Source organism: Nonomuraea sp. NPDC000554 (assembly GCF_040300065.1).
Classification (GTDB): Bacteria; Actinomycetota; Actinomycetes; order Streptosporangiales; family Streptosporangiaceae; genus Nonomuraea.
Genome location: NZ_JBEPDC010000006.1, coordinates 316,174 through 373,844, shown reverse-complemented (window position 1 = coordinate 373,844; position 57,671 = coordinate 316,174). Strand labels below are relative to the sequence as shown.

The 57,671-nt window shown below is 72.9% G+C and carries 47 protein-coding genes, 1 tRNA gene and 1 pseudogene (2 of these 49 only partly in view); 22 read left to right on the top strand and 27 right to left on the bottom strand.

Annotated elements, in window-relative coordinates; all coding sequences use genetic code 11:
- The 8 genes in view from ABT294_RS15055 to ABT294_RS15020 are tightly spaced (at most 38 nt apart) and all read left to right on the top strand, a layout consistent with a single transcriptional unit that may run on beyond the window.
- On the top strand, positions 1-936 hold the 3' portion of the coding sequence (locus ABT294_RS15055; RefSeq protein WP_350806121.1) for a thiolase family protein. The gene continues 210 nt to the left of window position 1, outside the view; the window shows 936 of its 1,146 coding nt (coding positions 211-1,146); its start codon lies off the left edge, out of view; its stop codon occupies positions 934-936.
- Positions 937-941: 5 nt separating this feature from the next.
- Complete coding sequence (gene pcaH / locus ABT294_RS15050) at positions 942-1,682, top strand: protocatechuate 3,4-dioxygenase subunit beta (protein WP_350806119.1); 741 nt, start codon at positions 942-944, stop codon at positions 1,680-1,682.
- Positions 1,679-2,203, top strand: a complete 525-nt coding sequence (pcaG, locus tag ABT294_RS15045) for a protocatechuate 3,4-dioxygenase subunit alpha (protein ID WP_350806116.1) — start codon at positions 1,679-1,681, stop codon at positions 2,201-2,203. Before pcaH ends, pcaG begins: the two co-directional genes overlap by 4 nt.
- Positions 2,190-3,320, top strand: coding sequence for a 3-carboxy-cis,cis-muconate cycloisomerase (gene pcaB / locus ABT294_RS15040; protein WP_350806114.1), 1,131 nt, complete (start codon positions 2,190-2,192; stop codon positions 3,318-3,320). Before pcaG ends, pcaB begins: the two co-directional genes overlap by 14 nt.
- A gap of 2 nt (positions 3,321-3,322) precedes the next feature.
- Positions 3,323-4,411 (top strand): bifunctional 3-oxoadipate enol-lactonase/4-carboxymuconolactone decarboxylase PcaDC, encoded by a 1,089-nt coding sequence (gene pcaDC / locus ABT294_RS15035; protein ID WP_350806211.1) that lies wholly within the window; start codon positions 3,323-3,325, stop codon positions 4,409-4,411.
- The gene (locus ABT294_RS15030; protein WP_350806113.1) at positions 4,408-5,550 is read left to right on the top strand and encodes a 4-hydroxybenzoate 3-monooxygenase; all 1,143 of its coding nucleotides are present in this window, start codon (positions 4,408-4,410) and stop codon (positions 5,548-5,550) included. The genes pcaDC and ABT294_RS15030 overlap by 4 nt, the downstream gene beginning before the upstream one ends.
- Positions 5,550-6,365 (top strand): IclR family transcriptional regulator, encoded by an 816-nt coding sequence (locus ABT294_RS15025; protein ID WP_350806112.1) that lies wholly within the window; start codon positions 5,550-5,552, stop codon positions 6,363-6,365. The genes ABT294_RS15030 and ABT294_RS15025 overlap by 1 nt, the downstream gene beginning before the upstream one ends.
- A 38-nt stretch (positions 6,366-6,403) precedes the next feature.
- Entirely contained in the window at positions 6,404-7,582 is a 1,179-nt protein-coding gene (locus ABT294_RS15020; protein WP_350806110.1) for an MFS transporter, read from the top strand.
- A 54-nt stretch (positions 7,583-7,636) separates the two neighbouring features.
- Here the strand turns inward: ABT294_RS15020 and ABT294_RS15015 are convergent, their stop codons facing one another.
- The 8 genes from ABT294_RS15015 to ABT294_RS14980 all read right to left on the bottom strand — a co-directional run bounded on the left by ABT294_RS15015 (position 7,637) and on the right by ABT294_RS14980 (position 20,882).
- On the bottom strand, positions 7,637-8,911 hold the full coding sequence (locus tag ABT294_RS15015) for a hypothetical protein (protein WP_350806109.1): 1,275 nt from the start codon (positions 8,909-8,911) through the stop codon (positions 7,637-7,639).
- A 2-nt stretch (positions 8,912-8,913) separates the two neighbouring features.
- Positions 8,914-12,555 (bottom strand): outer membrane protein assembly factor BamB family protein, encoded by a 3,642-nt coding sequence (locus ABT294_RS15010; RefSeq protein ID WP_350806210.1) that lies wholly within the window; start codon positions 12,553-12,555, stop codon positions 8,914-8,916.
- 244 nt (positions 12,556-12,799) lie between these two features.
- Complete coding sequence (locus tag ABT294_RS15005; RefSeq protein WP_350806108.1) at positions 12,800-13,768, bottom strand: DMT family transporter; 969 nt, start codon at positions 13,766-13,768, stop codon at positions 12,800-12,802.
- Between the two features lie 224 nt (positions 13,769-13,992).
- Positions 13,993-14,604 (bottom strand): glycerol-3-phosphate responsive antiterminator, encoded by a 612-nt coding sequence (locus ABT294_RS15000; protein WP_350806106.1) that lies wholly within the window; start codon positions 14,602-14,604, stop codon positions 13,993-13,995.
- Between the two features lie 25 nt (positions 14,605-14,629).
- Entirely contained in the window at positions 14,630-16,174 is a 1,545-nt protein-coding gene (locus ABT294_RS14995) for an FAD-binding oxidoreductase (protein WP_350806105.1), read from the bottom strand.
- Positions 16,171-17,844: a glycerol-3-phosphate dehydrogenase/oxidase gene (locus ABT294_RS14990; protein ID WP_350806104.1), complete on the bottom strand. Its 1,674-nt coding sequence runs from the start codon at positions 17,842-17,844 to the stop codon at positions 16,171-16,173. The genes ABT294_RS14995 and ABT294_RS14990 overlap by 4 nt, the downstream gene beginning before the upstream one ends.
- A complete protein-coding gene (locus tag ABT294_RS14985) occupies positions 17,841-19,406 on the bottom strand; it encodes an FGGY family carbohydrate kinase (protein WP_350806101.1) in 1,566 nt (521 codons plus the stop codon). Before ABT294_RS14985 ends, ABT294_RS14990 begins: the two co-directional genes overlap by 4 nt.
- 39 nt (positions 19,407-19,445) lie before the next feature.
- Entirely contained in the window at positions 19,446-20,882 is a 1,437-nt protein-coding gene (locus tag ABT294_RS14980; RefSeq protein WP_350806100.1) for an MFS transporter, read from the bottom strand.
- A 194-nt stretch (positions 20,883-21,076) separates the two neighbouring features.
- On the opposite strand from ABT294_RS14980, the gene ABT294_RS14975 reads away from it, so the two are divergent.
- Positions 21,077-21,370: a putative quinol monooxygenase gene (locus tag ABT294_RS14975; protein WP_350806099.1), complete on the top strand. Its 294-nt coding sequence runs from the start codon at positions 21,077-21,079 to the stop codon at positions 21,368-21,370.
- Positions 21,371-21,425: 55 nt separating this feature from the next.
- Positions 21,426-22,217: a MerR family DNA-binding transcriptional regulator gene (locus ABT294_RS14970; protein WP_350806098.1), complete on the top strand. Its 792-nt coding sequence runs from the start codon at positions 21,426-21,428 to the stop codon at positions 22,215-22,217.
- Positions 22,218-22,416: 199 nt separating this feature from the next.
- Here the strand turns inward: ABT294_RS14970 and ABT294_RS14965 are convergent, their stop codons facing one another.
- Positions 22,417-23,760, bottom strand: coding sequence for an FAD-binding oxidoreductase (locus tag ABT294_RS14965; RefSeq protein ID WP_350806097.1), 1,344 nt, complete (start codon positions 23,758-23,760; stop codon positions 22,417-22,419).
- Between the two features lie 30 nt (positions 23,761-23,790).
- The gene (locus ABT294_RS14960) at positions 23,791-24,513 is read right to left on the bottom strand and encodes an antibiotic biosynthesis monooxygenase (protein WP_350806096.1); all 723 of its coding nucleotides are present in this window, start codon (positions 24,511-24,513) and stop codon (positions 23,791-23,793) included.
- Positions 24,514-24,870: 357 nt separating this feature from the next.
- Between ABT294_RS14960 and ABT294_RS14955 the strand changes: the two genes are divergently transcribed.
- Positions 24,871-25,437, top strand: a complete 567-nt coding sequence (locus ABT294_RS14955) for a nucleoside deaminase (protein WP_350806094.1) — start codon at positions 24,871-24,873, stop codon at positions 25,435-25,437.
- Between the two features lie 14 nt (positions 25,438-25,451).
- Positions 25,452-25,670: a hypothetical protein gene (locus tag ABT294_RS14950; protein WP_350806092.1), complete on the top strand. Its 219-nt coding sequence runs from the start codon at positions 25,452-25,454 to the stop codon at positions 25,668-25,670.
- On the opposite strand, the gene ABT294_RS14945 is transcribed toward ABT294_RS14950, so the two are convergent.
- The 5 genes from ABT294_RS14945 to ABT294_RS14925 all read right to left on the bottom strand — a co-directional run bounded on the left by ABT294_RS14945 (position 25,634) and on the right by ABT294_RS14925 (position 31,169).
- Positions 25,634-26,458, bottom strand: coding sequence for an SDR family NAD(P)-dependent oxidoreductase (locus ABT294_RS14945; RefSeq protein WP_350806091.1), 825 nt, complete (start codon positions 26,456-26,458; stop codon positions 25,634-25,636). The genes ABT294_RS14950 and ABT294_RS14945 overlap by 37 nt on opposite strands.
- A gap of 72 nt (positions 26,459-26,530) precedes the next feature.
- The gene (locus ABT294_RS14940; RefSeq protein WP_350806090.1) at positions 26,531-28,123 is read right to left on the bottom strand and encodes a long-chain-fatty-acid--CoA ligase; all 1,593 of its coding nucleotides are present in this window, start codon (positions 28,121-28,123) and stop codon (positions 26,531-26,533) included.
- Positions 28,124-28,246: 123 nt separating this feature from the next.
- Positions 28,247-29,326, bottom strand: coding sequence for a beta-keto acid cleavage family enzyme (locus tag ABT294_RS14935; protein WP_350806088.1), 1,080 nt, complete (start codon positions 29,324-29,326; stop codon positions 28,247-28,249).
- Between the two features lie 62 nt (positions 29,327-29,388).
- Complete coding sequence (locus ABT294_RS14930; RefSeq protein WP_350806087.1) at positions 29,389-29,799, bottom strand: carboxymuconolactone decarboxylase family protein; 411 nt, start codon at positions 29,797-29,799, stop codon at positions 29,389-29,391.
- A gap of 35 nt (positions 29,800-29,834) precedes the next feature.
- Entirely contained in the window at positions 29,835-31,169 is a 1,335-nt protein-coding gene (locus ABT294_RS14925; RefSeq protein ID WP_350806086.1) for an MFS transporter, read from the bottom strand.
- Between the two features lie 126 nt (positions 31,170-31,295).
- Here ABT294_RS14925 and ABT294_RS14920 point away from each other — a divergent pair.
- A pseudogene (locus tag ABT294_RS14920) lies at positions 31,296-31,844 on the top strand (AraC family transcriptional regulator); the annotation flags it as partial.
- Positions 31,845-31,906: 62 nt separating this feature from the next.
- Positions 31,907-32,368 carry a helix-turn-helix transcriptional regulator gene (locus tag ABT294_RS14915; RefSeq protein ID WP_350806085.1) on the top strand — a complete coding sequence of 154 codons (462 nt, stop codon included), beginning with the start codon at positions 31,907-31,909 and terminating at the stop codon, positions 32,366-32,368.
- Between the two features lie 39 nt (positions 32,369-32,407).
- On the opposite strand, the gene ABT294_RS14910 is transcribed toward ABT294_RS14915, so the two are convergent.
- A complete protein-coding gene (locus tag ABT294_RS14910) occupies positions 32,408-35,863 on the bottom strand; it encodes an indolepyruvate ferredoxin oxidoreductase family protein (protein ID WP_350806084.1) in 3,456 nt (1,151 codons plus the stop codon).
- Positions 35,864-36,023: 160 nt separating this feature from the next.
- Between ABT294_RS14910 and ABT294_RS14905 the strand changes: the two genes are divergently transcribed.
- The 3 genes from ABT294_RS14905 to ABT294_RS14895 all read left to right on the top strand — a co-directional run bounded on the left by ABT294_RS14905 (position 36,024) and on the right by ABT294_RS14895 (position 41,103).
- The gene (locus tag ABT294_RS14905) at positions 36,024-36,515 is read left to right on the top strand and encodes an Lrp/AsnC family transcriptional regulator (protein WP_350806083.1); all 492 of its coding nucleotides are present in this window, start codon (positions 36,024-36,026) and stop codon (positions 36,513-36,515) included.
- Between the two features lie 89 nt (positions 36,516-36,604).
- A complete protein-coding gene (locus ABT294_RS14900) occupies positions 36,605-38,914 on the top strand; it encodes a M28 family peptidase (RefSeq protein ID WP_350806082.1) in 2,310 nt (769 codons plus the stop codon).
- A 428-nt stretch (positions 38,915-39,342) separates the two neighbouring features.
- Positions 39,343-41,103: a bifunctional metallophosphatase/5'-nucleotidase gene (locus tag ABT294_RS14895; protein WP_350806081.1), complete on the top strand. Its 1,761-nt coding sequence runs from the start codon at positions 39,343-39,345 to the stop codon at positions 41,101-41,103.
- Positions 41,104-41,162: 59 nt separating this feature from the next.
- Here ABT294_RS14895 and ABT294_RS14890 read toward each other — a convergent pair whose 3' ends face one another.
- The 5 genes from ABT294_RS14890 to ABT294_RS14870 form a co-directional block, all read right to left on the bottom strand.
- Entirely contained in the window at positions 41,163-41,765 is a 603-nt protein-coding gene (locus ABT294_RS14890) for a hypothetical protein (RefSeq protein ID WP_350806079.1), read from the bottom strand.
- A 118-nt stretch (positions 41,766-41,883) separates the two neighbouring features.
- Complete coding sequence (locus ABT294_RS14885) at positions 41,884-42,816, bottom strand: MerR family transcriptional regulator (RefSeq protein ID WP_350806078.1); 933 nt, start codon at positions 42,814-42,816, stop codon at positions 41,884-41,886.
- Between the two features lie 193 nt (positions 42,817-43,009).
- Positions 43,010-45,106, bottom strand: a complete 2,097-nt coding sequence (gene selB / locus ABT294_RS14880) for a selenocysteine-specific translation elongation factor (protein ID WP_350806077.1) — start codon at positions 45,104-45,106, stop codon at positions 43,010-43,012.
- 73 nt (positions 45,107-45,179) lie between these two features.
- Positions 45,180-46,472 carry an L-seryl-tRNA(Sec) selenium transferase gene (selA, locus tag ABT294_RS14875; RefSeq protein WP_350806076.1) on the bottom strand — a complete coding sequence of 431 codons (1,293 nt, stop codon included), beginning with the start codon at positions 46,470-46,472 and terminating at the stop codon, positions 45,180-45,182.
- A 12-nt stretch (positions 46,473-46,484) separates the two neighbouring features.
- Positions 46,485-46,577 (bottom strand) — tRNA-Sec (locus tag ABT294_RS14870).
- A 78-nt stretch (positions 46,578-46,655) separates the two neighbouring features.
- Between ABT294_RS14870 and selD the strand changes: the two genes are divergently transcribed.
- Positions 46,656-47,669 (top strand): selenide, water dikinase SelD, encoded by a 1,014-nt coding sequence (selD, locus tag ABT294_RS14865; protein WP_502912045.1) that lies wholly within the window; start codon positions 46,656-46,658, stop codon positions 47,667-47,669.
- Between the two features lie 10 nt (positions 47,670-47,679).
- On the opposite strand, the gene nrfD is transcribed toward selD, so the two are convergent.
- The 3 genes from nrfD to fdh are packed head-to-tail and all read right to left on the bottom strand — an operon-like array spanning position 47,680 to position 52,590.
- Positions 47,680-48,609: an NrfD/PsrC family molybdoenzyme membrane anchor subunit gene (gene nrfD, locus ABT294_RS14860; protein WP_350806074.1), complete on the bottom strand. Its 930-nt coding sequence runs from the start codon at positions 48,607-48,609 to the stop codon at positions 47,680-47,682.
- On the bottom strand, positions 48,606-49,418 hold the full coding sequence (locus tag ABT294_RS14855; protein WP_350806073.1) for a 4Fe-4S dicluster domain-containing protein: 813 nt from the start codon (positions 49,416-49,418) through the stop codon (positions 48,606-48,608). Before ABT294_RS14855 ends, nrfD begins: the two co-directional genes overlap by 4 nt.
- Positions 49,411-52,590 carry a formate dehydrogenase gene (gene fdh / locus ABT294_RS14850; protein ID WP_350806072.1) on the bottom strand — a complete coding sequence of 1,060 codons (3,180 nt, stop codon included), beginning with the start codon at positions 52,588-52,590 and terminating at the stop codon, positions 49,411-49,413. Before fdh ends, ABT294_RS14855 begins: the two co-directional genes overlap by 8 nt.
- A 143-nt stretch (positions 52,591-52,733) precedes the next feature.
- Here fdh and ABT294_RS14845 point away from each other — a divergent pair, with 143 nt between their 5' ends.
- The 4 genes from ABT294_RS14845 to ABT294_RS14830 all read left to right on the top strand — a co-directional run bounded on the left by ABT294_RS14845 (position 52,734) and on the right by ABT294_RS14830 (position 55,971).
- Positions 52,734-53,021, top strand: coding sequence for a hypothetical protein (locus tag ABT294_RS14845; RefSeq protein ID WP_350806071.1), 288 nt, complete (start codon positions 52,734-52,736; stop codon positions 53,019-53,021).
- Between the two features lie 2 nt (positions 53,022-53,023).
- Entirely contained in the window at positions 53,024-54,082 is a 1,059-nt protein-coding gene (locus ABT294_RS14840) for a site-specific integrase (protein ID WP_350806069.1), read from the top strand.
- Between the two features lie 156 nt (positions 54,083-54,238).
- Positions 54,239-55,309: a sensor histidine kinase gene (locus ABT294_RS14835; protein ID WP_350806067.1), complete on the top strand. Its 1,071-nt coding sequence runs from the start codon at positions 54,239-54,241 to the stop codon at positions 55,307-55,309.
- Positions 55,306-55,971, top strand: a complete 666-nt coding sequence (locus ABT294_RS14830) for a response regulator transcription factor (protein WP_350806066.1) — start codon at positions 55,306-55,308, stop codon at positions 55,969-55,971. Before ABT294_RS14835 ends, ABT294_RS14830 begins: the two co-directional genes overlap by 4 nt.
- On the opposite strand, the gene ABT294_RS14825 is transcribed toward ABT294_RS14830, so the two are convergent.
- From ABT294_RS14825 to ABT294_RS14815, 3 genes are all read right to left on the bottom strand, one after another.
- Complete coding sequence (locus ABT294_RS14825) at positions 55,908-56,516, bottom strand: hypothetical protein (RefSeq protein ID WP_350806065.1); 609 nt, start codon at positions 56,514-56,516, stop codon at positions 55,908-55,910. The two genes, ABT294_RS14830 and ABT294_RS14825, sit on opposite strands and share 64 nt — an antisense overlap.
- Before the next feature lie 99 nt (positions 56,517-56,615).
- The gene (locus ABT294_RS14820; protein WP_350806064.1) at positions 56,616-57,386 is read right to left on the bottom strand and encodes a citryl-CoA lyase; all 771 of its coding nucleotides are present in this window, start codon (positions 57,384-57,386) and stop codon (positions 56,616-56,618) included.
- Positions 57,383-57,671 carry the end of a CaiB/BaiF CoA transferase family protein gene (locus ABT294_RS14815; protein WP_350806063.1) on the bottom strand. Its footprint extends 905 nt past the window's final position, so the window shows 289 of its 1,194 coding nt (coding positions 906-1,194); the start codon falls outside the window, past its right edge; the stop codon is at positions 57,383-57,385. Before ABT294_RS14815 ends, ABT294_RS14820 begins: the two co-directional genes overlap by 4 nt.

The window sequence follows — 57,671 nt, the reverse complement described above, 5'->3', positions numbered from 1 at the left end:
CTGGCCGGGCTGCCCCTGACCACGCCGGGGGTGACGGTGAACCGCCTGTGCGGCTCGGGCATGGAGGCCGTCATCCAGGCGTTCCGGGCGATCGCCCTGGGCGACGCGTCGGTCGTGATCGCCGGCGGCGTGGAGTCGATGACCCGCGCCCCGTGGGTGCTGCCCAAGCCGGAGCGCGCCTTCCCCGCCGGCGGCGGCGAGCTGGTCTCCACCACGCTCGGCTGGCGGCTGGTGAACCCGAAGATGCCGGTCGAGCACACGGTCGCGCTCGGCGAGGGCGCCGAGCTGATCGCCGAAAGCCACTCCGTCAGCCGGGCGGCGCAGGACGGCTTCGCGCTGGCCAGCCACCAGAAGGCGGCCAAGGCGGACTTCGAGCGCGAGATCGTCCCGATCGCCGGCGTCACCCGTGACGAGGGCATCCGCGACGACACCTCGCTGGAGGCGCTCGCCCGGCTCAGACCGGCCTTCCGGCCGGGCGGCACGGTCACCGCGGGGAACTCCTCCCCGCTCAGCGACGGGGCGGCGGCCCTCCTCCTGACCGACGAGGACGGGCTGCGCGGCCGGGAGCCGCTCGCCAGGGTCGTCACGTCAGCCGTCAGCGCGCTCGAACCCCGCTATTTCGGCCTCGGCCCGGTCGAGGCGATCACCAGGGCGCTGGCCCGAGCGGGCACGGGCCTCGGCGGGCTGAGCACCGTCGAGCTGAACGAGGCCTTCGCCGCCCAGGCGCTGGGCTGCCTGGCCGAGCTGCCCGGCCTCGACCCTTCGATCGTCAACCGGAACGGCGGAGCCATCGCCCTCGGGCATCCCCTCGGCGCGTCGGGAGCCCGGATCGCCGGCGCCGTCGCCCACCAGCTGGCCATGACCGGTTCCGGCACCGGTCTGGCGTCCCTCTGCATCGGCGTCGGCCAGGGCCTGGCCGTCGTCCTCGAAAGGTGAGCCGCATGGCGTCCCCCCTCACGCAGCACGACATCGACCGCGAGATCGCCGGCCGTCACGGCGGGCAGGGCGACCATCCGGCACGCGACTACGCCCCCTACCGCAGCAGCGTGCTGCGCCACCCCAAGCAGCCGCTGGTATCGGTGCGCGACCCCGAGGCGGCCGAGCTGACCGGGCCGGTGTTCGGCGTCACCGACGTCACCGTGCTGGACTGCGACCTCACCGTCCAGCATCCCGGGCAGCCGCTCGGCGAGCGGATCACCGTGCGGGGGCGGGTGCTCGACAGGGCCGGCCGCCCGATCCGCGGCCAGCTCGTGGAGATCTGGCAGGCCAACGCCTCGGGCCGCTACCGGCACCGGCGCGACGACCACCCCGCGCCGCTCGACCCCAACTTCACCGGCGCCGGACGCTGCCTCACCGACGACGACGGCCGCTACGCCTTCACCACGATCAAGCCCGGCGCCTACCCGTGGCGCAACCACGTCAACGCCTGGCGGCCGGCGCACATCCACTTCTCCCTGTTCGGCACCGCGTTCGCCCAGCGGCTGGTCACCCAGATGTACTTCCCCGGCGACCCGCTCTTCCCCTACGACCCGATCCTGCAGTCGGTCACCGATCCCGTCGCCAGGGACCGGCTGGTGGCCTCCTACGACCACGGCCTGTCCGTGCCGGAGTGGTCGCTCGGCTACAGCTGGGACATCGTGCTGGACGGCCCGGCCGCGACCTGGACGGAGGAAACCAGGTGAAGCCCACCCCGTCGCAGACCGTCGGCCCGTTCTACGGGTACGCACTGCCCTTCCCCGGCGGCTCCGACATCGCCCTGGACGGCATCACGATCCACGGCCGGGTCCACGACGGCGCCGGCGCCCCGGTGCCGGACTCGCTGCTGGAGTTCTGGCAGGCGGACCCGGCGGGACGGCTCACGGGCGCGCCCGGTTCGATGCGCCGCGACCCGGTGACCGGCGAGACCGTCGGCAGGCACGGCGTGGATTTCACCGGCTTCGGCCGGGTCACGACCGACGCCGACGGGCACTGGACGCTGCGCACGCGGGTGCCGGGCAACGGCTACATCAGCGTCTGCGTGTTCGCCCGTGGGCTGCTCCACCACCTGTTCACCCGCATCTACCTCCGGCCGGACGCCTTCCTCGACTCCCTGCCCGCGCACCGGCGGCAGACGCTGCTGCCCACGCGCGAGGGCGACACCACCTATCGTTTCGACGTCCACCTGCAGGGGGAGAAGGAGACGGTCTTCCTTGACTTCGGCTGACACAGGGGCTTCGGCCGACTTCGGGTTGCTGTCCCCCATGCGTACGGCAGCGCAGGCCACCGGCGACCGGGCGGTCCTCCAGGCCATGCTCGACGCCGAGGCCGCGCTCGCACGCTCCCAGGCCGCCCTCGGCCTGGTGCCGCGGGAGGCCGCCCGCGCCGTGACGGCCGCCGCCCAGGCCGGGGACTTCGACCTGCCCGGCCTGGTAGTCAGGGCACGCTCGGGCGGCAACCCGGTGATCCCGCTGGTGGAGGACCTCCGGGCGGCCGTGGGCCCGCACGGCCCGTCCGTGCATCGGGGCGCCACCAGCCAGGACATCATGGACACCGCGCTCATGCTGGTCGCCCGTCGCGCCCTCGGCCCGGTCCTGGCGGACCTCGACCGGATCGGCGCCGCGCTGGCCGGGCTCGCCGCCGACCACCGCGACACCCCGATGGCCGCCAGGACGCTCACCCAGCAGGCCGTGCCCACCACGTTCGGCCTCAAGGCGGCGGGCTGGCACGCGCTCGCCCGTGACGCGCGCACCCGCCTGCACGCGGCGCGGCAGGCGCTGCCGGCCCAGCTCGGCGGCCCGGCCGGGACGCTGGAGCAGCCCGGCGGCCCGGCCGTCCTGACCCGCTTCGCGGCCGAGACGGGGCTGGCCGAGCCCCTGCTGCCCTGGCACGTGCTGCGCGCCCCCATCGCCGACCTGGCCGGAGCCCTGGCCTTCACCGCCGGGGCGCTGGGCAAGCTCGCCGCCGACGTCCTGGTGCTGTCCCGCACCGAGGTCGGCGAGGTCTCCGAGGGCGTCGGCGGCGGGTCGTCGTCCATGCCGCACAAACGCAACCCGGTCAAGGCCGTGATGATCGCGGCCGCGGCCCGCCAGGTGCCCGCGCTGGCCGCGATCCTGTACGGGTCTCTCGCCGCCGAGGACGAACGCCCCGCCGGGGCCTGGCACGCCGAGTGGCAGCCGCTGCGGGAGGCGTTGCGCCTGGTGGCCGGCGCGGCGGCCGACGCCGCCGAGCTGGTCGCCGGCCTGCGGGTCCATCCCGAGCGCATGCGCGCCAACCTGCGCGTCGCCGGGACGCCCGGTGCCGCGGCCGCGCTCGTCGCACGGGCCCTGGGAGAGGCGGAGTGACCATGCTGCACTACCGGTTGGACGGGCCGGAGGGCGGCCCGCCGCTCGTCCTCGGACCGTCGCTCGGCACCTCCCTGCGGGTCTGGGAGCCCCAGCTCGCCGCGCTCTCGCGCACCTTCCGCGTGCTCCGGTTCGACCTGCCGGGCCACGGCGGCTCCGGCCCGATCGGCGTGCGGACCGTCGACGACCTCGCCGAACGCGTCCTGGAGGTGGCCGGCGCGGCGGGCTTCGGCGACTTCCACTACGCGGGCATCTCCCTGGGCGGGGCGATCGGCGCGACGCTGGCCGTGCGCCATCCCGCCCGGGTGCGCTCACTGGCCATGATCTGCTCCTCGGCCCGCTTCGGCGAACCGGCGGCCTGGCGCGAACGGGCCGGGCTCGTCCGGGCCCGCGGCACCGCCGCGCTGCTGGACGCGACCGCCGCCCGCTGGTTCGCAGGCCCCGCCGACCAGGCGCTGCTGGACGACCTGGCAGGCACGGACGACGCCGGCTACGCGGCCTGCTGCGACGCGCTGGCCGGATACGACCTGCGCGGCGCGCTGCCCGGGATCACGGCCCCCACCCTGGTCCTGGCCGGCCGGGACGACCCGGCCACGCCACCCGCGCACGCCAGGGAACTGGCCGACGGCATCCCGCGGGCCACGCTGGTCGAGGTCGCGGGGGCCGCCCACCTGGCGGGCGTCGACCAGCCCGCCGCCGTCACCTCCGCGCTGCTCGCGCACCTGCCCGACACGCCGGGGATGAGCGTGCGGAGGGAGGTGCTGGGCGACGCGCACGTGGACCGGGCGATCGCTCGCACCACCGCCTTCACCCGCGACTTCCAGGACCTCATCACCCGCTACGCCTGGGGCGAGATCTGGACCCGTCCGGGACTGGACCGTCGCACCCGCAGCTGCGTCACCCTCACCGCGCTCGTCGCCCGTGGCCACCTCGACGAGCTGGCCATGCACGTGCGCGCCGCGCTGCGCAACGGGCTCGCCCCCGACGAGATCGGCGAGGTCCTGCTGCAGTGCGCGATCTACTGCGGCGTGCCCGCGGCCAACGCCGCCTTCGCCGTCGCCCAGCGAGTCCTCGAAGGAGAGTCACCATGACGCACACCAGGGTGGGAATCATCGGCGCCGGCCCCGCCGGGCTGCTCCTCGGCCACCTGCTGTCGGCCCGGGGCGTCGACAACGTCATCCTGGAGAGCCGCACCCGTGAGCACGTCGAGCACCGCCAGCGGGCCGGGATCCTGGAGCAGAACACCGTCGACGTGCTGCGCGCCTGCGGCGCGGGCGCGCGGATGGACAGGCAGGGCCTGGTCCACGAGGGTATCGAGCTCCGTTTCGACCGCGAGTCACATCGCGTCGACTTCCCCTCGTTGACCGGCGGCCGGACGGTGATGGTCTACGCGCAGACCGAGGTCGTCAAGGACCTGATCGCGCTGCGCGAGGGCCCGCTGCTCTTCGAGGCGGAGGCGCTGTCGGCCGACCCCGAGACGGGCGTGGTGCGGTACCGGCACGACGGCGGGCAGCACGAGCTGCGCTGCGACTTCGTGGTGGCCTGCGACGGCTTCCACGGCATCGGCAGGGCCGCCATGCCGTCGATCACCACGTTCCAGCGCGACTACCCGTTCGCCTGGCTGGGCATCCTGGCCGATGTGCCGCCCTCCTGCGAGGAGCTGATCTACGCCCACCACGAGCGCGGCTTCGCGCTGCACAGCATGCGCTCCCCCCACGTCAGCCGCCTCTACCTGCAGGTCGACCCGCGGGACAAGCTCGCCGACTGGTCCGACGAGCGGATCTGGGACGAGCTGGAGACCCGCTTCGCGGTGGAGGGCGACTGGAAGCTGGAACGTGGCCCGATCACCGACAGGAGCATCACGCCGATGCGCAGCTTCGTCGCCGAACCCATGCGGCACCGCCGGTTGTTCCTCGCCGGGGACGCCGCGCACATCGTCCCGCCGACCGGGGCCAAGGGCCTGAACCTCGCGGTCGCGGACGTGACTCTGCTGGCGCGGGCGCTCGCCGGCGGCGAGGAGGGCCTGCTCGACGGGTACTCCGAGACCGCGTTGCGGCGGGTGTGGCGGGCCGAGCACTTCTCCTACCAGATGACCTCGATGCTGCACAGGGACCCGCACCAGACCCCGTTCGACTACCGGCTCCAGCTCTCCCAGCTGCGCTACACAGCCGCCTCGCCCGCGGCGCGGGCCTGTCTCGCCGAAAACTACGTCGGCCTCCCCCTGAGCTGATGGCGGGCGGCGCACGCGAGCCGGGACGGACCGTCGTGTCCAGGGTGCTCGCCATCCTCGGCGCGTTCGACGTCGGCCACCAGCTGCTGAGTCTCAGCGACCTGGCGGCGCGGACGGGCATGCCGTTGAGCACCGTGCACCGGCTGGTCGGCGAGCTGGTGGATCAGCAGGCGCTCGGCCGCACCCCGGAAGGGCGCCTGAGGGTGGGGCCGCGGCTGTGGGAGCTGGGCAGGCTCGCGCCCAGCAGGTTGGAGGACCTCGCGCGTCCCTGGCTGCACGAGCTGTTCGCGGTCACCGGCGAGAACGTGCATCTCGCGGTCCGCGACGGCACGCGGGTGCTGTACGTGGACATGTTGCACGGGCCGAAGGCGGTACCGCTGGTGTCGCGGGTGGGCAGCCGCCTGCCCATGCACCCCACCGGCGTCGGCAAGGCGCTGCTCGCCCACGAACCCGCCTGGTTCGTCCGCGCCTACCTGGGACGCGAGCTGGAGCGGCCCACGCCGTTCACGATCACGCAGCCGGGGCGGCTGGCCCGCGAGCTGGCCGCCGTCCGCCTCCAGGGGTACGCGGTGACCGTCGAGGAGATGTCGCCGGGCACGTGCTCGATCGCCGCGCCCATCCTCGTCGACGACCGGGCGGTCGCCGCGGTCGGCGCCGTCCTGTCCGCGCACCGGTCGCGGGAGCTCGGCCGCCTGGCCGAGCCGCTGCTGTCGGTCACCGGTGAGATCGCCCGGGCCTGCGGGCGGGCGGGCGTGTGCGAATCGCCTTTCACTCAGCGGAATTCGCCGGCGTACGCCGCGCGGGCCACGTCCTAGCATGAGCGGCCACACCCCCTTCGCGCAGGAGTGACGCCATGTCAGCGCACCGCCGTGTTCTGCTCCTCTGCTGGAGCGCGATCCTTCTGGACGGCTTCGACCTCGTCGTGCTGGGCACCGTGCTGCCCGCGCTGCTCCGCGACCACGTCTGGGGCCTGACCCCCGCCGTCGCGTCCGTCATCGGCACGGTCGGCCTGGTCGGCATGATCCTCGGATCGCTGGTCACGGGGACCGTCAACGACATCATCGGCCGGCGCAGGGCGCTCGTCGCGGCCGTGGCCGTGTTCTCCGTCTTCACCGCGCTCTGCGCCGCCGCCCCGTCGGCGGCCCTGTTCGGGACGTTCCGCTTCCTGGCCGGGCTCGGCTTGGGCGGCGCCCTGCCGACCGCCATCACCCTGGTCGCCGACCACACCAGCGGCGAGCGCCGCGGCCGGGCCAGCACGGTCCTGATGACCGGCTACCACGTGGGCGCCATGCTGACGGCGCTCCTGGGCATCGTGGTGATCCCGTCCGCCGGTTGGCGGGTCATGTTCGTCATCGGCGCGCTGCCGTCGCTGGTGCTGGTGCCGTTGATGCTCAAGCTCCTGCCCGAGAGCGCCGCGGCCTCCGCCGGGAAGCCCGCGAACCCGGTGGGCCCGCTCTTCCGCGGCGGGCTGCTGCGGGCGACCCTGGCGTTCTGGCTGACCTCCTTCATGGGGTTGCTGCTGGTCTACGGCCTCAACACCTGGCTGCCGGAGATCATGCGCCAGGCCGGGTACCCGCTGGGCGCGGCTCTGGGTCTGCTGCTGGTGCTCAACCTCGGCGCGATCGCGGGGCTCCTCGCGGCGGGGAACGTGGCCGACAGGGCCGGGCTGCGCCGCACGCTCCTCGGCTGGTTCGCCGCGGCCGCGGTCTTCCTCGCCCTGCTGAGCGTGCCGCTGCCCGTGGTCGCCCTCTACACCGCGGTCTTCCTGGCCGGGGTCTTCGTGTTCAGCGCGCAGGTGCTGGTGTACGCCTACGTCAACGCCAGGTACCCGGACGCCATCCGCGGGACCGCGCTCGGGTGGGTGGCGGGCGTCGGCCGCCTCGGCGCGGTGTGCGGCCCGGTGCTCGGCGGCGCGATGCTGACCGCCGGGATCGCCTACCCGTGGGGCTTCTACGCCTTCGCCCTGGTCGCGGCCCTGGGCGCCGCCGCGATCACGATCGTCCGCCCCGAACGGGCACAGCTGATGGCCTGACCCCTTCCTACGGGTCCCGCCACCGGAGCGCCCGTCGTCCACCGCCCGCGGCCGTCAGGAGCCCACCACCGCGACGGCCGCGAGGACGGAGGACACGAGGCCGCCCGCGACGACCAGCGACGCCCCGGCGAGCGGCAGGCGACGGCTCCATCGGCGCAGCCTCGGCGATCGTGCCACGCTCTCCACCGCGTTCCTGCCTCGCAGGACGGCGATGCCGACCCCCGCGAGCGTGGCCGCCATCCCCACGCCGAACGCCGCCACCATGGCGAGGGCGAACGCCGCCCTGCCGGTGAGCAGGCCCGTGAGCAGCAGCAGGAAGGCCGAGGGAGAGGGCAGCAGGCCACCGGACGCACCCATCGTCACGATGCCCCGCCAGGTCAGCAACGAGCCCGCCTCCCCGTGCCCGTGACCGTGACCGTGACCGTGGCCGTGACCATGACCGTGCTGTCCGCGTTGGCCGCGCAGGTGCCGCAGGAGGAGTCCCACGCCGACAGCGAGGACGACGAGCGAGGACGCGAGCTGCAGCCACCGTGTCACGCCCCCCAAGGAGGACGACCCGTCCACGGTCAGCCACCAGCCGACGGCCAGCACGGCCACCGACACGGTGTGCATGACCGCCACCACCACGCCCAGCAGGACCGCGTCACGGGTCCGGCCGTTGCCGCCGACCAGGTACCCGGCCGTCAGGGTCTTGCCGTGTCCCGGAGCGCAGGCGTGCGCCGCCCCCGCCACCAGCGCGACCAGCAGCGCGAGTGGCAGCACGACCTGGTTGTCCACGAGCGAGGACAGCTCGGCCGTCCAGAGTGCCGCGAACTCGATCGGCGTGCCCGCCGCAGCGCCTGTCACGTCGCCCGCCGCGCCGTCGAAGCGCAACACGTGCGCGGGCGCCGTGGCGGTGTGCAGCGCGCCCGCGCCGTCCGGAGTCGTGGACACCGTCCGGTACGCGGCGTCGACGTCGGTGAGGGCGGTGATCCTGAGGGTGACGGCCCGGACCTCGGCCCGGCACCGGAAGGACAGCACCGCGCCGGAGGCGGCGAGCGCCTCGGTCCGCGTCGCCGTCAGCGGGCACGCCGTCCCGTCCTGCCAGACCCCGATGTGCTCACCGAGGTAGGCGCCGACCTGCTCGCCCCGGCCGGCGAGCGCCCGGTCGAGCCTGGCCAGGTCGTCGGCCGCCGCCGACCAGGTCACCTGCACCGTGTCACCGCGGGCGGTCACCTTCGCCGCGAGCGGCGGGCCGAAGGGGTGTGCCCACCCCGGACCCGCCGCTCCCAGCAGGATCAGCACCGCCAGGCCCGCAGCAGCGAGCAGGCGGGTCAGAACCCGAACCATGATCACTCGCCGCGGACCTTCGTGGCCGCGAGCGCGTGGATCGAGCCGTCGTCGGTGAGCGCGAACAGCAGGTCGCCACTCACCGACAGCGACGACGCCACGCCGCCGCCCAGGTTGTACTCGGCCAGCTTGCGACCGGTCGCCCGGTCCAGCGCCACCACGCGGCCGTCCCAGGTGGTCGCGTAGACCACGGTCTCGGTCGCCAGCGGATGCATCGCCGGCGAGCCGGGGCCGGCCGCCGCGCACCCGGCGGCGACCCGCCACGGGTCGTCCATCGGGCTCTCACCGGGCAGGTAACCGAGCGGCGTCTCCCAGACCGGCTTGGCGGGATCGGCCGAGGCCGTGTCGTAGGCCCTGACCACGCCGTCCACGCTCGCGACATAGGCCATCGCACCCCGGGTCGCCGGGCTGGTCACCGGCGGCGGACCCGGCTCGCAGGTGTTCGCGGTGCCGAGCTTGGCCTGCCAGAGCACCTTCGCGCCCGCCTTGAGGTCGTGGCCGCGGACGCCGGACGACGTCGCGGTCACCAGCCCCGCGTCGGTGAAGGCGGGCGAGGACTCCGTGAACAGGTCACCGCCGGTGTCCACCGAGGACTGCTGGGTGCAGCTGGTCAGATCCATCGCGATCAGCGACTGGCTGGACCCCGAGTGCAGGTAGGCGGTGGTCGCGCCGGGCCGCCGTACGGCGATGCTGTGGAACTGGCCCCAGGCCGCGGGCGCGCCGAACCCGCCGGGCAGGCGGTCGCCGGTCCGCGCGTCGCGGCAGCGCACGGTGTCCCATGCCTGGTAGACCGCCACCGTGCGGCCCGGCAGGTCGAAGACGCTCACGGGTCCGCCCGCCCGGCCGTAGCGCCGCACGGTCGAGCCCTTGACCTGTTCGTCGTCGATCGTCTCCCAGGCCACCTTGCCGGTCTCCGCGTCCAGGGCGTAGACGCGTCCGACCCCGGTGGTGAGGTACACCTTGCCGTCGTGCACGGTCGGGAAGGACTCGGCGTCGCCGTCCAGGTAGGTTCGCCACGCCTCCGCGCCGGTCAGCGCGTCGTAGGCGAGCATCATGCTGTACGGCGAGTCGAACGCCCGCGAGGCGACGATGACCTTGCCGCCTGACACGGCGGCGCCGTTGAGGTGGAACTGCTCACCGGTGCTGGCCGCCCAGCGCAGGTTCAGCCGCGCGCCCGGGTCGTCCTTGGCCGACGAGCGGCCCTCCTCGTCCCCGCCCTGCCCGGTCCAGTCCTGGCCGAGCTCCGGACGGTTGAGACGGGCGTCGGCGACCACCTCGAAGGTCGTCTTGACCGCCGGCCACGGCTTGCCGGCCGTGTCGACCGCGACCAGTTCCGCGGTGTACGTGCCGGGATGCAGGCCGGTGATCCGGGAACTCACCCTGGTCCACGAGACGTGCGCCGTCGGGCACGGCTCGGCCTTGCCGCCAGGAGGCGTGTAGCAGTTGACCCGGCCGGTGGTCTTGGTCTCGCGGCCGAACTCGAGGCGGCTCTCACGCCAGACCTCCTTGCCGTTCCCGGCCCGGACGGTCAGCGCCGCCGTGCTCGGGGTCCGGTCGTCGTCCTCCGCGTACAGCTCGACCGGGACGCCGCCCTTCGCGCCGTGCACGCTGCCCTGTGCGGGGCTGACCAGCGCGACATCGTCGTCCACCTCGAACTGGCGGTGCGTGCCCGCGATGTAACCGACATCCTCGTTACGCTGGGTGCCGGGGTCGTCGGTGATGCCGCCGAAGTCGAGGATCTTGTAGTCCGGCCTGGCGGAGTCGATGCCGTACACACCCATGTTGTTGACCTCGACCGACCTGGCGAACGCGCCCCGCCGGTACTCGGCCTGCTGGTTGTGCCCGGCCGCGAACATCCGCACGTCGTACTTGCTCAGCTCGTCGACGGTCGGTTGCATGCCGGCGCCGGGGCCCCAGCGGGTGAACAGCGAGCGGTGCGCGAACACGAGCACCTGCTTGCCGGTCGCGTGCCTGCGCAGGTCCTCGCGCAGCCACTGCAGTTGCGGCGCCAGGCCGCTGGAGTCGTAGTTGTCCTCCAGCACCACGATGTGGCGTCCGTTGCGGTCGAAGCTGTACCACTCGGGGCCCATGTTCCTGCGCCAGTACTCCAGGCTGCCGCCGTATCCGGAGGAGGTCGCGGTGCCGCCGACGTCGTGGTTGCCGATGACCGGGTAGTACGGGTGGCCGAGCTTGCCCTTGCGCAGCCCCTCGCGCAGGATGTCGTAGCCGCCCTGGCGGCGAGGCTCTTCCGCGTAGTCCGTCACGGTCAGGTCGCCCGTGGTCATGGTCAGCGTGGCGCCGTGCACCTCGGACATCGCCTCGACCTGGCCCTGCCAGCGCGGCAGCGTGTTCTTCGCCTGGGCGTCGTTGGTGTTGCTCACCTCGACGTCCGAGACCATCAGCCACTTCTCCTTGGGATTGGCGGCGTTGGTGTCCGGGACGAGCGCGAAGTCGAGCCCCTTCTGCGGCCCCTGTCCGCCCTTCACCTCGTGGAAGAAGGCCGGCACGAAGTCGTCGCGCAGGGCCGGCGTGTAGCCGTTGGGCGAGACGACGCTGACGAGATCGGTCTCCCTGCGGTTGCGGTCGACGGTCAGCGTGTAGCCGCCGTCCGCTCCCGTGGTCGCCCAGCGGGCGCCGTCGGTGACGGACACGCCCGGGAGACCCTTCTCTCCGTCGTCCTTGACGCCGTCGCCGTCCTTGTCGGCGTAGACGGTGCCCTCGACGGTCACGTCGTCCGAGCCGGCCCCTGTCAGGGTGAACGTCACCGGGGCGCTCAGCGGATCGTAGCCGTCGTCGGCCAGGAAGTGCGCGCTCCAGGACCCCTCGCCGAGGGAGCGGGTGTCCAGCGTGACGGTTCCCGAGGCGAGCGGCGCCCTGACCCAGGTCTTCGACGCGACGGAGCCGGGCTTGTCGTCGGGACCGTACAGGCCGACCCAGTTGAGCGCGTTCGGCTTGTCGGTGGTGTAGCTGAAGGTGACCGGCGAACCGGCCTTCGGGTTGGCGGTGGTGAGGGCGAGGGTGCCGGTGAGGGCGCCGGCCTTCGGCTGCGCACTCGCCGCGGGAGTGGGACTGCCCGTCTCGGGCGTGCTCGCCGCGGGAGTGGGACTGCCCGTCTCGGGCGTGCTCGCCGCGGGAGTGGGACTGCCCGTCTCGGGGGCGCTCGCGGCGGGTGTGGGACTGTCCGTCTCGGGGGCGTTCGCGGCGGCCATCGCGGCGGTGCCCGGCACGAGCACCGCAGTCGCCGCCGTGACCGCCACGAGGACGGCCCAGCGCCTACGGCGGCGCAGCCACGTCACTGCGGTGACAGCCAGCAGCAGGCCGAGCAGCGACGCCGCGACGGGCAGCACCGGCCAGTCCTGGCCGCCCGCGTGCGAACCGGTCGCGTCGACGACAGGCAGCGCGGCCGTCACGTTGGACGTGACGCCGTCGAACTCGGCGATGATCTCGGAGAGCCCTCCCGCGCGCAGCAGGGCGCTCAGGTCCAGGCCGTCAACGGCGCACGACCAGGCGAGTTCGACGACCACGCCGCCGGGGATGCCGCCGGTGTCGCCGGCCACGCCGTGGGCGCTGACGGGGCATCCGCCTTCCAGGAGCCCGGCCGCCCAGGCTCCGGCACGTTCGGGGGTTATGACGTCTCGGTGCACAACCAAGCGACCGCTTGTGAGCCCGGCGGAGGTGCTCACTACGAGTTCGGCATGGCTGCGCGTCAGATGCGCGGAGGCGGGACCAGCAAGGATGCCCAGCGTCGCGGCCAGGGCCACGACGAGGACGCCGGTCGCGCGGAGGACACGGACTAAGGATGCACGTTCAGGTGACACGGCACAAAGCTAGACAAGTTGCTCGGTCAGGTTCGAGTCGCGCCGGAAAAGTTCATCCGGTCCGCCCCAGCTATTCACCCTGGCGGGACGGTTCAGAACCGCGGACCGTTGCGGCCTGCCGGTTGGCCAGCAGCACACCGGCCCCGCCGAGCACGAGCCCGGCGATGACGAGCGGCCCCAGCGACTGGCCGACGAGCAGCCAGGCCAGCACCGCCGTCACCGAGGGGGTCAGGAAGAACAGCGTGCTCACCCGGCTGGCGGACGAGCGCAGCAGCATCATGTTGAGCAGGGTGAACGCCGCGATGGAGTTGACCAGCACCATCCAGGCCACGGACCCGCCGAACGACGTCCAGTCCGACACCCGAGGGGTCTCGACGGCCACGCAGACCAGCCCGACAGCCGGGGCGCTGACGAGAAGCTGCACGGCGGTGCCGGTGCGGACGTCCATGGCCGGGACGAAGCGCTTCTGGTAGAGGGTGCCGAGGCTCAGCCCGAGCAGTCCGGCCACGCACAGCACCACGCCCCCGGCCGGCAGGCTCACCCGGTCGGCGACCGCGAGGATCACGCCGGTCGCGCCGAGGGCGAAGCCGGCCCACTGCCGCCGGGTGACCGTCTCACCGAGGAAGCGCGCGGCCAGCGCGATGACGACGGGGTTGAGTCCCTGGACGAGAGAGATGACGGCCGCCGGGAAGCCCATCCCGAGCGCGGCGTAGAAACAGCCGAACTGGACGGCCTGGATCAGCAGGCCAGCCACGGCGATGTGCGCCGCGACCCGGCCACGCGGCCAGGGGGTGCGCGTGACCAGGGCGTACCCGGCCAGCAGCACTCCGGCCAGGGCGAAGCGCGCGAACATCAGCAGCAGGGGCGGAGCCGCCTCGACCCCTGGAACGCCCGCGATGAACGCGCTGCTCCAGAGCACGACGAAGACGGGAGGCGCGACCGCCGCCAGACGCGACCCGCCCATCCGCGTCCTCCGGATCAGGCGCGAGCCACCCGCCCGCGCCCCCGGGCCGGTCGCCGCCAGATCCGAGCCACCCATCCGCGGCCCCTGGCCGGTGTCCGACCGGCGCGCCTCACTGGGCACATGACCCGTTGAAGGCGGCGGCCCGGGTTGCGGGCCGGACAGCCGCGGCTCTACGGGCGCCATCAAGTCGTCCTTCCGTGCGGGAAACGCTCATCGCGGCCTGCCGCCGATGAGTCAGCGATGGGTTGACGCACCTGACCGGCCCGCGCGCACACGCGCGCAGGCGGGCCGGAGGTGGTTCAGGATGCGCGCAGGGCCGACCGGCGCAGCTCCCACAGCTCCTGGTCCGAGGTGCAGACCCCGGCCGCGCCGTGCTGGAGCGCCTCGACGACGTCCGCCTCGTCCTGGACGAACCCGGCGGCGAGGTACGGCACCCCGAGGTCCCTGGCCTGCTGCTCCATGTACCGCAGCACGACCGCCGGCATGAACTGGACCAGGTCCGGCTGGGAGCGGGAGATCGACTGGACGCTGCGGTGCAGGTTGGAGCGGTCCGTCACGAACACCTTCTGCATGGCCAGCAGGCCCAGGCCGCTCGCGCGTTCGATGATCGCCGCACGGGTGGAGCAGATCGCGACCGCCCCGATCCCCTTGAGGTAGGTCAGGGCGCCGGGGTCGTGGCCCAGACCGGGGGTCGAGTCCATGTTGACGAACACGATCTTGCCCGCGGCGGCGGTCCGCTGGACCGTCGCCGCGAGATCGCCGAGCGGAACCGACGCGAGGATGCCGAGCGGGGTCGAGGTCGTGGTGAACCGGTCCGCCATCGCCACGCCGACCAGCGACGCCATGACGGGGTACTCCGCCAGCGCGGCCAGAAGGCGTCGATCCACGGGACGTTTCGGACGAGAGCTCACCGGTCCACCTTATGCAGGACCCGCATCAGGATCCGAAACGGCTGGGCAGCCCCAGCTTGCCCGGGTTCATGATCCCGGCCGGGTCCAGGGCCTGCTTGACCGCCACCAGGGTGCCGAAGCCGCTGCCCAGCGAGGGCTCGACGTACGGCGAGCGCAGCAGCCCGACGCCGTGGTGGTGGCTGATCGCGGCTCCGTGCCGGATGAGCACCTCGTTGGCGGCGTCCCAGGCGGCCCGGTACCACTCGCGGCGGCGGGCCCGTTCCACCTCGCCGCGGAGCGAGAAGTACAGGCAGGCGCCGTCGGTGTAGGCGTGCGACTGGTGCGCCGAGGCGCGCAGCGTCCCCGGGACCGCCTCGATGGCCGCGACCACCTCGTCGTAGATCACCGGCAGCGACGACCACGGCGCGGCGATCTCGCAGGTGTCGGCGACGAAGCCGGGGCCCTTGGCGAATCCGTCACCGGACTTGCCGACGATCATCCGCTCGTCCAGCCAGCGGGCGAGGATCGCGTCGCCGTCGAGTTTCACCGGCGCCCGCTCCGCGCAGACCTCCTCGACCACGGCCATGGCGGCGTCCACCAGCGCGGGGTCGCCTTCGTCGGCGATGAGCAGCAGGTTGGTGCCGGGCTGTCCGAAGTGGGTGCCGCTCTCGTGCGCGTCGTACAGGCGCAGCACCGCGGGGGTCGCGCCCCGCTGGAGGATCTCCCGGCAGGCGTCCAGGCCCGCGGCGAACGTGTCGAACCCGTACGCGAGGCCCGCCGCGTAGCCGGGCAGCCGGTGGGTGCGCAGCCGCAGCCGGGTGATCACGCCCAGCGTGCCTTCTGAGCCGATGAACAGCTGGCGCAGGTCCGGCCCGACGGCGGCCCGGGGGTAGGTGCCGTAGCTCGCGGTGGTGCCGTCCGGCAGGACCACGTCCAGCCCGACGACCATGTCCTCGATCTTCCCGTACCGGGTGGACAGCTGGCCCGCGCCGCGGCAGGCGGCCCAGCCGCCGACCGTGGAGATCGCGAAGGCGGACGGCCAGTGCCCGGTGGTGACGCCGTGCGCCTCCTGCAGTTCCTTCTCGAACAGGTCGCCGAACATGCCCGCCTGCACCTCGACGATCATCGCCTCGGCATCGAAGGAGATGATCTGGTTGAGCGCGCAGACGTCCAGCACCACCCCGCCGAACACCGGCAGGGCCGCACCGAGGACGTTGCTGCGGCCGGCCGAGACCGTCAGCGGGATGCCGTGCGCGTGACAGACGCGGACCACGGCGGCCACCTGCTCCTCGTCGGCCGCTTCGACGACCACGGCGTCCGGGGTGGCCGGGTTGCCGTCCGTCTCGCCGATGGACGTGCCCGCCCACCAGTCGCGGGTGCGCAGGATCACCTCGTCCCGGTCGGTGTGGACGGTGGCGCCGGTCGCGCGCAGCTCGGCCACGACCGCGGCGGGAACCTCGACCACGGCGCCCTGCAGGCTGGCCTTCCCGTCGCCGGGCGGGCAGTCGGCTGCCCAGCGGGGCGGAGTGGGCGCGCCGACGACGTAGTCGCCTCGGTTGAACGGATGGGTGATGGTCTGCCTGCTGATCATGAAAGTTCCTCCATCAGTACGGTCTTCTCCCGGTCGATGCCGGAGACGTAGTCGTCGATCTGCCGGGCGACCTCCTCGTCGGACAGGCCCAGTTCCCGCTGGAGCAGCCGGCCGACCTCCGGGGCCGCCTTGACCGACAGGTCCCGGGCGAACACCCGCATCCGGATGCGGCGGGACAGCACGTCGTCCACGGTCCGCGCCAGCTCGCACCGGGCCGCGTAGACCACCTCGGCCCGCAGGTAGGCGGTGCCCTCGACGATCGGCTCGGCGAGGGAGGGGTCCTCGGTGAACAGGTCGGCGACGAACCGGGCCTCGGTGCCGTACCGCTCGCCCAGGTGCGCGCCCAGCCCCCCGGTCGCCGAGGTGGCCTCCGCGTCGTAGCCCGCGCCGCCCAGCAGGGGGAGCCGCACGGTGCGGCAGCGGGCCTGGCGGCCGAGTACCTTCAAGGCCTCGTCGACCACGAGCTCGCCCATGTGGCGGCTGGTGGTGAGCTTGCCGCCGGTGACGGTGACGAGCCCGTGCGCGTCCGTCGAGATGGCGTGGTCGCGGCTCAGGTCGAGGGTGGCGCCCTCCTTGTTCCCGACCAGGGGCCGGAGCCCGGCGATCGAGCCGACCACGTCCGCGGGGGTGAGGTCGGCGTCGAACGCGGTGTTGGCCCCGTCGAGCAGGAACTGCATCTCCTTGCGGGTGCAGAGCACCTCGTCCAGGGAGCCGTCGTAGTCGGTGTCGGTCGTGCCGAGCACGACCACGTCCCCCCAGCGGGTGCAGGTCGCGCGGCGGGCCCGGCCCGGGACGGGCACGGTCACGGTGCCGTCGATGGGCAGCCGGGTCCACGGCAGCACGATGTGCACGCCCTTGGCGGGACGGATCCGGGCCCGGTGGCCGGGGTCCGACAGGGTGTCGAGCGTGTCCGCCCAGACCCCGGTGGCGTTGACCACGACACCGGCGCGCACGTCGATCTCGCGGCCGTCGACCTCGACGGTCGCGCCGCGCACCCTGCCGTCCTCGCGGATGAGGCCGCGGCAGGTGGCGCCGTTGAGCACGGTCGCCCCGAAGTGCGCGGCGGTCCGCGCGATGGTCAGCGTCAGGCGCGCGTCGTCGGTGCGGCTGTCGTAGTAGAGCAGCCCGCCCTTGAGCCGGTCGGCGCGCAGCCGCGGCGCGCGGACGAGCACCTCGGGGACGGTGAGCCGCTGGTGCAGCCGGCCGATGCGCCATCCCCCCGCCAGGTCGTACGTCCACAGCAGGCCCTCGAAGGCCTTGGCGATGCGCGCGTCGAAGACGCCGTCCTGGGCGAGCACCGGGAAGACGAACGGCAGGCGCTGCACCAGGTGCGGCGCGTTGCGGCGGAACCGCTGCCGCTCCAGCAGCGACCGCCGGACCAGCGGCAGGTTGCCCTGTTCGATGTACCGCAGGCCGCCGTGCACCATCTTCGACGACTTGGAGGACGTGCCCGACGCGAAGTCGTCCCGTTCCACGAGCGCCACCGTCAGGCCGCGGGTGACGGCGTCCAGCGCGGTGTAGCAGCCGGTCACGCCGCCGCCCACGACGAGGACGTCGACGGGCCGGGAGGTGAGCCGCTCGATCTGCTGCCGGCGGTCGAGCGTCAGCGGGGTGCGGCGGATGGCGCTCCTCGTCTCTGACCTCGCCTTGCGTTGGGGAAGCCGGATCACGACGTTGATTCCTCCTGTGAGTCGGGTTCGGGGCCGCGGGACGCGGGCCCCGGCGCACCGGCGGTGATGTGGCGGGCGAGCAGGTCGCGCCACTCGGCGCGGGCCTCCTGGCGCGCGGCGTCGGGCAGGGCGGGCTCGAAGACGGGGGCCGTCCCGAGCCCGGCGACGGCCGCCGCGACATCCGGCCAGAGCCCGGCGCGCACGCCGCCGAGGTAGGCGGTGCCGCGCAGGCTGGCGGTCTCGTTGTCGCGGGCGCGCCGCACGGGCCGGCCGGCCAGGTCGGCCTGGCTGGACATCAGCACGTCGCTGGTGGCCAGCCCGCCGCCGCAGAACAGGTCGGTGACCGGCCTGCCCAGGACCTCCTCGACGCCTTCCAGCAGGTCGCACACCGAATGCGCGAAACCTTCGAGGATGCCGCGGGCCAGTTCCGCGCGGGTGGTGGACAGGCTGAGCCCGGTGAGGATGCCGCCGGCCTCCGGCGACCAGACCGGAGTCCGCATGCCCGCCAGGGCGGGGACGAACTTCACCCGCGTCGGCCCGGTGTGCTCGCGGGCCAGTTCGGCCAGCCGGCTCGGCGACTCGAACAGCCCGATCTCCTCGCACAGCCAGCGCATCGCCGAGCCGGTCGTCGGGGCGTACCCCTCCACGCTGAACACGGACGCGCTCTGCGACCGCCAGCCGACCAGCGTGAGCACCCCGGGTACCCGGCGGCGGTGGACGGGCGGCCGATCACCCGCGACGGCGTCAACGAACGTGCCCGTCCCGTGGACGCACATGGCCTGACCGGGCCGGTGGGCGCCGAGCGCGATCATGGCGGCGTGCTGGTCGCCCATGACGGACAGGATGGGCAGCCGCACGCCGAGGACCGCCGGGTCGGTGACGCCGAAGTCGCCGTCGTCGTCGACGATCCGCGGCAGCAGGTCGCGCGGGCAGCCGAGGAAGCGCACCCAGGGCTCGTGCCAGTCTCCCGTCCGCAGGTCGTAGGCGCCCACGGCCACGGCGTTCGTGGCGGACATGACCTGGCGGGCTCCCCCGGTGAGCTTCCAGACCAGCCAGGTGTCGATCGAGCCGAAGGCCAGCCTGCCCGCCTCGTGCGCCCGGGCGGCGGCCTCGTTGCGGACGAGCTCCTCCGCCGCCCACAGCAGCGGCGCCCGGGAGCCGACCGGCCGGCCGGTGTGCTCGGCGAGGTGCGCGTCCCAGTCGGGCTCCCACTCCCGCAGCCGCGCGGCGTACCTGCGGTCCTGCCACACCACGGCCTGGCTGAGCGGCGAGCCGGTCACCGTGTCCCACAGCAGCACCGTGGCGCGCTGCGTGGAGATCGACACTCCGGTGATCTCCACCTGGTACGCGGACGCCCAGTCCAGCACCTCGCGGCAGACCCGCAGGGTGTTCACCCAGATCTCCGCGCCGTCCTGCTCCACGCGCAGGTGGTCAGGCGAGCGGACCGAGATGGGCAGGTACGCGGGGGGCGTCGTGCCGCCGTCGTCGAGGACGACGGCGGCACGCGTTCCCGTGGTTCCCTCATCGATGCTGAGCACGCCTCGACGGCGTTCCCTGGTCATCCGCGAAGGTCCTTTCATCGTGTCCGGACGGGACACCGGTCAGGCCGACACCGGCTGGCGTTCCTGGAGGTGGATCGGCTCCGCTTCCAGGTTCACCGCGACGCGGGTCGGGTCCCACTTGATCGCCACGCAGGTGAGCAGGCCGACCAGCGGCACCACCGACAGCAGCATCAGGCTGTTACCGACCCCGATACCCGCCTGGAGCTGCGGGAACAGGTAGAGGCCCGCGACCGATCCGAGGCTGCCGAGCATGCCGGTCACGCCGGTGCCCAGCGTGCGGATGTCGCTGCGGTACGACAGCGCCGCGATCGACTTGCCGTTGGGGCCGGGGCCCGCGGAGTGGAAGAAGATGAACAGCGCCGGCAGGAGCGCGGCCAGCCCGAGGGGCAGCTGCTTGAAGGTCGCGCCCATGATCAGCAGGGCGACGAACACCACGGCGTACCCGGTCATCGAGCTGACCCGCAGACCCAGCCGGCGGCCGGCCTGAACCGACAGGCAGCCGCCGATGATGCCGACGGCGTTGAACGCCATGGAGCCCAGGGTCGCCTTCTCGAACTCCTTGCCGAACAGTTCGAGGCTGATCACCGGCAGGTACCAGCCCACGGCGAAGTACTGCATGGCCTGGGTGAGGGAGATCGTGGTCGACAGCACGGTGCGGGGCAGGTAGGGGCGGCGGAAGAGGACGCCCGCGTCCCGCAGCCCGACCTTGTGCCCGGACGTGCCGGCCCGCTCCGTCTCGGGCTCCCCTGCCTGGGCGGTGAACCCGTACATCCGGCGCAGGTTCGCCACGGACTCCCCCAGCCTGCCCTTGGACGCCAGCCAGGTGGGGCTCTCGACCAGGAAGGCCAGCTGCAGGATCAGCAGGATCAGCGCGAAGGCGGCCGAGGAGCCGACGGACCAGCGCCAGATGTCGGTGCCGGTGTCCAGCTTGTAGAACACCAGGGTGAGCAGGAGGTTCGTGGTCGTGGCGGTGTACCAGACGCCCTGCCAGAAGTTGAGCCTGCCCTTGAGCGCGGCCGGGGTGTACTCGGCGAGCAGCGCCATCGCCACCGCGAAGTCGATGCCGTAGGCGATGCCCACCAGGGCCCGGCCGGCGAAGACGGTCGCGAAGTCCGAACCGGCCGCGGTCAGCAGCGCGCCGATCGCGAAGACGACCTTCGTCATCAGCAGCGGCCTGACCCGGCCGATCCGCGCGGCGAGCCAGCCGCCGAAGGGGTTGGAGACGATCGCGATCGCCGGGGCCATCGCGGTGAGCACGCCGACCTGGGTGGGCGACAGGCCCAGCTGCTTGACCATCGGGGACAGGCCGGCCCCCAGCGCCGCGTTGGAGTAGGCGTCCAGGAACAGTCCCGCCAGGGCGAGGAACCAGATCCCGTTGGCCCGGCCGCTCAGGCTCTTGAGGGTGTCGATGAGGTCGGCCGCGTCTCCCGCGCCGCGGATGACCGCCGTTCTCGTGTTCGCAGGGCCGTCGTTCATGCCCGCCGCCTTTCGGGGGGTTGGAACCCTTGCCAGCGGTACGGGAACGACTGAAGGCACAGACGAAGACCACTGACAGGGGTGTCTTCGTCTGTGCCTGTCGGTTAACGGGACGTTAAGCGGGACCGATCCGATATGTCAAGCACCGTGCCGCGATGTGACAGTGCGCGACCTTCGTCCTAAAGTCGCGGGCCATGACCTATGTCGTGCAAGCCGTGTGGACCGCCCGCGACGGCGAGGAGAACGCCGTCGCCGACGTCATCCGGCGTATCACCCCGCCGTCCCGCCAGGAGCCGGGCAACCTCGTCTACCAGGCCCACGTCTCCGCCGAGGACCCGCGACGGTTCATGATCTACGAGGAGTACACCGACGCCGCCGCGTTCGAGGCGCACCGTGCGTCCGAGCACTTCCAGAAGCACGTCGTCGGTGACTGCCTGGCCCGCCTCGCCTCCCGTGAGATCACCGTCTACGAGCCGCTCGGCCCCTGACCCCTTTTCGCGGCGAGGTGGAACCTGCCCCAGGGGGAGGTCCCACACTGGGCGCATGATGAACATCGGTGAGTTCGCGGAACTGACAGGTCTGACTCCGAAGGCGTTGCGCCTCTATGACGAGCAGGGCCTGCTCTCGCCCGCGTCGGTGGACCCGTGGTCGCGGCACCGCCGCTACGCCGCCGCGCAGTTCGAGCAGGCGCTCAGACTGAAGGGCGCCCGTGCCGCCGACCTGCCCCTGGCCGAGGCGCCCGCGCTGCTCAGGGACGCCGAGAGCGCCGCCGCGGTGCTGGCGGCGCACCGCGCCAGACTGGCCGCCGAGCGGGAACGCCAGGACGCCGCGCTCGACGTCCTCGACCAGTTGCTGGCCGAGCGGGTGACGTGGCAGACCGAGGTGCGACAGGCGGCGGCGCAGCACTGGGCGGGCGTGATCCTGTCGCCTGACGACGGCGACGAGCAGGCCAACGAGGTGTTCGCCGACCTCTGGCGCCGTCTCACGGCCGCGGGGAACGCGCCGACGGGGGCGTTCTGGACGACGATCAGGGCCGAGCCGGGCAGCGACACCGTGATCCAGGTGGTCTGCTGCTGGCCGGTGGCCGAGCTGCCGCCGGCCGACTGGGACGTGGAGTCCGGCACCGTGGAGCCCGGCCCGGAGATGGTGATCCGCTGGCACTTCGAACAGGACGTCGCCGTGGTCGACGGAGCCGCGCATCCCGCGGTGCTGGCGTTGCTGGCCGCCGCCGAGGCCGAGGGCGCGAGCGTGTCGCTCGCCCAGGTGCGCCAGATCGGCCTGCTCGATCAGGGCGTCCCGGTGGGCATGGAGGTGGCTGTCCGGCTGGCGGACTGACGCGCACGCGGGCCACCGAGGCCCGTCGGCCCGCCATCCCGGGGCTCGGCGGTGCCCTCCTGCGGCAGGTTCGCGCGCCGCGACCCGCACCGCGTCAACCGCAGGGCGTCCGCGTGCGAAGTGATCAACTAGCCGGGCCTCGCTTCGCGGCCACGATCGAAGGCTGACCGGGCCTGACCCAAAGGGCTGTCAGCAAGGGTCACGGTCGCAGGTAGGGCTGGAAGACGCCCTCGGGGTCCCATCGCGCTCTCACCGCCTGCAGGCGCTCCCAGGTGTCGGGCGTGAACGACCGCCGGCTTCGGGACGCGGCGGCCGGCAGGTCGGCCTCCGCGATGTAGTGCCCGACCGCCAGCGGCGCGACCTTGCCCATCGCCTCGCGCAACCAGCGGATGTTGGCCTGGTCGTGTGCCGGGTCCTGCCAGATCGCGTAACCGACGACGTAGCTCCTGCCCAGCACCGAGAAGGCCATGTCAGGCAACACGGCTGCGGGAGGGATGTTCGCGAGCACGAGCGACTTGCCGGACGGAGCCTTGGCGACGTCGTCCGCGAGCAGCGGCAGCAGCGCGCCGAGGTCCTCCATCGACCAGTGGGTGTCGGCCGCGACGCGATGGCGCTCCGGCCAGAGCGCGCCGGCGCCCTCGAACAGGGCGTCGAAGGTGGCCGGCTGCTCCGCCACGCGGGCCAGGGCGCGCTCGGCGAGGGGGCACGCGCGGAACGCCGTAAGGGATCGGGCCGCCTCGTCCGCGGAGTCCGCGAAACTGGTGGCCGTGACGACGATCGCCTTCGTCCCGGGCTCCTGCGGCGCCGTGCCGAGCATGATGCTCAGCTCGACCGCCGGGGGGAGCGACGCCGCGACCTCGACGGCCCAGGACGTCACCTCCGCCACGCGCGGGAGCGGGAAGACGTAGGCGCTCGTGGTGATCGCCGCCGGGAGACGACGCAGACACAGCCGGAACCGGGTGACGACCGCGAAGAACCCGGGCCCGGCTCCGCGCGCCGCCCAGAAGAGGTCGGCGTTCTCGTCCTCGCTGCACCGGACCGCCTCGCCGGCCGCCGTCACGGCTTCGATCTCCGCGACGCTCAGGCAGGCCGGCCCCCACACTCCGGGGTTCCAGCCGAGACCGCCGCTCAGCAGGAAGCCGCCGAGCGCGACGGAGCCGCAGTGCCCCACGGGGAACGCCAGCCCGTGCTCGGCGAGCGCGGCGGCGAGATCGCGGCCGCGGGCGGCGGGCTGCGCGCCGGCCGTGGCCGAGGCGGTGTCGACGGCGCACGCGTCGAGCCGGGAGAGGTCGATGAGCATGCCTCCGTCGCGCACCGAGGTGCCCGCCCAGTTGTGGCCGCCCGCCCGCACGGCGACCCGCATGCCGGCCGAGCGGGCGAGCCTGACGGCCGTCAGGACGTCCCGCTCGGAGGCGACCTGGACGATCACGTCGGGGAACCGCTCCGGCTTGAGCCCGTTCCACACCATGGCCGCCCTGAGGTCCTCGTAGCCGGCCTCGCCTCGCCTGACGAGCAGACCCTCCAGGTCTCGGCCCAGCCCCATGTCGGACATCCTCCAGGCGCGCCTGCGCCGCTAACGGGTGATCACGCCGAAGACGGCGATGGACAGCGCGAAGCACAGCAGGATCACGAACGCTCCGGCGGCGTTGGCGAGGAACGAGCGGGGCACGCCGGGACGCAGCCACGCCGCGAAGGCCCTGTTGACGAGCGGCATCAGGACCCACGTGAGCATGGTGACGCTCAGCACGTTGCTGATGAACAGGACGAGATACAGGGGCAGGTGCGCGCCGGTCAGCACCCGGCCCACCGTCAGGTTCAGCACCATCACGGTCGGATAGAGGGCCAGCAGCACGCACATGGCCTGCTTCCAGTTGGGCGGAGCGCCCTGCCCGGCCCCGCCGCCGAACCGGAACCAGCCGCCGAACGCCGACTTGACCGTGCGCACGTCGTAGTCGAGAACGCAGTCGCGCCCTTCGTCCAGGAGCTTTCTGCGGGTGTCGGACGCGAACCAGTCCTCGAGGTGTTCGCGGGTGTCGAAGCGGGTCATGACCACCCAGTGCGGCTGAACGCCCGGCACGGGCGCGAACGCCTCGAATCCGAGGAAGCCGGGAAACCTCTCCTCGGCCCTGCGCACTCTCTCCTGCCAGCGCGTGTAGTCGCGCTCGCGGCCCGGCCGCACGTTGTGGGAGATCACGGCCGTGACCGCCTCGCTGCCGGGTGTCCTTCCCGCGAGGACCTCCAGCGCCGACGGCTCCTCCAGCAGCGGCCGGACCTCCTCCAGCAGCGCCCTGCGCATCTCCGAATTCAGCCACCGAGTCAGCTGGCCGATACCCGAGAAGCGAAAGACGGCCACCCACGAGGGTTGCTCACCGGGAATCGGCGGATAAGCCTCCGCCCCCTCGAAACCAGCAAAAGAGCGCATGCTCTCATTTATTTTCTGCTGCCAGCGGCGATAATCCTCCTCGCGGCCTTCGCGAACCTTTGACGAAATCACCACGGTCACGCCGCGATCCGAGGCCCCACGGTTCGAACCAGGCTTCACCTGGGCAAGTATAGTCCACGGCCGCTCGGATAAACATTGCGGCAATGACCCTGACGCGGCAGTCGAGCACGCCTGATCTTCAGCCGTAATTTACCTGCCGGAGGTTATGAGATGGGACCCAAGGAATTCATGACCGAAGCCGTGCGACTCGCCACGGAGTCCGTTGTGAACGGCTGGGGCGGCCCGTTCGGCGCAGTCATCACCAAGGACGGGGAGATTCTCGCCCGCGGGCAGAACCGCGTCCTGCTCACCGGCGACCCGACCGCGCACGGCGAGGTCGAGGCCATCCGCAAGGCCATCCAGATCCTGAACCCGGAGGCTCCCAGCCTCTCGGAGGACCGCCTGAACACCTCGACGCTCGAACTCGTACCGCGCCCGGAAGGATCCCCCGACCTCCTGCCCGAGCGGGCCCGGATGCTCATGGGCTGCTCCCTCTACTCGAGCGGGGCTCCGTGCCCGATGTGCATGAGCGCCATCTACTGGTCGCGGATCGACTCCGTCCACTTCAGCTCCGACCTCGAGGCGACCAGGAAGATCGGTTTCGACGACGCCTTCCAGTACGCGGACTTCCAGCGGCCCCTCGACCAGCGCAAGATCCTTATCGAGCAGATCTATCCCGAGCTCGGCGCCCAGGCCTACGCGACCTGGGCGAACAAGTCGAACCACCACCCGTACTGATCCGCCGGACGCCTATGGATGAGGCCATCGACCACCTGGAGACGCAGGAGGTCGCCCGCCGCCACATCCTGCGCGAGCACGACACCAACGACATCTCCCAACTCCGCGAGGCCGAGCCCGGCGAGCCGCTGCCCGCACACCACCTGCGGTCGATAACCGGACGATCCCTGCACATTTGGACGAAACGTTCCTTCGGTCAGATGATCAGTCCCCCGTTGGGGCTGATGACCTGACCGACGAGGTAGTGGTCGTCTCCCGCCAGGTAGACGGCGAGGGACGCGTACTCTTCCGGGGTGCCGACGCGGCCGAGGGGGATCATCTGGTGGAGGGTGCGAATCTGCTCTTCCGTGGCCTTCGCCAGGTACGCCGCGAACGGTGGCGTCAGCACGCCACCGCAGGCGATGGCGTTCACGTAGATGTTGGCGCCGGCGACGTCGTAGGCGACGGTTTTGGTGAAGTTCGCGACTGCGGCCTTGCTGGCGGAATAGCCCGGGCTGTGCGTGCTGGCGGCCGAGATTCCGGCGATGGACGCGATATTGATGATCTTGCCGTCGTTCTGCGGCTCCATGAACCGCAATGCCTCGCGCGTGCAGTAGAACGTGCCGTGGACGTTGACGTCCCACCACTTGAGCCAGTCCTCGTCGCTGAGACCGCTGGTGATGCCGAGGGACCGGCGGGGCATCGGCGTGGTCGCGTAGGCGTAGTGCCTGTTGCGTCGCTCTTCTTCCGCCGGGGAGGTCGGCACCATGGCCGCGTTGTTCACGAGGATGTGGACGGTGCCGAACCGCTCGCCGGCCCTGGCGAACATCTGCGCCACCTGATCGCTGGAGGAGATGTCGCAACGTACGGGCAGGCACCGCCTTCCCAGCGCCTCGACTTCCTTGGCCGTGCCGTACAGCGGATCTTCCTGGATATCGCCCACGACGAGGTCGGCGCCTTCCCGTGCCAGGGCAAGGGCGATGCTCTTGCCGAGGCCCTGGGCCGCACCGGTGACCACGGCTACCTTGTCCTTGAGTTTCATGCTCGTTGTCCCTTCTGATCGCGGCGTCGGCCTTCTGGCCGTGCTGGTTCTGCGGTGGTACTCGGCCGATGGCTAGCGCCCGGACGTCGCCGTCTCTGTGCGAAGTTCGCGCTTGAGGATCTTTCCGGTGGCGTTCATGGGCAGCGCGTCGCGGAACTCCACCAGGCGGGGGTACTTGTAGCCGGCCATGTTCTCCCGGCACCAAGCGACCAGGGCGTCCTCGGTCATCTGCGCGCCTGATGCCGGAACGACGTAGGCCTTGACCTCCTCGCCGAGGCTGCCGTGGGGCACCCCGACGACGGCGGCCATGCTGACGGCCGGGTGGGAGTGCAGGACTTCCTCGATCTCGCGCGGGTAGATGTTGAACCCACCACGGATGATCATGTCTTTGGCGCGGTCGACGATGTAGAGCCAGCCGTCCCCGTCGCGGCGGGCCAGGTCTCCAGTGCGGAACCAGCCGTCGCGCATGACCTCGGCGGTGGCTTCGGGCCTCCGGTAGTACCCCCGCATCACGTTGTGGCCACGGACGACGATCTCTCCGACCTGTCCGGCATCCACCGAGGTCCAGTCGTTCGCGATCAGGTCCACCTCCACGCCCCAGACCGGCTTGCCGATCGATCCCGGTCGTGGCTCGGCGTCCCTGGGGGTGAAGGTCGCCAAGGGGCTGGTCTCCGACAGGCCGTACCCTTCGAGGAGCGTCGTCCCGAAGCGGCGGTGGAAACGGTGGTGGATCTCCACCGGCAGGGCCGCACCTCCGGACACGGCGATGCGCAGGTTCAACGCATCAGTCGTCGCGTCGGCGTCCGACGTGCCCTCGCCGAGCAGCGCCCAGTACATGGTGGGTACGCCGGCGAAGAAGGTGACCTGATGCCGGCGCATCAAGGACAACGCTCCGCGGGCGTCGAAGCGCGGCATGACCACCAGGGTTGCCCGCGAGGCCAGGCCGGCGTTCAGCTGTACGGTCTGGCCGAAGGAGTGGAACAGCGGCAGGGCGATCAGGTGCACATCGTGCTCGGCCTCACCGAACATCTTGTGGCAGGTCAGTGCGTTGAGGGTCATGTTGGCGTGGGTGAGTTCGGCGCCCTTGGGCCGGCCTGTGGTGCCCGAGGTGTAGAGGATGACGGCGGTGTCGGCCGGCTCGGTGACCCGGGTGGCGAACGTGGTGCTGTGCCCGTCGAGCGCACCGGCGAGGCTCTCGGCGCCCGGCATGGGCGAGGTGGCGGCCGCGCCGGTGGCGGCCGCGGCGGTGTCGGGGGCGGCGGTGATGAGGAAGAAGTCCCGGCAGCCTTCGGCCTCGTTGAATCCGGCCCACCCTTCTCGCCCGAGCGGGAGTTCGGCGGTCCCTTCGAAGCAGAAGTAGGCGCGGGCGTCGGAGTCGGCGAGGTGGTAGGCGATCTCCCGGCGCTTGAGCAGCACGTTGAGCGGCACGACGACCGCGCCGGCCTTGAGGATGCCGAAGTAGATGACGGGGAACTGTGCCACGTTGGGGCAGGACAGTGCGACCTTGTCTCCCGGCCCGATGCCGCGTGCGGCGAGAAGGTTGGCGACCCGGTTGGCGCATGCGTCGAGCTGGGCGTAGGTGAGGGTCTGGTCGCCCGCGATGACCGCGTCGCGGTCGGGCACCGCGTGCGCGCTGTCCTCGAGCATGACAGCGAGGTTGAGCATCGGATCTCCAGGTCTTCGGTGCGGTGGTGTCGTAGGCGGATCGCCGGACCGCCCCCAGGGGTGAGAGGCGGTCCGGCGGCCTGCGCATGTGACGCTCAGGGCCGCAGCGCATGCGGCTGTTGCCTACACGAGCGCGTCACTGAGGACCGGGGCGGGGTGGCGCAGCGGGACACCGCGCTCGCCAGGGCGACGGTTCGGGGGCAGGCCGAGGTAGTCGAGGGTCTCCTCCGCGCTGGACCAGTACTCGCCGAGACGGTAGATGCGCTTGGCCTCCTCGGCGGTGGCGATGTCGCGGCCGAGCTCGTTAGCGATGCGGACGATCTGCTCGACCTGCTGGACGGAGGTGATGCGGTCCTTGCGCGGCGCCCACAGGTTGTCCTCGATACCGACGCGGACGTGCAGGCCCAGGGCGATCGCGATGGCGTTCATGGGGAGGGTGGAGCGCATGATGCTCTCGATGGTCAGTACGGCCCCGTCCGGGCTGCGGCGGGCGAACTCGACCAGGTCAGCGGGGTGGAAGGCGGAGGCGCCGCCGCCGATACCGACGTAGTTCAGGTTGAGCGGCCCGGTGTAGATCCCGGCCCGGATCAGCCGCTCCACCGTCTCGAGCTGGGGCAGGTTGCCGAGCATGAAGTGCGGCTGGATCCCGTTGGCGGTCAGCCGCTTGAGGTGCTCCAGGTAGAACTCCGGGCCGGCCTCGCTCACCATGTCCCGGTACGCCTTGTAGAGCAGCGGGTTCTGCATGGACGTGCCGGCGATGTCGTCCTGGGTCAGCAGTTCGACGACGTTCATCTGAACCGTGTTGATCGCGATGGTCACCTGGTCCGGCTTCGGGTACAGCTCGGCCAGCAGGTGCCGGGTGTCGTCGTCGAGCCACTTGGCGGCCTCGCCCTCGCGCTCGGGGGCGAACGAGATGGACCCTCCGACCTGCAGGATCATGTCCGGAACGGCCTCGCGGAGCCGTCCGATCATCTCGTTGAACATCGACAGCCGCTTGGACCCGCGGCCGTCCAGCTCGCGGACGTGGATGTGCAGCAGCTGGGCGCCGGCGTTGTAGCAGTCCACGGCCTTCTGGATCTGCTCGTCCATGGTCACCGGGATGTCGTCGGAGTCGCCGGGCAGCCACTCCGGGCCGTACGGGGCGACCTGGATCACCAGCTTCTCCTGGTTCTCCGGCAGCAACGAGTCGTCGAGGAAGTGCATGATGATCTCCTTTGGGACGGCCCCTCGGCGGGGGCGGTTGACTCCTGAGGCGGGGCGGGTTGCTAGTCGAGGCCGGAGCCCGGATGCTCGCGGGCCGCGAGCTCCTCGGCGAGGATGGGGACGCCGACGTTGCAGGCGTGGATGCCCACCAGCGTCGCGAGTTTCAGGACCTCGAGGATCTCCTCGCGGGTGGCGCCGAGGTCCAGCGCCGCCCGGATGTGGCGGCGCACGCCCGGGGCGTACATGTGGGTGGCCGCCGCGTCGACGGCGATGCAGAGGAGCTCGACGAACTTCGGTTCCAGCACTCCGCTCTGCCAGGGCTGCATGCCCATGGCCATGAACTGTTCGGTCCAGGCCGGGTCCCACTCGTGCAGCTTGTCCCAGAGCGGATTCCAGGCACCGCGGGCTCGCATCTGGTCCACGACCGGGGTTTCCACACCCGGGGCGCGGGCCGCTTCGACGTCGGGACTCATGTCCTTCAACTCCATTCCTCTCGATGTGGACGTGGTCACCGCGACGCGGCAGCGGCGACGTTCGCAAGGTCCCTCTCGTAGGTCCGGGAGGCCAGCCAGAGCGCGACCGCACCGCCGACGCAGAACAGCGGCATCACGCCGAGCGCGGTCCGCAGGCCGAACGCGTCGGAGAGCCACCCGGTCAGGACCGGGCCGACGGCCAGGCCGAACAGGTTCTGGACGAGGACCACCATGCCGATCGCGGTAGCCCGTAACGAGGGTGGCACCACGTCGACCACCACGGCCGGGGCGGTTCCGAGGGCCGCGGCGAGCGGGAATCCCGCGGCCAGGACGAGCCCGAACTGGAGGCCGCCGGGGGCCAGCGCGCCGAACGCGGTGCACAGCAGCGCGGCGGTCACCAGGGCCAGCCCCGTCGGCACGAGCAGCCTGCGCCTCGGACGCGTCGCCGCCCACCGGTCGGCCAGGTAGCCGGACGCGATCGCCCCGAAGAACCCGGCGAGGATGACCAGCGCGGCCTTCGCGCCGGCCTTGTCTGCGGTCAGCCCGTAGGCCCGGCCCAGGTAGGCGGGCAGCCAGGTGTAGACCGTGGACAGCACCATCAGGTTCAGCGCCCCACCGAGGTAGCACCATGTCGCCGTCCGCGTCCGGGACAGCTCCCGCAGGGTCGCCCGAAGACCGATGCCGCCGGCCTGTGCCGCCGGGGGTGCGGCGGTCCGGTCGGCGCCGGCCGCCACGGCGGGCGTCCGGTAGTCGCGGACTCTGCGGAACACCAGGGCCAGAAGCAGCCCGGGCACGCCGAAGGCGCCCAGAGTCACCCGCCAGCCCCAGTGCACGGTCATCACGCCGCCGAGCAGGACGCCCAGGACCGCGCCGAGCGGGCCGGCCGCCTGGAAGGCGCTCATGACGGTCGCGCGCAGCCGCTGGGGAAAGTAGCCGGCCAGCAGGGCCCCGCCGGCCGGTCCGTAGCCCGCCTCACCCGTGCCGAGCAGCGCGCGCGACGCGAGCAGTTGGGCGTAGTTGCCCGAGAGGGCGCACCCGATCGTGGCGATGCTCCACAGCCCGCCCATCGCCGCGACGGACTTCACCCGGCCCCAGCGGTCCGCGAGCCGCGCGGCGGGCAGGGCGCACACCGCGATCGTGATCGAGACCACCGACATCAGCGCACCGAGCGCGGTGTCCGACAGCCCCCACTCCTTCTTCAGGTAGGGGAACGTCGAGACGATGATCTGCCGGTCGATGTAGTCGGTGAGGGCCAGCGCGAACACCATCGCGAACACGCCCCAGGCGTAGCGCCGGGAGACGAGGTGAGCGGCCGATCCGGAGGCGTCCAGCACAAGGGGTTGCTTACGGTTCCACGACAGCACGCTCACAGGCGGACTCCTTGCTCTCACCCGCCGTTCAGGACGGGTTAAGGCAGCTTAAGAAGCCGCGCACAAGATTGCTTGACCGCATGTGGCGGAATACTTAGCATCTTGTGGCACGTGGAGGCCGCCATCATGAGACCGCTGGTCCGCAACGCCGCATTGAACGGCTACCTCGAACTCACCCGTGCCCTGGCCGTCGACCCGATGCCGCTGCTGCGGTCGGTCGGCCTCGACGCCGCCGACCTCGCCGTCCACCACAAGTGGGTCCCCGCCGACGCCGTCGCTCGGCTCCTGGAGCTCTCGGCCGCGGCGACTGGCCGGGAGGACTTCGGTCTCAGGCTCGCCGAGGGCCGGCGCTTCTCCAACCTGGGCCCGGTCAGCCTCGCCGCCCGCGACGAGCCTGACGTGCGCAGCGCCCTAACAGTGATCATGCGCCATCTGCACCTGCACAACGAGGCGCTGCGCAGCCGCATATCCGAGAGCAACGGCCTCGCGACGATCAGGATGGACGTCGTCGCAGGTCTGTCCGCCGGGCACCGCCAGACCATCGAGCTGATCGTCGGTGCGCTCCACCGCATCGTCCGCGATCTCGCCGGCAACCGCTGGAAGCCCCTCACCGTCTGCTTCACCCACGACCCGCCGGCCGACCTTGCCACGCATCACCGCGTACTCGGCCCCTCAGTCCGTTTCGGCGAGGACCTCAACGGCATCATCCTGTACGCCGCCGACCTCGACTCCCCAACATGCTGTCGGACCCTCTGCTCAGGCCCTACGCGAGGCAGTACCTCGAAGCGATCGCCTCCCCCCGGCCCACGGCCGACGTCGACCGTGTCCGGGACCTCATCGAGGCGCTGCTCCCGACCGGACGCTGCTCGCTCCAGCAGGTCGCGCACAGCCTGGGCGTCGACCGCAAGACCGTGCACCGGCACCTCGCCACAGCCGGCGAGACGTTCTCGTCGGTCCTCGGCGCCACACGCCGACAACTCGCCCAGCGGTACGTCGGACACCAGAACCGCCCCCTCACCCAGGTCGCGGAGTTGCTCGGCTTCTCGACGCTCAGCACCTTCTCCCGATGGTTCCGCAACGAGTTCGGCTCCAGCGCCCGAGCATGGCGGGCCGCACACCACCGCGACCAGGTCCGCACACGCGCAGCACCCGCCCCCGATGACCCGGCCGGCCCGCATCCGTCGACCACTCCGCCATGACCTGTGGTGTGTTTCATCGCGTCGTCGGGAGTCCGGTCATCAAGACACGGGTGCTCCACCCCGAGCCGCTCGGCCAACGGCGGGCTCGTCCAGGCGTGCGAGCGCGGCGGCGGCGCGCTCGCGGAACTCGGCGACGCGGGCGAGCTTGATGTCCTCGTAGCCGCGCACCAGGTCGGGCAGGGCCGCGATGGCGGTGACGTCGTCGGCGGTGGCGGGGGTGAGCCGGGTCAGGGCGTCACGCACGAGGGCGCGGTACTCGCCCACGAGTTCCCGCTCGACCTTGCGCACCCTGGCGTAGCCGAACACGTCGAGCGCGGTGCCGCGCAGGCCGCGGGCCGCGCGCAGCCCGCGGAACAGCACCCCAGCCGAGCGGCGCAGCCGGATCTTGCGCTTCATGCCCAGGGCCCGCAGCAGCGGCGGGTGCAGCAGCACCGAGACGACGGCGTCCTGGCCGAACTCGTGCTCGCGCCTGGTCTGCTCCTCCGGGTCGAGGTGCAGCCGGGCGACCTCGTACTCGTCCTTGTAGGCCATGAGCTTGTGCAGGCCGCGGGCGTAGGCGAGCGCGACGTCCGCGCCGGCCTCCTCCCCCGCGCGCTCGGCCGCGACGGCGGCCACGTGGCGCACCTCCTCGGCGTACGAGCGGGCGTAGGCCGCGTTCTGGTAGCCGGTGAGGTCGGCGATCCGGACGGCGAGCACCTCCTCCAGCGTGCCGCCTCCGATGCGCGGGGCAGGAGGGGCCACGGCGCGCAGCACGGCGTCGCGGTCCAGGACGGCGGCGCGGCCCCAGCGGAAGGCGGCCAGGTTCTGCTCGACGGCCGCCTTGTTGAGCCGGATGGCCCGCTCGATGGCGTCTGCCGAGATCGGGACGCAGCCGTGCTGGTAGGCCGCGCCGACGAGCAGCATGTTCGCGGCCATGTGGTCGGCGAACAGGGCTTCGGCCAGGCCCTGCGCGTCGAGGTAGACGTTGTCGTCCGCTCTGGTGGCCGACTCGACGCGGACGATCGCGTCGGCGGGCGAGCCGGGCATGGCGGCGCGGCCGGTCACCATGGCGGCGGTGGGCACGACGGCGGTGTTGACCACGGCGACCGTGCGTTCCGGCGAGGCGACGGCGAGGTTGCCGTCCGCGGCGACGCCGAGCAGGTCGAAGCCGATCAGCACGTCGGCGGTGCCGTGCGAGGCGCGCACCGAGCCGCCGACCGGGCTGGGGGCGATGCGGACGTCGCTGACGACGGGCCCGCCCTTCTGGGCCAGCCCGGTCTGCTCCAGCCCGGCCGCGTGCAGGCCGTCGAGGTGGGCCGCCATCTGCAGGATCTGCGAGACGGTGACGACGCCGGTGCCGCCGATGCCGGGCATCCGCATCAGCACCTCCCTGCCGGGGAACCTGGCGACGGGGTCGGTGAGCGTCACCGGCAGCGCCGGAACCGGCCTGGCTCGCCGCTGTCCCGGCTCGACCAGCAGGAACGAGGGGCAGTCGCCCTTGAGGCAGCTCAGGTCGGAGTTGCAGGACGGCTGGTGGATGCGGGTCTTGCGGCCGAACTCGGTCTCGACCGGTTGCACCGACAGGCACGTGGAGACGTCCCCGCAGTCGCCGCAGCCCTCGCAGACCCGCTCGTTGACCACGACCTTCTGCACCGGTGTGGGCAGCTTGCCGCGCTTGCGCAGCCGCCGTTCCTCGGCGGCGCACCGGTCGTCGTGGATCAGCACGGTGACCCCGTCGAGCGTGGCCAGTTCCTTCTCGGCGACGGGGAGGTCGTCGCGGTGCCGCACGGTGGCGATCGGCGCGAGCTGGACGCCCCGGTAGGTCTCCGGCTCGGGCGTGGTGATCACGATGCGGCGTACCCCTTCGACGGCCAGCGCGTGCGTCAGCGCGGGGACGTCGAGGCGGCCCTCGGCCCGCTGGCCGCCGGTCATCGCCACGGCGTCGTTGTAGAGCAGCTTGTAGGTGATCGACACGCCGGCGGCGACGGCCGCGCGGATGGCCAGGGACCCGGAGTGGTGGAAGGTGCCGTCGCCGAGGTTCTGCACGAAGTGCGGGTCGCCGGTGAAGGGGGCCAGGCCGATCCACTGGGCGCCCTCGCCGCCCATCTGGGTGATGCCGACCTGGGTGCCGCGCCCGTTGCCGTCCAGGGCGATCATGGCGTGGCAGCCGATGCCGACGCCGACCAGCGTGCTGTCGTCGGTGCGGGTGGAGGCGTTGTGCGGGCAGCCCGAGCAGAAGTACGGCGTGCGCGCGGCGACCAGCGGGAGCATCCGGCGCCCCGGCTTGTTCGCCGGCTTGGCGGACGACAGGTGGACGGGCTGCCGGGGCAGCCTGTCGGGGCCGAGGCAGGTGGCGAGCGCCTTGGCGACGTCCTCGGCGCCGAGGGTGCCGCGCGCGGTGAGCAGGTCCCTGCCGACCACGGCGGGGGTGCGCTCGCCGCCGTAGAGCGCCTGCTTGAGCTGGCCCTCCAGGAACGGCACCTTGTCCTCCACGACGAGCACCCGGTCCAGGTCCGCGGTCATGGCGGCCAGGTCGTCGTGCGCGAGGGGGAACGGCATGGCGAGCCTGATGAGCCTGAGCCCGAGCGCGTCCATGGCCGCCTCGTCCAGGCCGAGGTCCGCCAGCGCGCGCCGGACCACCGCGTACGTCGTGCCCGAGGCGAGGACGCCGAGGCTCGCCCGCGGGGAGTCGGCCATCACCCGGTTCAGCCGGTGCGCGCGGGCGTAGGCGCGCGCCAGGTCGAGCCTGCGGGTCAGCATGTCGTGCTCGGCGTCCAGCGAGGCCGGGCCGACCAGGGTGGGGGACGCGCCGCGGTCGGCGTGGTCCGGCGCCGGGACGCCGTCGCGCAGCGGGCCGAGGTCGACGGTGGCGGAGGCGTCCGCGATGTCGGCGACGATCTTCAGGCCGGTCCACAGGCCGGTGGCGCGTGACAGGGCCACCGCGTGCAGCCCGAACTCGATGATCTCCCCCACCGAGCCGGGCGCGAGCAGCGGCATGGACAGGCTCTGGCACATCGGCTCGCACGAGCTGGGCACGGTCGAGGACTTGCTGCCGGGGTCGTCGCCGATCCAGGCCACGGCGCCGCCGAGGGCCGCGGTGCCCGCCACGTTGCCGTGCCGGACGGCGTCGGCGGCCCGGTCCAGGCCCGGGTTCTTGCCGTACCAGAAGCCCGTCACCCCGTCGTGCCGCCGGCCGGGGACCTGGCCGAGCAGCTGCGTCCCGGCCACCGCGGTGGCGGCGAGCTCCTCGTTCAGTCCCGGCTGGAACACCACGCCCGCCGGGTCGAGGAACCGCGCGGCCCGCCCCATCTCCAGGTCGACCCCGCCCAGCGGCGAGCCTTGGTAGCCGGAGACGAAGACCCGCGTGTTCAGGCCGCGTTCCTGGTCGAGGCGGCGCTGCTCCAGCGTCAGGCGGACCAGGGCCTGGATGCCCGAGATCAGCACCTTGCCGCTGGTGGCCGTGTACTTGTCGTCGAGCGACACGGTGGTCGTCACAGTGGCGGGAGTCACGCTCACGCGAACCTCCTGGCTTCCTCGTGCGTGGGGGAATCCAAGCACAGCAACGGGACCAGTGGGTGCGCAAGTATCGACCGAGAAAGCTGCAAAAAGACGCAAACATTTGTACTTAGCAAGCCTACTGGCTTATGTTCTTTGCGTCGAAAGAGGTGAATCTCACATGCCGGACATTGACGACATCGACCACCAGGTGCTGCGCCTCCTGCGCGAGGACGGGCGCCGGACCTTCTCCGAGATGGCGGACCGCATCGGGCTGTCGGTGGCCGCCGTCAAGCGGCGCGTGGACCGGCTCAGGGACATCGGCGTGATCACCGGCTTCTCGGTGCAGATCGACTACGCCAAGCTCGGCTGGGGCATCGAGGCGTTCACCGAGCTGCGCTACCCCGGCACGACGCCCGTCAGCGAGATCGTCCGCACCGCGACGGACGTGGCCGAGGTGCAGGCCGTCTACACCATCGCGGGCGACCCGGACGCGCTCATCCACGTCCGCGTCCGCGACCTCGGCCACCTCCAGCAGGTCATCGACCGGCTGCGCCGCGCCGGCGACGTCACCGGCACCAAGACGCTGCTGGTGCTCGGCTCGTGGACCCGCGACGCGATCGCCGCACAGGCGGCCGACGACCATGACCTCCGGGCGGACGCGAAGCCCTGACCCGCGGACGCGCCTGCGGAAAACCGCAGGAGCGTCCGGGTGCGCGCACCATTCCGGCGGCCGGGCGGCCGGACCTAGCGTTCCCCGTCATGACGGGAAAGTTGTTGGACCTCCCGCGCCGAACACTGGCGGGGATCTCGGCCCTGCTCGCGCTGGCCGCGGTGATCGTGCTGACCGCCATGACGGACAGCACCATGCAGCCGCTCCCGGCCTCGGCGCCGAGCCAGGAGTTCAGTGCCGGGCGGGCCCTGGCCCACCTGGAGAAGTTCGCCGCCGAACCGCGCCCGATCGGCAGCCCGGCGCATGACCGAGCCCGGGCCTACCTGGCCGGGCAGCTGCGCGCGGCAGGGCTCAGAGTGGAGATCCAGCGTTCCACCGGGGCCTGGTCGGCGGCGGGGCTCGCGACGTTCGGCCAGGTGAACAACGTCGTGGCCACCCTGCCCGGCACGGACTCGACGGGCACGGTGCTGATCGCCGCCCACTACGACTCCGCGTCCATGGGGCCTGGGGCTTCCGACGACGGCGCCGCGGTGGCCGCGATGGTGGAGACGGCACGCGCGCTGCGGGCGGGCGCGAGCCTGCGCAACGACGTGGTGCTGCTGATGTCGGACGGCGAGGAGGACGGCGTGCTCGGCGCCGGGGCGTTCGCCAGGGAACACCCGCTGGGCCGGAAGGGTGGCGTGCTGCTGAACTGGGAGGCCCGCGGCGTCGGCGGACCCTCGCTGATGTTCCAGACCTCCAGGAACAACGCCGGGCTGGTCGAGACGTTCGTCAACGCCGTGCCGCATCCGCGCGGCGACTCCTCGATGGGCGAGCTGTACCGGCTGCTGCCGAACAACACCGACTTCACCCCGCTGACCAGCGCCGGGTTCACCGGCATGAACTTCGCCTACATCGAGGGGTCCTCGCACTACCACACCGCCGGCGACTCCATCGCCAACCTCGATCGCGGCAGCCTGCAACACCACGGCACGAACATGCTGGCGCTGGCCCGCGCCCTGGGCGACGCCGACCTGCCCGCGCTGACGTCCGACCACGACGCCACCTATTTCCGGATCTTCGGGACCATGGTCACGTATCCGGGCGCGCTCGTCTGGCCGCTGGCGGCGCTCGCCGTGCTCGCGGTGGCGGGGCTGGCGCTGCTCGCGCGCCGGATGCGACTGACCAGCCTGCCCCGGCTGCTCGCCGGCGCCGGATCGGCCGTCGTGCCGCTGGCGGTGTCGGCGGTCCTGGCTCAGGGACTGTGGGAGCTGCTGGTGGCGTGGCGGCCCGCGTACGACGGGATGGGCGGGCTGCTCCATCGCCCGCAAGGGTTCCAGGCGGCCATCGCGGCCATGTCCGGGCTGGCGCTGCTGGCGTGGTACCTGCCGCTGCGCCGAAGGCTCGGGCCCGCGGCGCTGGCCATCGGCGCGCTGGTGTGGCCGGCCGGGCTCGGCGTGCTGTGCGCCCAGGTCGCGCCCGGGGTGTCCTACGTGGTCACCCTGCCCGCGCTGCTCTGCGCGCTCGGCGGGCTGGCCGCGCTCCTGCTCCCCGGTCCTGCCTGGGGGCGGGTCGCCGCGGCGACGCTGGGCACGGTCCTGGCCGCGGCGCTGCTGCCCGCCCTGGCCAGGAACGCGTTCGACGGGATGGGGCTCGCGCTCGGCGGGGCGAGCGCGCTGCTGCTGGCGCTCTTCGGGCTGACGGCGCTGCCGGTCGTGGAGCTCGTCCTGCCCGAGCCGGGCCGCCGTACCGTGGTGGCGGCGCCCTTGACGGCCGCCGGGCTCGCGGTCGCGCTGGTCGGCTACGGGCTCGTGGTGGACAGGTTCGACGCCGAGCATCCGCGGCGCACGCACCTGGCGTACGTCCTGGACGCCGACACCGGGACGGCCCAGTGGGTCAGCGCCGACGCCGACCCCGGCGAGTGGACCAGGCGGTACGTGTCCGGCCACGACGTCGCGGCGCTGCCCGCGGGTTACGCGCGCGGCACGCTGTGGACCGGCGCCGCGCCCGCGATCAGGGCCGACGGCCCCCGGGTGTCCGTGCTGGCGCGCGGCGGCGACACGATCAGGCTGCGCGTGACCGCCGGGCGGGGTGCGCGCTCGGTGACGCTGCGGGTCGATCGGCCGATCGCCGAGGCTACGGCGTCCGCCGGCGGGGCCGGCTCGGCGACCCTCCGCGTCACGGGGACGCGGGTCAACACCTGGCCCGCCGAGGTCCGCTTCCGCGGGATTCCCGCCGGGGGAGCGCAGATCACGCTGCGCGTGCCGGGCGCGGACCGGATCCGCCTCACCGCGATCGGCGAGACGGACGGCCTGGGCGCGGTGCCTGGCTTCGTCCCCAGACCGCCGGGCCTGGTGGCGGCCACCCGCGAGGACGGCGACCTCGTCGCGGTCACGCGGACCTACACCCTGGACCTCTGACACCGTCCCGTTCGGTGACGGCGGCCGCCGGACCTCAGGGGGTCAGACTCGGGCACTCTCCGCGCGCCCGTGCGCGGTTTTGCTCGACGGCGGGGACTTTACGAATGTTTTGCGCACTGGCAGGGTGATCAGCACCACACGCCCGCCCGCGCCCGAAGGAGGTGAGCCCGCTGCGCCGCCCCGCCTCCCAGCCGCCTCGGCGCGTTCGGCGGCTCCCTCGCCTCCGGCCCGCTGACCGGGCACTTCGCGGCGGGACGCGCCACCACCGGCAGGCCGCCCCCGCGGCTCCCGGCCGGATCCGCGCTCGCTTCGCCGCCGCTCGTTCTCCTCCCCGTCATGTAGCGGCGGCTCAACGCCGGTGTCGCCGTCACCGGCCCGAAAGGCCGACCCCCCATGATTACGGCAAATATCACCAAAGGGAGTTTTTCGTGCGTTTCCCCCTCCGTAGCGCTCTCACCGTCACGGCATGCGTGGCCGCCGCGACGTTAGGCGCGGTACCGGCTGACGCCGCGCCGGGCCCCGTGGACGTCCAGCTGCTCTCCATCACCGACTTCCACGGCTACATCACGCCCCAGAACGACGCCGCCAACGGCACGATCAAGGACCCGCAGGGCAACACGCTCGTCGTGGGCGGCGCGCCCTACCTCGCCACCCACCTGAACAACCTCAGGGCCGGTCACCGCTACACCATCACCTTCTCCGCCGGTGACAACTTCAGCGGCTGGCCCAGCGAGGTCGCCTACCACGCCGACGAGCCGACCATCGAGTTCATGAACCGCGCCGGGATCGACTTCACCACGGTCGGCAACCACGAGCTCGACCGGTCGCTGGAGTTCCTGCGCGACCACATGGGCAAGGGCGAGTGCTTCGGCGAGGTCGGCGTCGACAGCTGCTTCACCGACTCCAGCGGGAAGCGGTTCAAGGGCGCCGACTTCGCGATCTCGACGGCGAACATCACCCGCAAGGGCTCCACCAGCCCGCTGCTTCCGCCGTACGTCATCAAGAGGTTCAACGGTGTGCCGGTCGGGTTCATCAACCTGACGACGCCGACCACCGTCGAGGGCTCGACCTCGTACCAGCCGTCGCTGGACAACCTGGCGCTCGTGGAGACCGCCAACCGCTACGCCGCCGAGCTCAAGCGCAAGGGCGTGCAGGCCATCGTCGCCAACGTGCACGAGGGCGGGACGGCGGGCGACGTCTACGACCGGTGCACCGATCCGCGAGGTCCCGTCATCGACTTCGCGAAGCAGGCGACGCCGGACATCGACGTGATCGTGTCCGGCCACTGGCACGCGTACTTCAACTGCTCGATTCCCGACCCCGAGGGGAACCCGCGGCCCGTCGTCGAGGCCGGTTACCACGGCAAGCTGATCAACGAGATCAACCTGAAGATCGACCGGAGCACCCGCGAGGTGATCAGGTCGGCCACCACGTCGGTGAACCACCCCGTCACCCGGGACGTCGCCCCCGACGCGGACATGGTCAAGCTGGTCGACTACTGGAAGGCCAAGGGCGCCGAGACCGCCGCGCGGCCGGTCGGCACGATCACGGGCGACCTGACCAGGACGCGCGACGCCGACGGCGAGAGCACGCTGGGCAACATGATTGCCGACGTGGAGTACGCCGACTCTCAGCGCACCCCCGGCGGCGGCGCCGACCTGGCGATGGTCGCCGTGGCGCCGGCGAAGGGCTCCAACTCGCTGCGGGGTGACCTGAAGTTCGCCAAGAGCACCAACCCGGGCGACTCCGACGGCGCCGTGCTGTTCGGCGAGGCGTGGAACACGTGGGGCTACGCCAACCCCGTGCTCACCGTCACGGTCAAGGGCAGCCAGCTCGAGCGGGCGCTCGAGGAGCAGTGGCAGACCCAGCCCAACGGATCCGTCAAGTTCGCTCCGCTGGCTGTGTCCAAGAACGTGAAGTTCTCCTACGACGCCGGCAAGCCCGTCGGTGACCGGATCAAGCCGGAGCAGGTGCTGATCAACGGCCAGCCGCTCGACACCGGCAAGACCTACCGGCTCGCCGCCCTGGCCTACACGCTGATCGGCGGCGACGGCTACACCGCCTTCGCCGGATTCACCGACGCCGTCCGGGGCAACCGCGACTACGAGGCGTTCCGCGAGTATCTGCGCCAGGGCCCGGTGACGCCGCCGGCGCTCGACCGCGCCACGGCGCTTCCCGCCGCCCAGTAGGACGCGCGTGGATCCCCCTCTCCCCAGGAGGGGGATCCATCACGTGACAGCCGTCAGGCTCAGCAGCCGCCGATCGCGCAGAGCTTGCCGGCCATCTTCTTCGCGTCGGCCTCGTGCTCGGCGAGGGTCCTGAGGGCCTTGGTGTCGTTGTGCAGGTCCCAGTAGAGCGCCACAGCGGCGCCCTTGCGCACGGCGACGTACTGCTGGGTCTGCGGGTGCTGGATCTTGGTCCGCTTGCTGGCCCGCGAACCGCTGACCGCCTCGTCGCCGATCTTCGGCGCGCCGGCCCTGACCGTCTTGCCGCACGCGGCCAAGCGCTTGCGGAACTGGTCCATCAACTTCCGCGCGCCGCTCGCGTCGGCGAACAGGAAGACCTGCTCGCCGCGCTCGGCGGTGGTGGCCTCCACGCCGTCGTTCTTCAGGTTGTACGTGATCTCCCGCGCGGCGGCCCAGCCCTTCGGGGACCCCTTCGTGCACGCGATGTCGCCCATCACCGTGATCTCGTCGTTGACCTGCCAGTGCGCGTGCTTGGTGTCCTTGCGCGCCTCCTCCTCGTAGAGCAGGAAGTTCTTCGTGATCGAAGGCTTCGGCGCGGCCGAGGCCGCCGGGCCGCACAGCAGACCCGCCGCCACCACACCGGCCACCATCATCGTGATCTTCATTGTTCGCATGGAGGGTTGGACACCGCTCAGGAGCGAAAAGTTCGGCTCATCCGACGCCGGGGCTGTCAACGGCGCCCCAAGGCCTTCGGCAGCGCCGGGCAGGGCCTCGACCGGCCCGCTACGCGGGAGTCCGGGCGCGCAGGGCGTGAATGGTCCAGTCGAGCACCGGCGTCAGGCTTTCCGGGGCCCGCCAGCCGTTGATCACGGCGAGCAGGTGGAGGTACCGCTCTCTGCGCGGGTCGTTCACGGTTTCCAGCCGGGTCAGCAGCCGACGCCGGAGGTCGGCGTCGTCGGGGCGGCCTAGGGCGTGCGCGTACTGGGCCGTCACCGCCGCGACGACGGGCTCGGCCTGGGGCGAGGCCGGGTCGACGCCGGCTGCCAGGGCCGGGCGGACCTGGTCGCGGACGGCCGCGACCGGGTCGCGACGCAGGCGCGTGGTGTCGGCGCGGTCGGCCGCGTGCTGCTCGGCCATGCGCCGCATGCCGGCGCGGAAATCCGCGTCCTGGGACAGCTCGGCCAGCTCCACCCACGCCTCGACCTGTTCGGCCTCGGGGTTGTCAGGCAGCTCGGGGGTCATCGACTGCCTGACCGCCGCGCCCTCGGGGATGGCGTCCAGGCCGCCGAAGGCGGTGTCCAGGAAGCCGCCGATCAGCCGTCGGCGTTCGTCCTCTGACAGCTTGGCCAGTTGGTGCATGAGATCCGTCTCCTCAGGGGTGGACCCGCGCCTGGCCACCGCCGTCAACACCGCGCGCCGCAGGCGCAGCGTCCGGATCTGCACCGCCAGCGCGTCGGCGTGCGCCGAGGCGACCTCGGCGAGCGAGATCTCCCGGTCCAGGACCTTCCGGATCGTGGGAAGGTCCAGTCCGAGGTCGCGCAGCGTCCGCACGAGGTCCAGGCGCGCGACGGCGTCGATGTCGTAAAGGCGGTAGCCGGACGGGCTTCTGCCGGTCGGCGGCACGATCCCGCGATCGGAGTAGAACCGGATGGCCTTGACCGTCAGCCCGGTGCGCCGGGCCAGGTCACCGATCGAGTAGAGCGTGTCGCCGTCCATGCCCTAACTCTGGCACCTCCCCCTGGAGGAGACTCAAGCCGGCGATGCGCGGCTCCTGGCGGCGCCTTCCGGCCCGCGCGAACGGCCGGCCGGCCGTGGGCTGTTACCTCTGGAACGAGCGCCCTGGCCTGCCCGGCAGCGGCGCCCGGGTCAGACAGCTCCGCGATCGCGCGGTTCAGCCGGCATGCCGGGCTCAGAGGCAGCGGCGGTGGACCTCGTCCACCCGTTCGGTGTGGCCGCTGCGGTCGAGGTGTTCGAGCAGCGGCACCGCGACCCTCCGGCTGGTGTGCAGGGCGTTCCTGGCCTGGCTGACCGTGAAGGGCTGGGGCAGACGTCGCAGCAGCTCCGCCGCCCGGGCGTCCGCTCCGGGCAGCAGGACGATCCCTTCGGTCACGCGCAGCAGGCTCCCGGCCCGTACGGCTGCCGCCAGTTCTCGGGAGCCCAGGCCCAGCTCGGCCAGTCGCCCGGCCTCCGGCGCCTGGAAGGGGCGTGCGGACAACTCGGCCCGCAGCCGCTCGACCGCCCGCGCCACCGGCGCGGGCAGGCCGGAAGTCCGACTCATGATCCGCCCCCCGGCGAGCGTCAGTGGCGGACGCACCAGCGCGGCCACCAGCTGCCGGTCGGGCAGGCCGAGTTCGTGGCGGGCCGCCTCGATCGGCATACCGGGCTCCAGCGGGTGTTCCGTCGCGTACCGCTGCGCCGTCGCGACCAGCCGCTCGCCCAGCTCCGCCCAGTACTCCGGATCGGCATGCCAGTCGCCGCACACCGGACCCCCACCAACCGTGAACCCGGCGTCTGCGGCATCCCCGGCGGGCGTGCCGACTGCGGCGCCCGGAGGTTGAGTGCTCCCGGCTGGCGTGCCGAGGGTGGCGCCCGGGGGTTGGGTGCTCCCGGCGGGCGTGCCGATCATGGCGGTCAGGGCGGCCGCGCGTAGGAGCCGGTGGATGCGCAGGGCGGAGGCGGCGTCCGGCGCGGCCGTCTCCAGCCGGACGGCGTGCGCTCGCGCAGCGCCCCGACGGTCGAGTACCGGCGGACGCACGTCGAGCACGCACGCCCCGGCCAGCACCCTCACCTCGGCCCGGTCGCGGCCGGGGTCGCGCAGCAGCAGCACGTCCCCCAGGTGGAGCGGCAGCGGGCGGGCCAGGCGCAGCCGTACGATGCGCCCACCGAGCGGCCGGACCTCGCACGCCACCGCCGCCGACCCGATGTGCGCGGTCAACCGCCTGGGCAGCCGCCGCGCTTCGTCCCCTCCCTGCCGCGCCACAAGGCCGGCCCCCTCCTGCCCTCCCGAACCGTACGCCGAGAGGCCGGGATTCCCTTGCCCTCCCGGGGTGCGGCCGGCGCCGGCAGGGGAGAGCCGGACGTCCACCACGTCCGTGTACGTCCATCGGCCCGGGGTGACCAGGGCGTGGCCGCGCTCGGGGCGCCCACGCAGGTTGACCGCGACTCTGGCGACGCCCGTCGCCGAGGCCACCGGTTCGTTCAGCGACTCCAGTGCCCGGACCCGCACGGGCTCGCCGTCGAGTTCGAGCTCGTCGCCCACCGAGATGGTGCCAGCGGGCAGGGTTCCGGTCACGACCGTGCCGCTGCCGGTGACGCTGAAGGCCCGGTCAATCCACAGCCGGACCGGCGTCTCCGGATCGGGCCGGGGCAGCGTGGCGACCAGCCGGTCCAGCGCCTCCCGCAGCTCCGCGAGCCCCTGGCCGGTGCGTCCGCTCACCACCACCGTCTCGACCTCACGCAGTCCGGCGCTGCCACGAGGCGCGTCCAACCCCGCCCCGCCACCGGCCGCCTCCAGGCCGATGCCGCCGTCCGCGGCCAGGGGCGCGGCTCCCAGGCCGGCTGCGGCCAGGCGGGTTCGGGCTTGCTCGGTCGCCGGGGCCGGGTCGGCGAGGTCCGCGCGGGTCACCGCGAGCAGGCAGTGCCGCACGCCGAGGGCCTCCAGTGCCACCAGGTGCTCCTCGGACTGCGGCATCCAGCCCTCGTCGGCCGCCACCACGAACATGACCGCCGGCACGGGGCCGACTCCGGACAGCATGGTGCCGAGAAACCGCTCGTGGCCCGGCACGTCCACGAAGGCGAGGCGCTGTCCTGAGGGCAGCGTCGTCCAGGCGTAGCCCAGCTCGATCGTCAGACCTCGCCGCCGCTCCTCCTCCAGGCGGTCCGGTTCCATCCCGGTGAGCGCCCGCACCAGCGTGGACTTGCCGTGATCGACGTGTCCCGCGGTGGCGACGACGTGCATCAGCCGCTCCCCCTGGCCGGCGCTGCCTGTGGCGGCGTGGGCGGGCATCAGCCGCTCCCCCGACCGGCGCTCGTGCGTACCGGCTGCCCGCTACCGCCGGCGCGGCCCGTGGTGGCGGGCATCAGGCGCGTGCGCCGAGGATCGCGCGGGCTACGTCGCCGTCCCGGTCGGCGGGGACGGTGCGGAGGTCGAGCAGCAGGCGGCCGCGTTCGATCCTGCCGACGACCGGAGGGTCGCCGGTTCGCAGCGGCGCGGCGTACCGTTCTGGCAGGCTCACGGCGGCGCTCGGCAGCGCCACCCCGGGCGCCCCGCCACCCCCCACAGCGGCCTCGCTCGGCACCGCACGCGCGTCGACCCCGGCGTCGGCGAGCCGGGCGGCGAGCACCGCGGCACGGTCGGAGAGCGTCGCGGGGTCGGCGTGCAGCGCCTGGCGGACGGGGACCGCGGGGCCGCGAAGTGTGGCCTCCAGCGCGGCCAGGGTCAGTTTGTCGACGCGCAGCGCACGGGCCAGCGGATGCCGCCTGCACCGCTCGACCAGGTCGCGACGGCCGAGGAGGAGGCCCGCCTGCGGCCCGCCGAGCAGTTTGTCGCCGCTGGCGGTCACGAGGGCCGCCCCGGCCGCCAGCATGGTCGCGGCGTCCGGCTCGGCGGGCAGCAGCGGCTCGCGCGCGAGCAGGCCGGAGCCGATGTCGGCGACGACGGGGACGCCGAGCCCGGACAGCTCCCGCACCTCGGCGGAGCCGGTGAAGCCCTCGATCCGGAAGTTCGACGGGTGCACCTTGAGCACGAATCCGGTCTCCGGCCCCACGGCGTCGGCGTAGTCGCGGTAGGTGGTGCGGTTGGTGGTGCCGACCTCGCGCAGCCGCGCCCCGGTGGAGACGAGCAGCTCGGGGAGGCGGAACCCATCGCCGATCTCCACCAGCTCGCCCCGGCTGATCACGATTTCCCGCCCGCCGGCGAGCACGGTGGCCACCAGGACGAGCGCGGCCGCGTTGTTGTTGACGACGTGCACGTCCTCGGCGGCCGGCACGGCCCGGGCGAGGGCGTCCAGCGCGCTGCGCCCGCGACGGGCGCGGGCGCCGGTGACCAGGTCGAACTCCACGTCGGCGGGGCCGGCCGCGGCGGCCGCCGCCTCGATCGCGGCGCGTGACAGGGGCGCCCGGCCGAGGTTGGTGTGGATCAGCACCCCGGTCGCGTTGATCACCGCACGCAGGCTCGCGGCCTGCGGCGGGAGCTCCGCCACGGCCGCGTCGGCGACGTCCTCGGGGCCGATCTCGCCGCGCCGCGCCCGCTGCTGCGCCCGCGCCACCGCGTCCTTGACGATCGACCGGCCCAGCCGCCCGCCCGCCGCGGCCAGCCGCGGATCGGCGAGGACGGTGTCGGTGCGTGGCACGTGCCTTCGTGGGTCCACCATCCGAAAATAGAACGGAGGCGGACGGGAATCGAACCCGCCAGGCCGAGGACCTCGGCCTCGTCGGTTTTGAAGACCGCGGGGGCCACCAGGCGCCCAGACACCTCCAAGGGGAGGCTACTCACCCGGCGGGTAGGAATCGAAGCGCCACACCCGTTGCCTGAAGGGCCGACGATGACACGCACCATCTCACCGGGACCGGGCGCGCTCCGGCTGACCCAGTACGCGCACGGAGGCGGCTGCGCCTGCAAGATCCCGCCCGGCGAGCTGGAAGCCGTCGTGGCGGAGCTCCACGCCGCCGCCGCCAACGCGCCCCGCACCAGCGGCGAGCTGATCATCGGGCTCGACGACGGGGACGACGCCGCCGTGGTCCGGGTCGACGGCGACCGCGCGGTCGTGGCCACCGCCGACTTCTTCACGCCCGTGGTGGACGACCCCTACGACTGGGGACGCATCGCGGCGGCCAACGCCCTGTCGGACGTCTACGCGGTCGGCGGGGAGCCGCTGGTGGCGGTCAACCTGCTCGGCTGGCCCCGGGAGAGGCTGCCTCTGGACCTCGCGAAGGAGGTGCTGCGCGGCGGCCTGGACGTGGCCCGGTCCGCGGGCTGTCACGTCGCGGGCGGCCACAGCGTCGACGACCCCGAGCCGAAGTACGGCATGGCGGTCACCGGCCTGGCCGATCCCGGACGGCTGCTGCGCATCGGCGGCGGCCGTCCCGGGCTGCCGCTCTCCCTCACCAAGCCGCTCGGCATCGGGGTGCTCAACACCCGGCACAAGGCGACCGGCGAGATGTTCCCCCAGGCGGTCGCCACGATGACCGCGCTGAACCGCGACGCCTCCCGGGCGGCGCTGGCGTCCGGAGCGGGGTGCGCCACGGATGTGACGGGGTTCGGCCTGCTGGGCCACCTCTACAAGCTGGCCCGGGCGAGCGGCGTCACGGCCGTGGTGGACGTGGCGGCCGTGCCGTGCCTGGAGGGCGCCCGCGAGGCGGTGCGCGACGGTTACGTCAGCGGCGGCACCCGCCGCAACCTCGACTGGGTGCGTCCCCGGCTCGACCCCGGCGGCTTCGGCGAGGACGACCTGCTGCTGCTCGCCGACGCCCAGACCTCGGGCGGCCTGCTGGTGGCGGGGGAGGTTCCGGGCGCGCCGATAGTCGGAGAGCTCGTCCCCCTCGACGGCCCGCACCTGCGTCTGCGCTGAACGATCCCGGTCACGCCGGCCGCTCGCCGTCGAGGCGCCGCCTCTGCGGGACGACCGTGTACTTCGGGTCGGCGGCCGAGGCCTTGCCCGCCGCCAGGACGCCGAACCGGGTGCACAGGGCGCCCGCCGTGAGGGCGAGGCCGGAGACGGCGGCGAGGGCACGGCTGCGTCCGGCGACCGCGGCGAGCAGCCCGCCGCCGGCCGCCAGCGCGCGGGCCGAGCGCATCAGGACCCCCGCCCTCCCCAGCCGGTACGGCTCGCCGGCCGGCCCGAGCCGGCGTTCCATCACCGCGCCCGCGACGGTCTCCATGGCGGCCCCGAGCACCGCCACCGCACGCGCCGGCCCGGCCGCCTCCGGCGGCGTCGCCAGCATGCCGGCCGCTCCGGCGCTGGCCAGCGCGCTCCCGGCGAACAGGAACGGCAGCTCCCGGTGGGCCTCGTGCCAGGCGGGCACGGCGGTGTCGGCGACCAGGACGGCGGTGTAGGTGGCGGTCAGCGGGCCCGTCACGCCCGTGGCGAGGAGCGCCGCGTCGCCGGCGGCGGGCAGGATCCCGGTCAGCTCGGACGAGGCCGCGACCGCCGACAGGCCGCCCTGGGCGGCCAGGATCCAGGAGCCCACGCTCATCGGCGAGGTCGGCTTGAAGACGCGCAGCATGTTGAGGAACCGTTCGGGCCTGCCCAGCTCGGCGGCGAGGAGCCCGGCGCCGGTGGACGCTCCGAGGGCCGCCGCGACCCGGGCGGTGCGCGCGAGCCGGTCGTGCCCGGTGAACCGGGCCATGAGCGCCATCACCGACGACACCCCCGACAGCCCGCCCAGATACAGATATGTCGGCATGTGTGGTTCGTGCCAGATCGGGGCCTTGATCACCGGCCGCCCGTAGTACGACCGGAACTCGGCCTCCGGCACCATCGACCGCTCCCGGCCTGACCCTCGCGTCACCGCCGCGCCCCCTGACGTCCCCCGGCGAAGGCCACCGCCACCGCCCCGGCCAGGGACAACGCCGCCGCTCCCGCCCAGCGCCACATCGACGGCAGGTCGCGGGTGGTCGCCACGGGATCCGGTGGCAGGCCGTACACCTCCGGCTCGTCCAGCAGGAGGAAGAACGCCCCCGCGCCGCCCACGCCGTCGTCCGGGCTCTCGCCGTACAGCCGGGCCTCGGCGTGCCCGTCGGCGTGCAGCCGCGCCAGCCGGTCCGCGGCCCGCTCGCGGAGCTCGTCGAGCGGGCCGAACTGGATCGAGTCGGTCGGGCACGCCTTGGCGCACGCCGGTTCGAGCCCGCCGAGCTGCCGGTCGTAGCACATCGTGCACTTCCACGCCCGCCCGTCGCCCTCCCTGCGGTCGATCACGCCGAACGGGCAGGCTGGCACGCAGTAGCCGCAGCCGTTGCAGATGTCCTCCTGCACCACCACCGTGCCGAACTCGGTGCGGAACAGCGCGCCGGTCGGGCAGACGTCCAGGCAGGCGGCGTTCGTGCAGTGCTTGCACACGTCCGACGACATCAGCCAGCGGTCCACGCCGCCGTCCACTCCACTGTCCCCGCCGCCGTCGAGCCGGACCGGGCGTGACTGCTCGATGAAGGCCACGTGGCGCCAGGTGCTCGCCCCGAGCGCGCCGGTGTTGTCATAGGAGGTCGCCTCGAACACGAACCCGTCGTCGGGCAGCTGGTTCCACTCCTTGCAGGCCACCTCGCACGCCTTGCAGCCGATGCAGATGCTCGTGTCGGTGAAGAAACCCATCCGCTCAGCCATGGCGGTACTCCTCCAGCAGGGCGAGCATCGCCGGGCCCCTCGGCCGTCTGCCGCTCCGCACGTCACACGTCATGACCTTGCTCTCCTGGATGTAGACGTTCGGGTCGAGCACCAGGGGCAGCAGGTCGTTGGTGACGTCGCCGGTCACCAGGCCGCCGCCGCCCCACCCCCAGTGGTACGGCAGGCCGACCTGGTGGATCGTCCTGCCCTGGATCCGCAGCGGCCGGATCCGGCCGGTGACCAGCACCCTGGCCTCGATCACGGTACGGCTGGTCACGATCGTGGCCCAGTCGCCGTTGACCAGCCCGACCTCGGCGGCCAGCTCAGGGGACACCTCGCAGAACAGCTCGGGCTGCAGCTCGGCCAGGTAGGCCAGCGGCCGGCTCATGGCGCCCGCGGTGTGGTGCTCGGTCAGCCGGTACGTGGTCAGCACGTACGGGTAGCGCGGCGAGCCCGGCGGGTTGTACGGGCTCTCCGGTCGCGGGTAGATCTTGCGGGCCGGGTTGGCCCGCCGGCCGTACAGCGGGTTGCCGACCGGCGACTCGTGCGGCTCGTAGTGCGCGGGCAGCGGACCATCGGCCAGACCGGCGGGGACGTACAGCCAGCCCTTCCCGTCGGTCTGCATGATGAACGGGTCGGTTCCGGCCAGGGCCGCCTCGGCCGTGGCGGCTTCGGGCGGCACGTAGCCGGGCGGCTTGGTCCGCTCGAAGTCGGGAACGTCGTGCCCGGTCCACTCGCCGCGTTCGGCGTCCCACCAGACGTACGCCTTGCGCTCGCTCCACGGGCGGCCCTCGGGGTCGGCGGAGGCCCGGTTGTACAGGATCCGCCTGTTGGCCGGCCAGGCCCAGCCCCATTCGGGCGCCACGAAAGACTGCTCGCTGCCCGGACGGCGCCGCGCGGCCTGGTTGACCTCGTCGGCGTAGACGCCGCAGTAGATCCAGCAGCCGCACCTGGTGGACCCGTCGGGTTCGAGCTGCGTGGAGGACGACAGCGCCCGCCCGTCCGGCCCGACACCGTTGATCTCGCGGAGCACGGCCTGCGCCGAGGGGTCCCTGTGCTCCCCTTCCTCGGGGTAGTCCCACGTCAGCTCGCGCACCGGCCTGTCGATCTCGTCGCCGGTCAGCCGCTGCCTGATCAGCCTGCCGAGGTGGTAGTAGAACCACAGGTCGCTGCGGCAGTCGCCCGGCGGGTCGAGCGCCTTCTCCCGCCACTGCAGCAGCCGCTGCGTGTTGGTGAACGTGCCCTCCTTCTCCACGTGGCTCGCGGCGGGAAGGAAGAACACCTCGGTGGCGATGTCCTCGGTGCGCATCTCGCCGGTCTCGAGCTCCGGGCCGTCCAGCCAGAACGTGGCGGTCTCCACCAGCGTCAGGTCGCGTACCACCAGCCAGTCGAGGTTGGCCAGGCCGAGGCGTTGCGCCCGGCCGCCTGAGGAGCCGACCGCGGGGTTCTCCCCCACCACGAAGTAGCCCTTGACCGTCCCGTCGATCTGGCCCATCACGGTGGTGTAGTGGCCGTGGTCGCCGGTGAGGCGCGGCAGGTGGCCGAAGCAGAAGTCGTTCTCCTCGGTGGCCGCCTCGCCCCACCACGCCTTGAGCAGGCTCACCAGGTAGGAGCGCCGGTTGCCCCAGAAGCCGGTCTCGCCGCCCTCCCTGGCCAGGTAGTCGTCCAGGCCCTCGTGCCGGTGGGCGTGCGGCATGGTGAGGTACCCCGGCAGGAGGTTGAACAGCGTCGGGATGTCGGTCGAGCCCTGGATGCTCGCGTGCCCGCGCAACGCCAGGATGCCGCCGCCGGGACGGCCGACGTTGCCCAGCAGCAGCTGCAGGATGGAGGCGGTGCGGATGTACTGCGCGCCCACCGTGTGCTGCGTCCAGCCGACCGAGTACACCCAGGCGGTCGTGCGCTCCCGGCCGGAGTTGGCGGTGATCGCGTCGGCGAGCTCGGCGAAGTCCTCCCGCGAGATGCCGCACAGCTGCTCCACCAGCTCCGGGGTGTAGCGGGCGAAGTGCCGCCGCAGAATCTGGTAGACGCAGCGCGGATGGCGCAGCGTCGGATCCGTCCGCGGGCCAGGGGGCGCGGCGGCGCCGGCGGCGCCGTAGCGTTCGGCCCCCGCAGCCTCGGCGTGGTACCGGCCGCCTTCCAGCCGCTCGCCCGGCGCCCGCGCGGCCGTGTCCGCGTAGGACCAGCTCGCCGGGTCGTACGTGCGCGTCTCCGGGTCGAAGCCGGAGAACAGGCCGTCCAGGTCCTCGGTGTCGCGGAAGTCCTCGGACACGATCGTGGCGGCGTTGGTGTACGCCAGCACGTACTCGCGGAAGTCCAGCTCATGGCCGAGGACGTGGTTGATCAGCGCGCCGAGCAGCACGATGTCGCTACCCGCGCGGATCGGCAGGTGGCGGTCGGCCAGCGCGCTGGTCCTGGTGAAACGCGGGTCCACGTGGAACACCCGCGCCCCCCGGGCCCTGGCCTCCACCACCCACTGGAACCCCACCGGGTGGCACTCGGCCATGTTGGACCCCTGGATGACGATGCAGTCCGCACCCGCCAGGTCCTGCTGGAAGGTGGTCGCGCCACCGCGTCCGAAACTGGTCCCCAGACCGGGGACGGTGGAGGAGTGTCAAATGCGCGCCTGGTTCTCCACCTGGATCGCGCCAAGGGCGGTGTAGAGCTTCTTCATCAGGTAGTTCTCTTCGTTGTCTAGCGTCGCCCCGCCCAGGCCGGCGATGCCCAGCGTGCGGCGCACGACTTTGCCCTCGTAGGTCTGCTCCCAGGTCTCGCGCCGGGTCCGCAGCACCCGGTCGGCGATCATGTCCATCGCGGTGTCGAGGTCGAGCCGCTCCCACGTGGCGCCGTGCGGCCTGCGGTACAGCACCTGGGTCTGGCGGCCCGGATGGGTGACGAGCTGCTTGCTCGCCGAGCCCTTCGGGCACAGCCGGCCACGGGAGATGGGCGAGTCGGGGTCGCCCTCGATCTGGGTGACCCGGCCGTCCTTGACGTAGACGAGCTGGCCGCAGCCGACCGCGCAGTAGGGGCAGATCGACCGGGCGACCTTGCCCGCCTCCTCGGTGCGCGGCCTCAGCGCGTCGGTGCGTGCCGAGCGCGCGGCGTCGCCCCTGCCGTCCTCTCCCTTGAGCTGCCGGACCACCGGCCACCTGGAGAACCATCCCCTACCTGGCACAATGCGACTCCTGCCCGGATCTGTCTGATCTAATCGGGGACGGGCGCCTGGCTGGAGCTCACGGGCGCGGGCGGCGGTCTCGCGACCTCCGGCATATGCGGTCGAGAGGAGCGAAACCCGGCGTCCGTGAGAAGATCCTGATCATGACTGGTCTCCTGCGCCCGTGCCGCTGCGGCTTCCAGGCCTTCGCGGCGGCTCCCGACACGCGCCCGGCCGCCGGGCGACCACCGGTGCTCGCCCGGACCCCTGCCGGTGAGGCGGCGCCCGCCCGCCCGGCGCGCTTGTGGACCACTGACCTCCGTCGCCTCGGGCCCGTCCGCACCGACCTGGGCGACGCGGCCGGAGCGCCGGCGTCCCGCGCCCGCGTGAGCGGCGGGTCCCCGCTGGACGCGCGGCTGGCGAGCCTGGCCGCTACCTCGGGTGGGTGGTGAGCATGCACCCGGTGGACGCTGCCGGGCTGACCCCGACCGCGGTCCTGGCGCCCAGCTCCTTCTTCACCGGCGACGGTCGCGGGCCGGACGCCGTAGCGTCCCCGCTCGGCCTGCGGGTGACCAGCGTGGGGCAGATCGCCGGATTGCGGCCGCGACGCCGTCCACGTGACGGCGGCCAGGTGCCGGGCGCCGACGTCGACCTGGTCGACGTCCTGGACCCGCTGACCTGGCGCACGGTGGCCGCCTGGCTGCAGGACAGCCCCTCCACGGCCACCCGGCAGACCCGGCTGCGGGTCCTGGCCTCGTTCCTGCGCTGGCTGCGCCTCGCGGACCCCGCCCTCGAACCGCTCGCGGTCACCGGCGAGCACCTCGACTTCTACCGGGACGCCGCGGTCACCGGCACCCTCACCGTCGGCGTGCGCACGCCGGGCAGGCCGCTGGCGCACGCGACGGTGGCGAGGAGGCGGGCCGTCCTGTCCTCCTTCTACGCCTTCGCCCGGCGGCGCGGCGTGGCCCGGCACACCCCGGCCGCCGACCCGCAGCCGTCCAGGCTCTCCCGCGCCGGCGGCCCCCGGGCGCTCACCCGCGAGGAGCGGCGGCTGCTGCGCCGGGGCATCGCGCGGCTGGCGTTCGACGGCCGGCCCGCCGAGGCGGCCGCCGTCGCGCTGCTGGACGGGACCGGCGCCTCGGTGGGCGCGCTGGCCGGCCTGACAGCCCGCGACATCCGTACCATGGCCGAGGCCGACGGCACCGAGCACGCGATCATCACCTTCCACGACACCCGCGGGGACGTCGTCGCGCTCCCGGTGCCGCTGCTGGCCCGCCAGCTGCTGCGGTCGCTGAGCCGCGGCCGGTCCGCCGGAGAGCCGTTGATCACCCGCGACGACGGACGCCCCGCCGACCGCGAGTGGCTCGGCGGCGCGCTCACCGACGCGGCCCTCGCCGGCGGCATCCCGGAGCAGCGGGCCAAACTGCTGCACCCGTACATGCTGCGTGCCACCACCGTCGCGGAGCTCCTGGAAGAGTGGAGCCGCTCCCCGGAGGCGAGCGCCAGGGGGTGACACCCGCGACCAGCGGGTCCATCCGCGCGTTCACCGACGCCGACGGGACGCGACCGGACTTCGCCGCCCACTGGGCCGGGCCTTCTCTGGCCTCGGAGACCGCCTCCCCCTGCCGAGGGAGGCCGAACGGCGGGGCGTCGGCTAACGTCGGTCGTCGTGAAGGGCCGCATCGCCCGCGCCGTGGGCGCCGGGATCTACCAGCTGCTGGGCGCCGCGCTGCTGACCCCGGTCGCCGTGGCGCTCGGCCTGGCGATCCTGGCCGAGCCGACGCCGGGGCGCGTGCTGGCGTTGTGGGCGGCCTGCCTGCCCGCCTCGGTGCTGCTGGCCATGGTGCCGCTGATGCGGCGCCTCGAGGTGGCCGCGCTGTCGGAGCTGCTCGGCGTCGACGTGCCCGAGCGGGCCGACCGGCTCTACCTGGTGGCCCTGACGAGCCTGCACCTGTACGGCGGCGCCACGCTCAGCGCGGGCGTGCTGCTGCTGTCTCCGGGGCTGGTGCGGCTGGGTGACCTGGCGCGCTGGCGCGAGGCTCCCGGCGAGCCGGCCGAGGTGTCCCTGCTCGCCGTGGCCACGCTGGCGGCGCTGGTCGTGGCCGGGTTCGGCCAGCGGTGGGCGGCACGCGGGCTGCTGCGCGCCGAGCCGTCACGCACGATCGAGGAGCTCGGCCGCCGCCAGACCCTCGCCCTGGAACTGCACGACTCGGTCGGTCACGCCCTCAGCGTCGTCCTGGTGCAGGCCATGGCCGCCCAGGCGGCGCTGCAGAAGGCGCGCGTCGTGCAGGCCGGCGACTCGCTCGGCCACCTGGTGACCACGGCCCGCGACGCCCAGCAGGACCTCGACGTGCTGCTGCGCGTGCTCGACGACGGCGACGCGGCCGAGGCGCCCACGCTCGACTCGCTCGGCACGCTGACCCGCGGCCTCGACGTGCGCGCCAGCGTCGGCCGCCTCGACCGGATCCCCGCCCCGACCTCGCGGGCGGCGTACGCGATCGCCAGGGAGGCGCTCACCAACGCGCTGCGTCACGGGCGCGGCCCGGTCACGCTCGACGTCGCCGTCGGCGACGAGCTGGTCCTGACCGTGGAGAACGAGACGGCCGGTCCCTCCCCCGATCCCGGCAGGGAGGGGCGCGGCCTGGTGGGCATGCGCATGCGCGCCCGCCTGGTCGGTGGGACGTGCACACGGAAGGAGGTGGACGGCACGTGGCGCATCCAGGCGACGCTGCCGCTGTGATCCGCGTCGTCCTGGCCGACGACGAGAAGCTGATCCGTTCGGGATGGTCGACGATGCTCTCCGTCCACGACGACATCGAGGTCGTGGGCGAGGCGGCCGACGGCCGCGAGGCCGTCGGGGCGGGCGCCGGCGCGGACGTCGTCCTGATGGACGTCCGCATGCCCCGCATGGACGGCCTGGCCGCGACGCAGGAGCTCGCCCGCCGGTCCCCGGCGACGCGGGTGATCGTGGTCACCACGTTCGAGAACGACCAGCTGGTCTGGGGGGCGCTGCGCGCCGGGGCCGCCGGCTACGTGCTCAAGCGGGCGCCCGCGAGCGAGCTGGTGGACGCCGTCCGGCTGGTGCACTCGCGCGACGCGGTGCTGTTCCCCGACGCGCTGCGTCGCATCGCCTCCCCCCACCACGGCACGGCCAGGCCGCGCGTGCCGGTCGAGCTGACCCCGCGCGAGCTGGACGTGCTCCGGCAGATCGCGCTCGGGCAGAACAACGCGGAGATCGCGGCGACGCTGTACGTGTCGAAGGAGACGGTCAAGACGCACGTCCGCAACGTCCTGGACAAGCTCGGCGCGCGTGACCGCACCCAGGCGGCGGTGCTCGCCTACGAGCTGGGCCTCGTCTTCGCCGGCGCCGGGCCGAGCGGGCCCTTGTCCTTGAGGACGTAGCCGCCCCGGATCACCGGCGCGTCGGGGGCCGGGGCCATGCACCTGGTCAGGAGCGGCTCTCCCGCCGGCGTCGCCCCGGCCAGCCCGATCCGGCTGGGGCCGGCCCCCTTCGGGGCGACGTAGAAGCTCACGCCCATCCGGACGCGCCGCTTCACCAGGTCCTCCCATGGGCCGCCCGGGGTGGCGCGGACGAGCGTCCCGGTCACCGTCGCGGTGGGGCCGCCGGTGGTCAGGCAGTCGACCTCGACCTCTCCCCAGTTCGCCTGGTGCGGCTTTCCCGGCTCGTCCACCCCGTGGTAGACGCGGAACGTGCCCCACGCCCGGGTGGGGAAGGCCGGGCTGTCCGCGGTGAACTCGGCGTGCGCGTCGACCGTGACCCGGATGTCGTTGCCGGGGGCGGGGAAGTACATCCGCGCCGATCCCTTGATGCTCGCGGTGGTCGTGGCGGGTGCCGCGGCCGCGGCGACGGCCGCGCCGGTGGTGGCGGTGGTGGTCGTGGCGGCCAGCGCGAGGACCGCGAGGGCGCGTGAAGTCGTCCTGATCATGATTCTCCGATCCGGGGACAGCGTGGATGGACACCACGACTGTCGTGGACGACCGGGCTTCGCACCTCCCCCGTCCGAGGGATCCCCCTCCGGCGGACCTCAGAGGTCGCGGGGGGCCGGGCCCGTGTAGTCGGCCAGCAGGTCGCGCGGGATGGGACCCTTGATCCGGGCGCCGGAGCGCTGCTCCTCCCAGGCGTGGGCCAGGATGCCGACCGAGCGCGACAGCACGAACAGGCCGCGGCCGAGCGGGGGCTCGAAGCCCAGCTCGGCGTAGACGACGGCGGTGGCGCCGTCGACGTTCATCGGGACGGGAGCGAGCTGGGCTTCGAGCTCCAGCGCCGCTCCGAGATGGTCACCGGCGACGAGCCCGTCGGCGACCGCCCGTTCCACCAGCGACAGGAGCGGGTCGCGGCGGGGGTCGCGGGGGTGGAAGCGGTGGCCGAAGCCGGGAACGTACCGGAAGCGGGACCGCACCTCGGAGACGACCTCGGCCAGGGGCTGCCCGTCCGCGGCGCGGGCGCGGATGTCGGCGAGCACCTCCATGCACTGCTGGCCCGCTCCGCCGTGGACGTCGCCGAGCAGGTTCACGCCGGTCGCGACCGCGCTGTTGAGCCCGACGCCGCAGGTGGCGGCCATGCGGGCGGCGGCGATGGAGGGCGCCTGGGGGCCGTGGTCCACTCCGGAGACCAGCGCGGCCTCCAGCAGGGCGGCCTGCCAGGGGGCCGGGCGCTCGCCGCGCAGCATCAGCCAGATCATCTCGCCGAAGCCGACCCGCCCGATGAGCTGCTCGACGGGGTATCCGCGCAGGGCGATCTCGCCCGGCGCGATCCGGGTGATCTCGCTGGCCCACCAGGCCGTGACGTCACTCATGCCGCGCCCTCCGCTCGCAGTTGGTCGATCTCGTGGTCGGTGTAGCCGAGCTCGCGCAGCAGCTCGGTGGTGTGCTCGCCGAGCAGCGGGGCGGCCGAGCGCGGGGCGGCCGGCTCGCCGTCCACCCGCACTCCGTTGCCCAGGACGCGGACCCGCCGTTCTGGGTCGCCGGGGAACGGCAGCTCGTGGACCAGGCCGCGCTCGGCCACCTGGTCGAGTTCCAGCACGTCGGGGACGCCGAGCACGCGGGCGGCCGGGACCCCGGCGGCCGAGAGCAGTTCCTCC

Bases quoted from the DNA above. Each gene is read 5' to 3' on its own strand.
- pcaH (WP_350806119.1), top strand. From the start codon at position 942: ATGGCGTCCCCCCTCACGCAGCACGACATCGACCGCGAGATCGCCGGC.
- pcaDC (WP_350806211.1), top strand. From the start codon at position 3,323: ATGCTGCACTACCGGTTGGACGGGCCGGAGGGCGGCCCGCCGCTCGTC.
- ABT294_RS15030 (WP_350806113.1), top strand. From the start codon at position 4,408: ATGACGCACACCAGGGTGGGAATCATCGGCGCCGGCCCCGCCGGGCTG.
- ABT294_RS15025 (WP_350806112.1), top strand. From the start codon at position 5,550: ATGGCGGGCGGCGCACGCGAGCCGGGACGGACCGTCGTGTCCAGGGTG.
- ABT294_RS15020 (WP_350806110.1), top strand. From the start codon at position 6,404: ATGTCAGCGCACCGCCGTGTTCTGCTCCTCTGCTGGAGCGCGATCCTT.
- ABT294_RS15015 (WP_350806109.1), bottom strand. From the start codon at position 8,911: ATGGTTCGGGTTCTGACCCGCCTGCTCGCTGCTGCGGGCCTGGCGGTG.
- ABT294_RS15005 (WP_350806108.1), bottom strand. From the start codon at position 13,768: ATGGGTGGCTCGGATCTGGCGGCGACCGGCCCGGGGGCGCGGGCGGGT.
- ABT294_RS14995 (WP_350806105.1), bottom strand. From the start codon at position 16,174: ATGATCAGCAGGCAGACCATCACCCATCCGTTCAACCGAGGCGACTAC.
- ABT294_RS14985 (WP_350806101.1), bottom strand. From the start codon at position 19,406: ATGACCAGGGAACGCCGTCGAGGCGTGCTCAGCATCGATGAGGGAACC.
- ABT294_RS14980 (WP_350806100.1), bottom strand. From the start codon at position 20,882: ATGAACGACGGCCCTGCGAACACGAGAACGGCGGTCATCCGCGGCGCG.
- ABT294_RS14975 (WP_350806099.1), top strand. From the start codon at position 21,077: ATGACCTATGTCGTGCAAGCCGTGTGGACCGCCCGCGACGGCGAGGAG.
- ABT294_RS14970 (WP_350806098.1), top strand. From the start codon at position 21,426: ATGATGAACATCGGTGAGTTCGCGGAACTGACAGGTCTGACTCCGAAG.
- ABT294_RS14965 (WP_350806097.1), bottom strand. From the start codon at position 23,760: ATGGGGCTGGGCCGAGACCTGGAGGGTCTGCTCGTCAGGCGAGGCGAG.
- ABT294_RS14960 (WP_350806096.1), bottom strand. From the start codon at position 24,513: ATGCGCAGGGCGCTGCTGGAGGAGGTCCGGCCGCTGCTGGAGGAGCCG.
- ABT294_RS14955 (WP_350806094.1), top strand. From the start codon at position 24,871: ATGGGACCCAAGGAATTCATGACCGAAGCCGTGCGACTCGCCACGGAG.
- ABT294_RS14950 (WP_350806092.1), top strand. From the start codon at position 25,452: ATGGATGAGGCCATCGACCACCTGGAGACGCAGGAGGTCGCCCGCCGC.
- ABT294_RS14945 (WP_350806091.1), bottom strand. From the start codon at position 26,458: ATGAAACTCAAGGACAAGGTAGCCGTGGTCACCGGTGCGGCCCAGGGC.
- ABT294_RS14940 (WP_350806090.1), bottom strand. From the start codon at position 28,123: ATGCTCAACCTCGCTGTCATGCTCGAGGACAGCGCGCACGCGGTGCCC.
- ABT294_RS14935 (WP_350806088.1), bottom strand. From the start codon at position 29,326: ATGCACTTCCTCGACGACTCGTTGCTGCCGGAGAACCAGGAGAAGCTG.
- ABT294_RS14930 (WP_350806087.1), bottom strand. From the start codon at position 29,799: ATGAGTCCCGACGTCGAAGCGGCCCGCGCCCCGGGTGTGGAAACCCCG.
- ABT294_RS14915 (WP_350806085.1), top strand. From the start codon at position 31,907: ATGCTGTCGGACCCTCTGCTCAGGCCCTACGCGAGGCAGTACCTCGAA.
- ABT294_RS14905 (WP_350806083.1), top strand. From the start codon at position 36,024: ATGCCGGACATTGACGACATCGACCACCAGGTGCTGCGCCTCCTGCGC.
- ABT294_RS14900 (WP_350806082.1), top strand. From the start codon at position 36,605: ATGACGGGAAAGTTGTTGGACCTCCCGCGCCGAACACTGGCGGGGATC.
- ABT294_RS14890 (WP_350806079.1), bottom strand. From the start codon at position 41,765: ATGAAGATCACGATGATGGTGGCCGGTGTGGTGGCGGCGGGTCTGCTG.
- ABT294_RS14885 (WP_350806078.1), bottom strand. From the start codon at position 42,816: ATGGACGGCGACACGCTCTACTCGATCGGTGACCTGGCCCGGCGCACC.
- selB (WP_350806077.1), bottom strand. From the start codon at position 45,106: ATGCCCGCCCACGCCGCCACAGGCAGCGCCGGCCAGGGGGAGCGGCTG.
- selA (WP_350806076.1), bottom strand. From the start codon at position 46,472: ATGGTGGACCCACGAAGGCACGTGCCACGCACCGACACCGTCCTCGCC.
- ABT294_RS14855 (WP_350806073.1), bottom strand. From the start codon at position 49,418: ATGGCTGAGCGGATGGGTTTCTTCACCGACACGAGCATCTGCATCGGC.
- ABT294_RS14845 (WP_350806071.1), top strand. From the start codon at position 52,734: ATGACTGGTCTCCTGCGCCCGTGCCGCTGCGGCTTCCAGGCCTTCGCG.
- ABT294_RS14840 (WP_350806069.1), top strand. From the start codon at position 53,024: ATGCACCCGGTGGACGCTGCCGGGCTGACCCCGACCGCGGTCCTGGCG.
- ABT294_RS14825 (WP_350806065.1), bottom strand. From the start codon at position 56,516: ATGATCAGGACGACTTCACGCGCCCTCGCGGTCCTCGCGCTGGCCGCC.
- ABT294_RS14820 (WP_350806064.1), bottom strand. From the start codon at position 57,386: ATGAGTGACGTCACGGCCTGGTGGGCCAGCGAGATCACCCGGATCGCG.